Here is a 57,671-nt window from a genome sequence, read left to right on the forward strand (position 1 = left end):
ACTATTTGATTATTTGCCACACGATGGTTTGCTGATCATCGATGAGTCCCACGTGACGGTTCCACAAATTGGCGCCATGTATAAAGGTGATCGTTCCCGTAAAGAAACACTGGTTGAGTTTGGTTTCCGCCTGCCTTCTGCATTGGATAACCGTCCGATGAAGTTTGAAGAATTCGAAGCGATTTCTCCACAGACGATATTTGTCTCGGCGACACCGGGTAACTACGAGCTGGAAAAATCAGCCGATGAAATTGCTGATCAGGTGGTACGTCCGACAGGTCTACTTGACCCAGAGTTGGAAGTTCGTCCGGTAGCGACTCAGGTTGATGATTTGCTATCTGAAATTCGAATTCGAGCGGCGAAAGATGAGCGCGTTCTGGTGACGACGTTAACCAAGCGTATGGCAGAAGACTTGACCGAATACCTTCATGAGCACGATGTGAGGGTTCGTTACCTGCACTCAGATATTGATACGGTAGAACGTGTTGAAATTATTCGCGACCTCCGTTTAGGCGAGTTCGATGTGCTGGTGGGGATCAACTTGTTACGAGAAGGCTTGGATATGCCAGAAGTTTCACTGGTAGCAATTCTGGATGCGGATAAAGAGGGCTTCTTGCGATCTGAACGCTCCCTGATTCAGACGATTGGTCGAGCGGCACGTAACCTCGAAGGTAAAGCAATTCTGTATGCGGATTCGATCACGAAGTCGATGAAAAAGGCGATGGACGAAACCGACCGCCGTCGTGAAAAACAGCGAGCTTACAATGAGAAGATGGGTATTGAGCCACAAGCTCTGAAACGTAATATCAAAGATATTATGGAGCTAGGGGATATCACTAAGTCGAAGCGTCAGCGTAACAATAAGCAAGTACCGTTATCGAAAGTGGCTGAGCCTTCGCAAACCTACGAGATTATGTCTCCGCAGCAGTTGGAGAAAGAGATCAGTCGCTTGGAAGCGGCGATGTACCAACACGCCCAAGATCTTGAATTTGAGTTGGCTGCCCAAAAACGCGATGAGATTGAGAAGTTACGCGCGCAGTTCATTGCAAATAGTTAGCCTGATTAGCGGTAATTTGATTACCGACACAATGCCCAAGTGCTTATGTTTCAATACTTAGGATTGAATATTTAGTGTACTTGGGTGATTCGGCACTCTTGAATCGAAGACAAAAAAAAGCCAATAGGCAGTCGGGTCTATTGGCTCATTGCGTGAATATAGAATTCACAAACAACGTCAGTTGGCTAGGTGACCCGAGGGGTCACATTATGTAACGCATACATCGTGCCATTCTTCATCTCATTGATCTGTATACTTTCCTAATTTAGCATTTCATTTTATTACGATTGTTTATTTGCAAAATGCAAAGCGTAATGCGATTATTATTTAAAACACAACGATAAATTGGCTAGGTTATGCAATCTAATGAAGGTCAAAAGTCTCGCTATCTATTGATGGTCGAAGATACCGCATCCGTCGCAGCGTTATATCGCTCCTATCTAACACCTCTTGGTATTGATATTAATATCGTTGGCACTGGGCGTGATGCTATTGACAGTTTAAAGCACCGAATCCCAGATTTAATTCTGCTGGATCTGCGTCTACCCGATATGACAGGTATGGATGTTCTCCATGCGGTTAAAGAGAGTAACCCAGACGTCCCGATCATTTTTATGACGGCACACGGCTCTATTGATACGGCCGTAGAGGCAATGCGTCATGGTTCTCAAGATTTTTTAATTAAGCCCTGCGAAGCCGACCGATTACGTGTCACGGTGAATAATGCGATCCGCAAAGCAACGAAATTAAAGAATGAAGCTGACAACCCTGGCAATCAAAATTATCAAGGCTTTATTGGCAGTAGCCAAACCATGCAGCAGGTTTACCGCACCATTGACTCTGCTGCGAGCAGTAAGGCGAGTATTTTCATTACTGGTGAAAGTGGCACGGGTAAAGAAGTGTGTGCGGAGGCGATTCACGCAGCAAGTAAGCGTGGAGATAAGCCGTTTATCGCCATCAACTGTGCAGCAATTCCGAAAGACCTTATTGAAAGTGAACTGTTTGGTCACGTAAAAGGTGCTTTCACCGGTGCGGCTAATGATCGACAAGGTGCGGCAGAACTGGCTGATGGCGGCACGCTGTTCCTTGATGAGCTGTGTGAAATGGACTTGGATCTTCAAACTAAGTTATTGCGTTTTATTCAAACGGGTACGTTCCAAAAGGTCGGTTCTTCTAAAATGAAGAGCGTAGACGTGCGCTTTGTGTGTGCGACCAACCGCGACCCATGGAAAGAGGTTCAAGAAGGCCGTTTCCGTGAAGACCTTTACTATCGTTTGTACGTAATTCCATTACACCTCCCACCACTACGTGAACGTGGTGAAGATGTAATTGAAATTGCTTATTCATTGCTTGGCTACATGTCGCATGAAGAAGGGAAGAGCTTTGTACGTTTCTCTCCAGAGGTAATAGAGCGATTCAATGATTACGAATGGCCTGGAAACGTTCGCCAATTGCAAAACGTGTTGCGTAACATTGTTGTCTTGAACAGCGGCAAAGAGATTTCTTTAGACATGTTACCGCCGCCGTTGAACGCGCCAATGACTAAGACACCAATGCCAAGAGCCGTTGAAATCGAGAGTTTTTCCGCTTCTGATATTATACCGTTGTGGATGACAGAGAAGTCCGCCATTGAACAGGCGATAGAGGCTTGCGATGGCAATATACCGAGAGCTGCTGGGTATTTGGATGTAAGCCCTTCAACGATTTATCGTAAGCTCCAAACTTGGAATCAAACCGAAGAGCAGAAAAAGGCATGAACAAGGAAGTGTTAAATCAACAAAAAATTGATGAGTTGTCTGATGAAATAGGTAGTGAAAATGTTCCTATTCTATTGGATATTTTCCTCGGTGAGATGAACTCATATGTCGACAATCTAAACGCTGATTCCAGTGATGGCCAACTTGTGTATTTGAAAGAAATCAGCCATGCATTGAAGAGCAGTGCGGCGAGTTTTGGTGCCGACCGCTTATGTGACTTAGCGATTCAAATTGATCACAAAGTGAAGCGAGGAGAGTCACTAAGCCATGATGGTGATGTGTCTATGATGCTTGATACGCTGAAGGTTACACAAAAAGCTTACTTGAGCTGGGGTCAATAGTAGACGTATACAGAAAAGAGGCATAGCGCCTCTTTTCTTATGTCTCTTATAGCGTTAATTGGTCAACAATCGCTTGTTTTAACTTATCACGATCATGTCGCCAATCTCGATTGGTAGAAGCAAGTGATTGTGTGACAACATTCCAGTGTGCATTTACCTCATCATCCGCATCTTCCGCCAAAACTACGTCAATCTTTCTTCCTTGGCAGGCGCGCTCACACCATTCTAATTTCTGTCTCAAAGACATTAAGCCAGCGGGACCAAATTCAGGGCTCAAGTTGGCAACGAATATAAGTTTAGCATTATGGTTATTCGCAATGGCTTTCCCAAGTTCCGGAAGTAGCAAAGGTGGCATTATGCTGGTTAGAAAACTGCCTGGGCCTAGGATGATTGCATCAGCCTGTTCTAGAGCTGTGATCGCTTCTTTTGTCGCAGGGACTTCTGGAGAAAGATCGAGACGACGCAGTTCTTTGTTCATCTCGTCTACATTGGTTTCACCAGTTACTAGTTGGCCGTCAACCGCAAGCGCTGTCAGGTCAGATGGGTGCTCTGACATCGGTAAGATATTGACGTCTACTTTCAGCATGTTGCGGATCAAGTTGATAGCATCAAGAGGCCGCACTGATAGGTGATCTAAAGCCGTCAACATTAGATTACCTAGGTTATGTCCATCAAGTTCGCCAGCGCCACGAAAACGATATTCAAACATCATTGAGCTGATAGAAGGCTCCGTGATGAGCTGGTTGATGCAATTACGTGTATCTCCCCAAGCAATACCGCCTTGGCAATGACGAATTCGCCCAGTTGAGCCACCATTATCTGTTGTTGCTACAATTCCGGTTGCATTTTCGCCGAAGTCTTTCAAAGCCGATAGCATTCGACCTAGACCATGGCCACCGCCAACCGCGGCAACCTTTTTGTCGTTATAGATTTTCATCGTGTTCTTCTAATATTTTTTGTCATAACCGACTACAATTTATCTTATTGAGTAATAGCCGTGTACTCACTAGGAAGTAAATTGTGTTTCTACAGAGATTTTTATCGATTAAGGCTAGATTCCATTACGAATATTAAGTATTTTACACGGCAAAGCTACCAAGTGCTTATATTATAGTGCTGGTTGCCATAACTCCGAGCTTACTATGCTAAGTCCAAGGATAAGCATTTTGAGCCAGTGACATTCTGTCACAAGGGCATAATTGGAAATGATTATGCCTCCCGTGTTTGGAAAGGTGTTCCGTGGCGCAACAATTCGAAGACAAATTTCATCGTAAGTTCTATTACTTGCGTCTGTCTGTGACCGACGTATGTAATTTCAAATGTACCTATTGCCTTCCTGACGGCTATAAGCCATCGGGCAATAAAAACTCGTCTTTTTTATCTCTCCCTGAGATCAAACGTGTCGTCAAAGCGTTTGCTGATTGTGGTACCTCAAAGGTACGTATCACAGGTGGCGAGCCGAGTTTACGCAAAGACTTTACTGACATTATTCACTCAGTCGCAACCACGCCGGGTATCAAAAAAGTCGCGACAACGACTAACGGCTACCGCATGGCGAAGCAAGTGGCGGACTGGCATGACGCTGGCCTCACGCACATTAACGTGAGTGTGGATAGTCTTGACCCACGTATGTTCCATCAAATTACAGGTGAAAATAAGTTCACTGAGGTGATGAATGGTATCGAACGTGCGTTCGAAGTGGGTTATGAGCAAGTCAAAGTGAATGTGGTACTGATGAAAGACCTCAACCACAACGAGCTACCTGCTTTCCTTAACTGGATTAAAGATCGTCCCATCCAACTGCGTTTTATAGAATTAATGCAGACGGGAGAAATGGATGATCTGTTTGCCAAGCATCATGTCTCTGGTGTGGCAATCCGAAATCAATTAATCGCCAACGGTTGGTTACTTAAAGTACGTTCTCATAATGATGGTCCTGCACAGGTATTTGTTCATCCAGATTATAAGGGTGAAATTGGCCTAATCATGCCGTATGAGAAAGACTTCTGTGAGAGCTGTAACCGACTTCGTGTATCGGCTATGGGTAAACTGCATCTGTGTCTGTTCGGTGAGCATGGCGTGGAATTACGTGACCTATTAGAACGTGACGAGCAAGAGGAAGAATTGATTGAACGTATTCAAGCGCAGCTGCAAACGAAATCCGTTAGTCACTTCTTGCACGATGGCAATACAGGTATGACGCCACATCTTGCGTCTATCGGCGGCTAATTCCAATCAGATTTTACATCGGGAGCTGACGTGGCTTCTGATGATTTTTCCAGAATCGATACCCTGCGTATCAAAAGCAAATTAGAGAATAGGTGAACAAATGGGTCACGCTGAAAGCAAATTTCAACCTGCAAACATTGCCGTTCTAACGGTATCTGACACTCGTACTGAAGAAAACGACACTTCTGGTGGCTACCTAGTTGAGCACGCGAAAGAAGCGGGTCACAACGTTGTCGATAAACAAATCGTTATCGATGACATGTACAAGATTCGTGCGATCGTTTCTCAGTGGATTGCTGACGAAAATGTACAAGCAATCATGATCACAGGCGGTACAGGTTTCACTTCACGTGATAGCACGCCAGAAGCACTTAAGCCGCTATTTGATAAAGAAGTAGAAGGCTTCGGTGAACTATTCCGCTTGGTTTCTTACGAAGAGATTGGTACTTCAACGATTCAATCTCGCGCGATTGCAGGCTTTGCTAACCATACCGTTATCTTCGCGATGCCGGGTTCTACTGGTGCGTGCCGTACTGGTTGGACGAAGATCATCAAGCAACAGTTAGATGCAAGCCACCGTCCTTGTAACTTCATGCCACACCTATCTGTATAACCTTTCCTAAAAGCGAAGGAAAAACAATGACCCAATTTACACATATCAACGCGTCTGGCGAAGCTAACATGGTAGACGTATCAGCAAAAGCAGAAACCGTTCGTGAAGCACGTGCTGAAGCGTTCGTGCACATGGCTCCAGAAACACTACAACTTATTGTTTCAGGCCAACACCACAAAGGTGATGTGTTTGCGACTGCTCGTATTGCTGGTATTCAAGCTGCTAAGAAAACATGGGATTTGATTCCTCTTTGTCATCCTCTGTTGCTTTCTAAGGTTGAAGTTCAACTGGAAGCTATAGAAGCAGAAAACAAGGTACGTATCGAATCTGTATGTAAGCTAGCGGGTAAAACAGGCGTGGAAATGGAAGCGCTGACGGCGGCTTCAGTAGCAGCGTTAACGATTTACGATATGTGTAAAGCGGTGCAGAAAGACATGGTTATTGAACAAGTTCGTCTACTAGAGAAGACGGGCGGTAAATCAGGACACTTCAAGGCGGAATAATGATTAAAGTACTTTTCTTTGCTCAAACGCGAGAGCTAGTTGGTATGGATGGTCTAGAACTTGAAGGCCAGTTTGATAATGTAGAAGCCATTCGAGTTCACCTTGTTGAATCGGGTGCTGACAAAGAAGGCAAGTGGGATTTAGCGCTAGAACCAGGCAAGTTACTGGCTGCGGTAAACCAGTCTATCGTACCTTTAGACACTGTAGTGAAAGCGGGCGATGAAGTTGCCTTCTTCCCACCGGTAACAGGGGGCTAATATGGATCCTCGCGTTTCTGTACAAGCTGAAGACTTTTCGGTCGATCAAGAGTACCAACGTCTATCAGAAGGCACGGCCTCTGGTGCGGTAGTTACCTTTATCGGTAAAGTTCGTGATATGAACCTTGGTGATAACGTGGTTGGTCTTCACCTAGAGCATTATCCGGGTATGACGGAGAAAAGCCTGATCGACATCTGCGATGAAGCGGAATCACGTTGGCCTTTGTTAGGTGTGCGCGTTATTCACCGTATTGGTGATCTCGATACAGGTGACCAAATTGTTTTTGTTGGTGTGTCCAGTGCACACCGTGGTGCGGCATTTGATGCTTGCGAGTTCATTATGGACTTTCTAAAGACCAAAGCACCATTCTGGAAAAAAGAACGCACCACCAGTGAAAACCGCTGGATTGAATCGCGAGATACCGATCATCACGCAGCGCAGCGCTGGGAGAAATAACTCCTTTTCTATCGCGAGTAGCTACCTATGGCCAAGTTGTTTAGATGACTTGGCCTTTTCCATTTCCAGACCTTCCTCTCTTCAAATTAGCTCCCACTAAACGAGGGCTAAATAACTTCTCTAAATACCGTACATTTCACTTGTTTACCGAACGGTGATCCTGTTCACAATAAAAAATCTTGAACAAGATATAAACAATAATTTGTTAGACTTGTACCATGGTAAATGTTAATTAATATGTGCATATCTAGCATAAGATGCTATCAAATCGTTTAAATTTAGATTTATCGAAAGTTTCGCCTGTTAAATGATATCTCATATCCCCATTTTGCTAGCGAATACTTATTAACTAGTATTTATTGCTGAATATGAATGGTATTTACAGAATTATTAGTTTTTTTGCTACATTTTTATGGCAAATTACTTCAATGATTGCTAATGTGTGCCGCAGTCTTTGTAAGGTTTTAGAGTTTTGTGCTCAGAAAGTGCGCTAAAAAGTTCTAAAATGCTGACCGTTCCAGTCCCTTGCAGAGAAGTCATGGATGCTAATGAAAAACTCGGAGTTTTACGCATGTATAAGAACAAAATCACTCAAGCCCTTCTTCTAGGTGCTGGTCTGGCAGTGGCTGCCGCTTCTACTACCGCTTTTGCTGCTGATGTTCCAGCAGGTACTAAACTAGCTGATAAACAAGAACTTGTTCGTGGTAACGGTACTGAAGTTGCGACAATTGACCCGCATAAATCTCAAGGTGTTCCTGAGTCACACGTGATTCGTGATCTTCTTGAAGGCTTGGTGAATCAGAATGCAGATGGCGACACTATCCCTGGTGTTGCTGAAAGCTGGGAAACCCCAGACAACAAAACCTTCACTTTCCACCTACGTAAAGACGCAAAATGGTCTAATGGCGAGCCTGTAACAGCACAAGACTTCGTGTTCAGCTGGCAGCGTGCTGTCGATCCTGCAACTGCTTCTCCTTATTCTTGGTACATGGAATACACCAAGATGAAGAATGCGAAAGATATCGTTGCGGGTAAAAAAGACAAAAGCGAGCTAGGTGTTAAGGCGACTGATGATCACACTCTAGTCGTTGAACTAGATACTGCGGTTCCTTACTTTGTAATGATGACTGGCCACACAACAATGAAACCAGTTCACAAAGGAACAGTTGAGAAGTTCGGTGATCAATGGACGAAACCAGAAAACTTCGTAGGTAACGGCGCTTATGTAGTAAACAACTGGGTTGTGAACGAGCGTCTAGAGCTGACTCGTAACGAACAGTACTGGGATAACGACAAAACTGTTATCAACAAGGTTACTTTCCTACCTATCGAAAACGCAGTAGCGGAAATGAACCGTTTCCTATCTGGCGAGATCGATTTCACATCAACGCTACCGACTGAGCACTTTAAGCGTCTGCAAAAAGAGCATCCTGAGTCAGTATCGGTTGAGGGTAGCCTGTGTACTTACTACTACTCATTCAACACGAAGAAAGAACCATTTAACGACGTTCGTGTTCGTAAAGCGATTTCTTACGCGATTGACCGTGATATCGTTGCAAAAGCAATCCTTGCTCAAGGCCAAAAACCAGCATACTTCCTAACGCCTGAAATTACAGCGCACTTCGACCCTGAGCTACCAGTTTACGGTAAGATGACGCAAAAAGAGCGTAACGCAGAAGCTGCACGCCTTCTTGAAGAAGCGGGTTACGGTAAAGGCAACCCACTTAAGTTCTCTCTTCTTTACAACACGAACGAGAACCACAAGAAGCTAGCTGTTGCTCTAGGTTCAATGTGGAAGAAAACGCTTGGTCTAGACGTTACACTAGAAAACCAAGAGTGGAAAACATACCTATCTACTAAAGATCAAGGTGATTTCGAAGTTGCACGCGCTGGTTGGTGTGGCGACTACAACGAAGCATCTTCATTCCTAACCCTTATGGTTAGCTCGAACACTACTGGTGGTCAGCACTGGGGTAGTAAAGAGTACGACGCACTGATCGACAAAGCACTTAAGTCGACTTCAGAAGAAGAGCGTACTCAAATTTACCTAGATGCTGAAAAGCTGATGGCGAAAGAAATGCCAATCGCACCAATTTACCAGTACGTGCGTTCACGTCTACTAAACCCGCACGTTGGTGGTTTCCCTGCTAACAACGCGGAAGAGAAGATCTACTCAAAAGATCTTTACATCAAAGCTAACTAATCGTTTAGCTTCAAAACTATAAGAATAAGGCACACGCGCATCCGCCAGGCTGCGTGTGTTGCCTATCATCAATTTTTTAACTGTCACAGACTGAAAGAGTGAGTTTATGCTTAAATTCATCGCAAAAAGGATATTTGAGGCGATCCCAACAATGTTGGTTTTGATCACCGTATCTTTCTTTCTCATGCGTTTCGCACCGGGTAACCCATTCTCGAGCGAGCGTCCATTACCGCCAGAAGTTATGGCGAACATTGAAGCCAAATACGGCCTAGATAAGCCAGTATTTGAGCAATACACCACGTATTTGACTAACGTAATCCAAGGTGACTTTGGTCCTTCATTCAAATACTTAGATTACACAGTAAACGAGCTAATCTCGGTAGCACTCCCAGTATCGGCGAAGGTAGGCTTCATTGCCTTTATCTTCACGGTGATTCTGGGGGTAACGATCGGGACCATAGCCGCGCTCAAACAAAACTCGTGGCTTGATTACACCATTATGTCGACGGCGATGCTTGGGGTCGTAATGCCATCCTTCGTACTAGCGCCTGCTCTGATTTACTTGTTCTCGCTCCACTGGAATTTATTCCCTGCGGGTGGTTGGCATGATGGCTCATGGCAATACTTAGTGCTGCCAGTCATTGCTATGTCACTGCTTTATGTTGCCACGTTTGCTCGTATCACTCGTGGTTCTATGATCGAGACATTGAACAGTAACTTTATTCGTACTGCTCGTGCGAAAGGTCTAAGTTACCGTTACATCATCCTGAAACACGCATTAAAACCAGCGTTACTTCCAGTTGTGTCCTACATGGGACCAGCGTTTGTCGGCATTATTACCGGCTCGGTGGTTGTTGAGACCATCTTTGGTCTGCCTGGTATCGGTAAGCTGTTCGTAAACGCAGCCTTCAACCGTGACTACTCGCTAGTAATGGGTGTAACCATTCTAATTGGTTTCCTATTCATCTTGTTCAACGCTATCGTTGATATTCTGCTAGCAATGATTGACCCGAAAATTCGCTACTAACAGGGAAGTATGGTTATGTTAACGAAAAAAGAGAATCTTGAAGCGGTCGAGAAATTTGCAGAGAACCTGGAAGTTGAAGGCCGTAGTTTGTGGCAAGACGCCCGTATCCGCTTTATGCGTAACAAAGCGGCAATGGTGAGCTTGTTCATTCTTACATTGATGACCCTTGCGGTAATCTTCCTGCCAATGTTGGCACCTTACACATTTGATGATACAGACTGGTACGCAATGCACGTCGGTCCAAGTGCTGAGCACTGGTTCGGTACTGACAGCTTAGGTCGTGACCTTTACGTACGTACGCTAATTGGTGGTCGTATCTCTCTAATGGTTGGTGTTCTAGGTGCATTGGTTGCGGTTGTGATTGGTACGCTTTACGGTGCGGCTTCTGGCTTCATCGGCGGTAAAGTTGACCGTATCATGATGCGTATTCTTGAAATCCTATACGCGGTTCCGTTCATGTTCCTAGTTATCGTACTGGTAACATTCTTCGGTCGTAACATCGTTCTTATCTTCGTCGCTATCGGTGCTATCGCATGGCTAGATATGGCTCGTATCGTACGTGGTCAAACACTAAGTCTGCGTAGTAAAGAGTTTATTGAAGCGGCACACGTTTGTGGTGTGAGCAAGTGGAAGATCATCACTCGCCATATCGTACCAAACGTACTGGGTATCGTAGCGGTTTACTCAACACTACTTATCCCAAGCATGATTCTTACTGAGTCATTCCTTTCATTCCTTGGTCTTGGTGTACAGGAACCAATGACAAGTTGGGGCGCACTTCTACAAGAAGGTTCGCAAACAATGGAAGTGGCAATCTGGCAGCTGGCATTCCCAGCAGCATTCATGGTTGTGACTCTATTCTGCTTCAACTACGTTGGTGACGGTCTGCGCGATGCGCTGGATCCAAAAGACAGATAATTAAAAATAGAAAGAATAAAGGAAGCAATGATGAGTTTATTAGATGTCAAAGATCTGCGCGTCGAATTTACCACGCAAGATGGTATCGTAACCGCAGTAAACGATTTGAACTTCTCTCTGAATCAAGGTGAAACCCTAGGTATCGTAGGTGAGTCTGGTTCAGGTAAGTCACAAACTGTATTCGCAATCATGGGTCTACTGGCTAAGAACGGTATTATCTCTGGTAGTGCGAAATTCGAAGGTAATGAGATTCTTAACCTTCCAGAAAAAGAGCTGAACAAGGTTCGTGCGGAACAGATCGCGATGATCTTCCAAGACCCGATGACATCTCTTAATCCATACATGAAAGTTAGTGATCAGCTGATGGAAGTACTGATGCTGCACAAAGGTATGGGCAAAGCAGAAGCGTTCGAAGAGTCGGTTCGCATGCTTGAAGCGGTAAAAATCCCAGAAGCTCGTAAGCGTATCACCATGTACCCACACGAGTTCTCAGGCGGTATGCGTCAGCGTGTAATGATCGCAATGGCACTACTGTGTCGTCCAAAACTGCTTATTGCGGATGAGCCAACTACGGCATTGGACGTTACGGTTCAAGCACAGATCATGGACCTGCTTAACGAACTGAAATCTGAGTTCAACACTGCAATCATCATGATCACGCACGACCTTGGTGTCGTAGCGGGTTCTTGTGACAAAGTACTTGTGATGTACGCAGGTCGTACCATGGAGTACGGCACGGTGAACGAAATCTTCTACAACCCAAGCCACCCTTACGCGGAAGGTCTATTGAAGGCGATTCCTCGTTTGGATACAGAAGGCGAGATCCTGCCAACGATTCCAGGTAACCCGCCAAACTTGCTTCGTCTACCACCTGGCTGTCCTTACCAAGATCGCTGCCACCGTGTGATGGATCGTTGTAAGCGTGAAGCACCAATTCTGACGCCGTTTGGTGATGGCCGTCAGCGTGCATGTTTTTCTGAATGGGAGGCTTGGAGCAAATGAGTACAGATAAAAAGCTAATTCTGGATGTATCTGATCTGAAAGTTCACTTCAGCATTGCATCAAAATCTGCATGGCCTTGGTCAAAACCTTCAAGCCTAAAAGCAGTAGACGGCGTAAACGTTCGTCTATATGAAGGTGAGACTCTTGGTGTGGTAGGTGAGTCTGGTTGTGGTAAATCGACGTTTGCTCGCGCGATCATTGGTTTGGTTGAAGCAACAGACGGTGAAGTAGTTTGGTTAGGCCAAGACCTGACGAAGATGAAAGAAGTACAACGCCGTGAAACGCGCAAAGAAATCCAAATGATTTTCCAAGATCCTTTGGCTTCTTTGAACCCGCGTATGACAGTCGGTGACATCATCGCTGAGCCGCTAGAGACATTCTACCCAGAACTGACTAAGCAAGAAGTGAAAGACCGCGTTAAAGAAATGATGGCGAAGGTAGGTCTACTGCCAAACGTGATCAACCGTTACCCGCACGAGTTCTCTGGTGGCCAGTGTCAGCGTATTGGTATCGCGCGTGCACTTATCCTAAAGCCTAAGATGATCATCTGTGACGAACCGGTATCAGCGCTGGACGTATCGATTCAGGCTCAGGTGGTTAACCTACTGAAAGAACTACAAAAAGAGCTAGGTCTTTCATTAGTATTTATCGCACACGATTTGTCAGTAGTGAAACACATCTCTGACCGCGTACTGGTTATGTACCTAGGTAACGCTGTTGAGTTGGGTGAAGCGGAGGCATTGTTTGCCGATCCAAAACACCCATACACACGTGCATTGATGTCGGCAGTTCCGATCCCAGATCCTGAATTAGAGCGCAACAAAACCATTCAGATGCTGGAGGGTGATCTACCATCGCCAATCAGTCCGCCTTCAGGTTGTGTGTTCCGTACCCGTTGCCCACAAGCAACAGAAGAGTGTGCGAAGACTAAGCCACATATCGAAGGTTCTGACGTTCACGCAGTATCTTGTCTACACGTGGCTGTGTAATTAAATTCGGCCTGTGACGGGCTTAAGCGCGGCGCCTTTTATAGGGTCGCGCTTTTTTTATGCCTGCAATTTTTCTTTATGTCCCGTTGGTTGACATTATTCAAAATTTGGATCATTCGAAATTCTTGAACAAGTTGTACTAAGTGGCCGGATTCTAAGCTGAGCGAGAATCGCTAATATAGTAGAAAACACAGAACGAGGAGATCAGTCATGGGTAAGTTAGTCGAAGGCGTTTGGCACGACGTATGGTACGAAACTAAATCAAGCGGTGGTAAGTTCGTTCGTGAAGATGCGGGTTTTCGCAACTGGATAAAGAACAAACCTGATGCAACGTTCCTGCCAGAGTCGGGTCGCTACCATTTATATGTTTCACTCGCTTGTCCGTGGGCGCATCGCACACTGATCTTCCGTAAGCTCAAGGGCTTGGAAAAGCACATAGACGTTACTGTGGTATGCCCAGATATGTTAAGTGAAGGTTGGCAGATGGGACTCCCAGAGCCACTATTCGGTCATATCCGCATGCACCAGATCTACACCCAAGCTAAGTCCGATTATACTGGGCGCGTTACCGTTCCAGTTCTGTGGGATAAAAAGACCAACACGATCGTATCGAATGAATCGTCTGAAATCATCCGCATGTTTAACTCTGAGTTCAATGAGTTAACGGGTAATCACGATGACTATTATCCAGAACAACTTCAAAGCGTCATTGATGAGTGGAACGACTACATCTATCCAAACGTGAATAACGGTGTTTACCGCTGCGGATTTGCGACAACGCAAGAGGCGTACGAAGAGGCGTTTGATTCATTGTTTGCCGCTCTGGATAAAATCGATGCACACCTTGCGACGCATCGCTACCTAGCGGGCAATAAAATCACCGAAGCCGACTGGCGGTTGTTTACCACTCTGGTGCGTTTTGACGCCGTGTATGTAGGTCACTTTAAGTGTAATAAACAACGCATCGCGGATTACCCAAACATTCAGGGTTATTTGAAAGAGCTTTATCAAGTGGAAGGCGTGGCAGAGACTACCGACTTCTACCATATTAAGCGCCACTACTATTTCAGCCATACGGGTATCAACCCCACGCAAGTGGTACCAAAAGGTCCTGAACTAGATTTGGATTCACCACATCGGAGAGATGTTTCGAGCTTGCTATAAATTGCAGTAGAAAACTCTTTAATTGGACTTTTCTGAAGCGAAGCTGAACAGCTGTCCTATATGGTTTCTGCCCGAAATGTTGCGGGCGGTATAGTGGTCGGCTGTTTTTTAGTGAGATACCTACCGTGAACAGCTTTGCTACTCAATCTTTATCAGCTTTTAGCTCACAGCTTAAGCGTGAATTAACGTCAATTTTAAAGTTCATACAAGGCGATTACCCAATTTATGTTTTGATTGGAATCGTTACGCTTACGGTAACTACGTTTGCCCACTTGAATGGTTTCAGTAATCATATTTCACTATTTGCCTATATGTATGCGATGCCATTCGTTGTGCTTATTACGCTCTCTGTTGTTGGTGTTGGCTACTTTTTTATTTTAGCGGCGCGCCGCGAGCCTAGACCTATCCAATGCTATTTGAATCTTCTGAAAGTTGCGTTTAATCATCGTGCTAGGCTGTGTGCAGCTTTTGTCTTGCTAACTGCAATTAGTGTGTTTATTTCAAGCTTTTCGACCATGAAAGGCTTAATTCCTCTTGTTCATCCTTTTGAGTTTGACCTTCTCTTTCACGATCTCGACTTCTGGTTACTTGGTGGGCACGAACCTTGGCTTGTTTTTCATTCAATATTTACATCGCCATATGTCATTTTAGCCATCAACTATAGCTATAAAATTTGGTTTTTTCTTCTATGGGGAACACTAAGCTATTTCCTTCTTCTTAGGCCATCAGATCTTCGTTCACAATATCTATTAAGCTGGATACTTTGTTGGACTATTTTGGGTATGGTTGTCGCAATGACCCTGTCGTGTGCCGGGCCTGCCTTTACCGCAAGACTAAACCCTACTAACCATGATTATGACGCACTGATGTTTATATTGAATCAACACAACCTTTGGCTGGAGTCACATCAATTAACTGGAGTAATGGCACTCAAAACTCAAGATGACCTATGGCACGCTTATGCCAACGGGAAAGAAATGCTTGGAAGCGGTATTTCAGCAATGCCAAGTATGCATGTATCGATGGCGGTTTTAATGATGCTTGGGATGAATAAGGTAAACAAAAAGCTAGGTATCCTATTTGGCTTGTTCGCTAGCATTATTTTTGTTGGTTCATTTTCGCTAGGGTGGCACTACATGATTGACGGCCTTGTTAGTGGGCCAATGACATTATTTATATGGCGTGCGACAGGGCGTTTTGTTAGCTCATTATCCTTGTAGAAGGAAATCTAGTTTATAGTTTGTTTTTTATGGTGATACTCACAACATTAGGAGCCAAACGACTTAAACTTATGATATGAAACCGATCTTTTGTGAGGTGGGAAATGGATATCAATGAGTTCGTCAGTGGTGAGCAGCTAATTTGGAATCTGTTTATTGCACTATTACTGGGTGCGATTGTGGGCACACAACGTGGTTGGGTGATGCGCAATAGTGTCGAAGGTAGCCGCGTGGCAGGTATTCGAACCTTTTCCTTAGTTGGATTACTTGGTGGTTTGGTTGGGATTCTTGCCAATATCTATACCCCTTTACTGATTGGCTTTGCTCTAATCGCACTGGTCATCCTTGCTTGTATCGCATTTGTCATTCAACAACGAAAGAGTGAGGACATTAGCATCACAGGTGTGGTTAGCTTAGTGATTACTTTTGTTCTTGGCTGTTTGACCGTTTCTGGCGAACCTGTTTTGGCAGCTGCAGCAGCGGTCATTACTGCGGTTGTACTCGATAATAAGAAAGAGCTTCACCATGCCCTGCAAAGGCTGCAAGAGTATGAGCTTGACGCAGCTTTACGTCTGCTACTCATTTCCATCGTTTTATTACCGCTTCTTCCGAATCAAGCTTATGGTCCCTGGAGTGCGCTCAACCCTTATGAAATCTGGTGGATGGTCGTACTAATTGCCAGTATTTCATTTGTGGGTTACTTCGCGATTAAGATTGGTGGCGCGAAGCGGGGCATTTTGTTTACGTCTGTCTTTGCTGGGTTAAGTTCTTCTACCGCACTTACGCTACAGTTTTCTCACCTCTCTCGTGAGCAAGCCAACATAAGCCCTTTGCTTGCCAGTGGCATACTACTGAGTTGTGGGACTATGTTCCCTCGGTTGTTAATCGTTCTCTCGGTGATTAACCCGCAATTAGTCGCTTTATTGTGGCCAATAGTGCTCATCATGATGGTCGCTCTTTATCTGCCTGCTTGGTGGATATGGCGTCGGAGCGAGATAGGGAAAGTGGAGCAATCTAATAAACAGCGTAACCCTTTAGCACTTCAATCGGCACTGTTCTTTGGCGTAGTGTTGGCGGCCATTATGCTGTTGTCCCATGCGCTGTCAGACTGGTTTGGTAATGCCGGGGTATTGATATTATCTGCGCTTTCAGGCATCACCGATGTCGATGCTATCTCGTTGGCTCTTGGACGACAAAGTACCCAAACCTTGAGTGTGACGACTGCCGCACTTGGTATTTTGATTGCTGCGTCTGTAAATACCATCGTTAAGATGGGGATGGTCGTTGCGATAGGGGATAAAGCGCTGTCGGCAAAAGTGGCACCGGTAATGATTGGCTGTGTGCTTTCTGGGGCTGCTTTGTTTTTGGTGATTTATTGATTAATCAAACCAAAAGGTAAAAAAAACCTCGCCGAGGCGAGGTTTTGTTATCTTGCAAGAAGCGCGGTTATTAGTTAACTGCTTTCTCTTTTGCTTGGTCAGCTTGATCTGCCTGAATCGCAGTTAGAGCAACTGTGTATACGATATCGTCTACTAGTGCACCGCGAGATAGATCGTTTACAGGCTTACGCATACCTTGCAGCATTGGACCGATAGATACTAGGTCAGCTGAACGTTGTACCGCTTTGTAAGTCGTGTTACCAGTGTTTAGGTCTGGGAATACGAATACAGTCGCTTTTCCTGCTACTGGAGAGTTAGGCGCTTTAGAAGCAGCTACGTTTTCCATGATCGCTGCGTCGTACTGTAGAGGACCGTCGATCACTAGATCTGGACGTTTCTCTTGAGCAATCTTAGTTGCTTCACGTACTTTATCTACGTCTGCACCCTTACCAGATTCACCAGTAGAGTAAGAGATCATAGCAACGCGTGGGTCGATACCGAATGCTGCTGCAGAATCAGCAGATTGGATAGCGATTTCAGCTAGCTGTTCCGCTGTTGGATCTGGGTTGATCGCACAGTCACCGTAAACCAATACTTGGTCAGGCAGTAGCATGAAGAATACAGAAGATACGATAGACGCATCAGGTGCAGTCTTGATGATTTGGAACGGAGGAACGATAGTGTTCGCTGTAGTGTGAACCGCACCAGAAACTAGACCGTCAACTTCGTCGTTCTCAAGCATCATAGTGCCTAGGAATACTGAATCTTGTAGTTTCTCACGAGCAACAACTTCAGTCATGCCTTTCGCGCCACGTAGCTCAACTAGACGAGCCACGTAGTTTTCACGAACTTCATCAGAGTTGATGATAGTTACGCCAGCACCTAGTGTTACGCCTTGCTGCTCTGCAACGCGACGGATTTCGTCTGGGTTACCTAGAAGCACACACTCCGCGATGCCGCGCTCAGCACAGATAGCTGCAGCTTTAACTGTACGTGGCTCGTCACCTTCAGGAAGAACGATACGCTTGCCAGCTTTACGAGCGAACTCAGTTAGCTGGTAACGGAATGCTGGTGGGCTTAGACGGCGAGACTTTTGAGTGCCTTCAGTCATAGACTCGATCCAGTTACCGTCGATGTGACCAGCAACGTGCTCGTTGATGAACTCGATACGCTCTTTATCGTCTGCAGGAACTTCGATAGAGAAGCTCTGTAGGTTCAGAGAAGTTTGCCAAGTGTTGCCTTGTGCTTTGAAGATCGGTAGACCAGTTTCGAATGCTGGCTTACATAGACCCACGATTTCTTCTGGGATGTCGTAACCGCCAGTTAGAAGCACTGCACCGATATCAACGCCGTTCATTGCTGCAAGTGCAGCTGCAACGATAACGTCTGGACGGTCTGCAGAAGTAACAAGTAGAGAGCCTGGTTTGAAGTGCTCAATCATGTTTGGCAGAGAACGTGCACAGAAAGTGATGCTCTTAATACGACGAGTTGCGATGTCACCTTCGTTGATAATGTCAGCGTTTAGGTGCTGAGCCATATCGATTGCACGAGTAGCGATAAGATCGATGCTCCATGGCACGCAACCTAGTACACGAATTGGAGAAGTGTTGAAGATTTCCATCACTTTCATTTCGTTTTGCTTCGCGCTGTCTGCATCGTCAAAGATTTCAGATAGGTCAGGGCGAGTACGGCCAGCTTCATCAACAGGTGCGTTTAGCTTGTTGATGATTACGCCAGAGATGTTCTTGTTCTTAGTACCACCGAAGTTAGAACATGCTACTTCAATGCGCTCTTTAAGTTGAGCTGGGTTATCTGTACCAGGAGTTGCAACAAGAACGATTTCCGCGCCTAGTGTTGCTGCGATTTCCGCGTTCACTTGGTTAGCGAATGGGTGCTTACGAGTTGGTACTAGACCTTCGATAAGCGTTACATCTGCATCTTTGTTGATTTGGTTGTAACGCTCAACAACAGTTTCTAGTAGCTCGTCCATGTTGTCGTTACCGATTAGGCTTTCAGCAACAGACATCGCTACAGGTTGACCAATCTTCATATCGCTGTTGTAGCCAACGATAGTTGAAGTTAGATCTGGTTGATCACCGCCAGAACGTGGCTGTGAAATTGGTTTGTAGAAAGAAACTTTAACGCCTTTGCGCTCCATTGCGCGAAGAACACCCATGCTTACGCTAGTTAGACCAACACCAGCACTTGCAGGGATAAGCATAATAGTACGAGACATTCGTAGAGTACCTTTAGCTATTGGGGGGATAAAAGCTCAACTCTTATTCCATGAAAATTCAGAGAATAGGAGTTAAGCCCCTAATAAATTCTTTGGAAGAAAAACTGGCTAGCCAATCGGCTAAGCCAGTTTAATCATTAAAGACCTGCTAGACGTGCAGTGTCTTCAGCGATAACTAGCTCTTCGTTAGTAGAGATAACCATTGCTGGGATACGGCTGTTTGCAGTAGTGATAGTACCTTCACCACCGAAACGTGCTTTAAGGTTTGCTTCGCTGTCTACTTCGATGCCGAAGATAGCTAGACGGTTAAGAACCATTTCACGGATAGGGCCAGAGTTCTCGCCGATACCGCCAGTGAAAGTGATTGCGTCTAGACGGCCTTCCATTGAAGCTGTGTAACCCGCTACGTATTTAGCTAGACGGTGACAGAACACGTCCATCGCGCGAGTTGCTTCTTCTTTCTCACCGTAGTTGTCTTCAACGAAACGACAGTCAGAAGTCACTTCAGTTAGACCAGCAAGACCAGACTCTTTAGTTAGCATGTTGTTGATTTGTTCAACAGAGTAACCTAGAGCGTCGTGTAGGTGGAAGATGATCGCTGGATCGATGTCACCACAACGAGTACCCATTACTAGACCTTCAAGAGGAGTTAGACCCATAGAAGTGTCTACAGATTTACCGTTCTTGATTGCACAAACAGAAGCACCGTTACCTAGGTGACAGTTGATGATGTTTACTTCTTCAACTGGCTTGTCTAGTAGGTTAGCAACTTCACGAGTGATGAACAGGTGTGAAGTACCGTGCATGCCGTAACGACGGATGCCGTGCTCTTTGTATAGGTTGTATGGAAGAGCGTATAGGAAAGACTCTTCAGGCATAGTTTGGTGGAACGCAGTGTCAAATACAGCAACGTTTTTAAGCTCTGGGAAGTTTACTTTAGCAGCTTCGATACCGATAAGGTGTGCTGGGTTGTGAAGAGGTGCGAAAGTCGCAGCGTCTTGAATACCCTTTAGAACTTCATCAGTGATCAGTGCAGATTGAGTGAACTGCTCACCACCGTGTACGATACGGTGACCGATAGCGCCTAGGTTAGCTTTAAGCTCTGGCTTAGAAGCAAGAATAGTTTCTACCATGAATGATAGTGCTTCTACGTGAGCTGCGCCTGCACCAAGTTGAGCTTCGTGCTTGCCGTCAAGCTTCCATTTCATACGAGCTTCTGGAAGACCAAGACACTCTGCAAGACCTGTTAGGTGCTCTGCACCTGTTTCTGCATCAACAACAGCAAATTTAAGAGAAGAACTACCACAGTTTAAAACTAAAACTAGCTTAGACATGTATGACTACCTGTTTATTCGTCTGACAAAAAAATCAGTTAAGGATGAAAATCAATCACAAGAATAGACGATACCAGCAAGGCTGCGCACTAATCTTGGTCAAAAATTGTTCTAATTCCATATAAAAGAATAGTGATGAACCCATCCATCACTATGATGCGATCCGTGCAGATAGGAATCTCGGAGTTGCTTAAATTGTAAATAACGGCAACAATGAGATTGAGGGTCTGCAAAGGATAGCGATAATAGGCAATGATAACAAAAAAATTTTGAAAGAATATTAACTTTCATCAATTTTTTGCGCCTTCAGTTGAAATGTTCAACTATTTTTTAGTGAGAGAGCGGTATGAGCAAACAAGTCGGATTGATCCATAGCCTGAAAGACGGCCAACGCTACATGGAGATCTGGCCGGTTCGTAAAGAGCTGAACGCCATTTTTCCCGAACAACGCATTATCAAAGCAACACGCTTTGGCATTAAAGTTATGCCAGCAGTCGCGGCGATCAGTGTGCTCACTCAAATGGCTTTTAATAATTACAACGCGCTACCGCAAGCCATCGTGGTTGCATTATTCGCGATCAGTATGCCACTGCAAGGCATGTGGTGGTTGGGCAGTCGTTCAAATACTAAGTTACCGCCTACGCTGGCGTCTTGGTACCGTGAATTACACCAAAAGATCACTGAGTCAGGTTTCGCACTTGAACCAGTAAAAGCGCGTCCAAGATACAAAGAATTGGCGGTGATCTTAAACCGAGCATTCCGCCAACTAGATAAGACAGCACTCGAGCGCTGGTTCTAAACATCGAAACTAATCACTATCACTGAAATGGAGTGTGCAATTGCCACTCCATTTTTTATGCCCGCAATTCTTATTTCACTCCTTTCGTATTTGCAATAACCGCTTTACGTACCGATTGTGAGATCACAAATGTTACTTTGTTGTTAAATCTTGCTTTTCTTTACCGAGACTTAGCGTTAATAATGAAAAACAGATGCACAAAAAGTGCACAGTTTAAACACAACATCCCATCTTCCTCATTATTTCTGTTGAGCATTCATTTTCGAAGAGGCTTTCAGTTCAAGGACGAAGAGACATCAAGGAGTCATGATGAAAACGAAACATTTATTAGCTACTGCCATTCTTACCGCGACCACTGTTTTTTCCTCTGCCAACGTGCTTGCTAACACTGCCACTGTTGCGGTTTCACAAATCGTAGAACACCCTGCACTCGATGCGACTCGTCAGGGCTTGATAGATGGCTTGAAAGCAAAAGGCTATGAGCAAGGGAAGAATTTGGAGTTTGACTACAAAACTGCACAAGGTAACCCAGCTATAGCGGTACAGATTGCACGTCAATATGTGGGTGAAAGCCCAGATGTGCTTGTGGGCATAGCAACACCATCAGCACAGGCTTTGGTTTCTGCTACTCGTTCTATTCCAGTTGTGTTTACTGCAGTAACGGATCCGGTGGGCGCTAAGTTAGTTAAATCCATGCATCAGCCGGGTAAAAACGTCACCGGTCTTTCTGATTTGTCTCCTGTGGCGCAGCACGTTGCACTGATTCAAGAAATTTTGCCGAAAGCTAAATCCATTGGCGTGGTCTACAACCCTGGTGAAGCAAATGCAGTGACACTGGTGCAGCTGTTAAAAGAGAGCGCGGAAGCAAATGGCCTTGAAGTGGTGGAAGCGACAGCACTGAAGAGCGCAGATGTACAATCTGCGACTCAAGCTATTGCAGCTAAGTCAGATGTGATTTATGCACCGACAGATAACACAGTAGCTAGCGCGATTGAAGGTATGATCGTCGCAGCGAATCAGGCGAAGAAACCCGTCTTTGGCGGTGCAACCTCTTACGTAGAAAAAGGAGCGATCGCCAGTTTAGGTTTTGATTACTATCAGGTTGGTGTTCAAACTGCTGACTATGTTGCTGCGATTTTGGAAGGGCAAGAGCCGGGCAAGTTAGATGTCAAAGTAGCAACAGGCTCTGATCTGGTTGTGAATGAAGGTGCGGCAACTAAGCTGGGTATTCAACTACCGAGCTCTGTTGTGAAACGAGCGACTAGCATTCAGTAATAGTCGTGTTCAGGTCGGTTTAACGTCGACCTGACTTGTGCAGAAAGGAGCAGTTATGTCTGCATTTGCTTTTTTTGGTGCCCTCGAGATAGGCCTTATCTACGGTTTAGTTGCCTTGGGCGTCTACCTTACGTTTCGAGTACTAGATTTCCCTGATTTAAGTGTTGATGGTAGCTTTCCTATGGGTGCTGCCGTTGCCGCAACCGCTATTGTGGCGGGTATCAATCCTTGGATTGCCACAGGAATGGCAGTCATTGCAGGTGGCATGACAGGGTGGGTGACCGCCTTTCTAGCGGTTCGTTGTGGCATTCTTCATCTACTCGCTTCCATTCTTACCATGATTGCGGCGTTTTCTATCAACATTCGCATCATGGGCAAGCCGAACATGGCGCTGCTTGGAGAAGACACGATTCTTACCCCTTTTGAATCGATCGGCGATGCTATGTATATCCGACCTTTGATTGTCGGTGTGCTGGTATTACTTTCCGCGCTATTTGTCGTGCGTCTTCTTAACAGCGATTTCGGTTTAGGGTTAAGAGCGACAGGGGTAAACGCCCGAATGGTGGCAGCGCAAGGGGCGAGTACTGGCTTTTACACTTACTTTGGCTTAGCGCTGTCTAACGGATTTGTTGGTTTTGCTGGGGCGTTATTTGCTCAGACCAACAGCTTTGCCGATGTCACCTCTGGTGTGGGTACCATCGTAGTTGGTCTTGCGGCGGTTATTCTTGGACAAACCCTTATTCCAGGGCGGAAAATCTGGGTTGCAGTTTGTGCGGTGATTATTGGTTCGGTGCTTTATCGCTTAGCAGTAGCATTTGCCCTGAGTTCGGGAATGTTTGGCCTACAAGCATCGGATCTAAATTTGGTTACAGCTGTACTCGTCGCGGTAGCTTTAATTGCGCCGAAATTGAAACAGAGAATGAAAGCCAAACAACGAGTGTCGAATGCAAAACAAGCGGCATCGAAAAATGGATCAGGAGAGGCACTATGATTGAACTCAATGATATTCAAGTGACCTTCAATCCCGGCACTATTTTGGAAAACAGAGCGTTAAAAGGGGTGTCTTTAGAAGTACCTGAGCATGAGTTCCTCACCGTGATTGGATCCAACGGCGCGGGTAAATCAACGCTACTTGGTGCGGTGACGGGCGAAACGCCAATGATTGGTGGGCAAGTGATCATAGGGGGGCGAGATGTAACGCGTAAGACGGTTGCACAACGCGCCACTCAATGTGCTCGCGTATTCCAAGACCCACTAGCTGGTACTTGTGGGGATTTGTCCATTGAAGAAAACATGGCGCTTGCTTACATGCGGGGTCAGCGTCGCGGGTGGGGGAAGGCGCTCTCAGCGAAACGTCGCAAGCTGTTTCAAGAGCGCATCAGCATTCTGGGTTTAGGGCTTGAAGATCGCCTTGGTGACAGCATTGGGCTGCTTTCTGGGGGGCAGCGTCAAGCGGTTAGTCTAGTTATGGCAACGCTATCAGACAGTAAGCTACTACTGCTTGATGAACATACGGCTGCGTTAGACCCTCGTATGGCGGCTTTTGTTATTGACCTGACTAAGCGCATTGTCACCGAGTTTAATCTTACGGTAATGATGGTGACACACTCGATGAAGGATGCTCTGGCCTGTGGTGACAGGACAGTAATGTTACACCAAGGAGAAATTGTTCTTGATGTAGCGGGTGAGCAGCGAGCGAATATGCAAGTACCAGACTTATTGGAAATGTTTTCTAAAGTGCGTGGAGAGGAGTTGGCAGATGACAGCTTGTTGTTGAACTAGCTTAGAGTGTTTGTCGACTACGCCTACCAAATGTGATCCTCCTTGAGAAAATGACCCGTACGGTATTTTTAAAAGGAGGATTTTTAGATGGGTGCTCTTTATTAAAATAGTGGAATATTCCAATACTAAGAGCGCTTACCATGACCCTTCCATTTATCTTCCATAGCCAGACTGAAGATGGCCTTGTTCTTGATGGTGAACGGCTTACCGTCATTTTGAAAACCGAAAACATCGAGTTTGATAGCGTGCACGTGCGCTGTGAACCAGACAACGAAGAATACCTCATAGAGATGAAGCCTTGTGGTAATGCTGGTGAGCTTCAGTTGTGGCAAGCACAATTTGCAGCGAACCGAGACCGTGACGTCACCCATTATGTGTTCAAGCTGATCAAAGGCAACCACCAGCTTTGGCTTGATGGCAGAGGCGTTCATAAGCGTATGCCGCCGAAAGAGTTCCACTTTAAGTTGAACACGCAGTCTCAACCTCCTCGCTGGGTGCAAGAACAGGTCTTCTACCAGATATTTCCTGATCGCTTTGCAACTAGCCAAAATGAGCAATCGATTCGAAATGCTTACGCTCAATACGACCCAGAAATTTTAGTAAAACCTTGGGGAGAGGCGGTTGGAACTCACCAAAATACGGGTGCAAGAGAGTTTTTCGGCGGCGATTTAAAAGGTGTTGAGCAGAAGCTTGATTACTTGGATGAGTTGGGTGTGACAGCGTTGTATTTCAACCCAATTTTTACTGCACCAAGTAATCATAAATATGACACTACGGATTATTTCACGATCGATCCAATGTTTGGAAGCAATGAACTGTTTGCAGATTTGTGTGAACGAATTCATGGCAAGCAAATGAAGGTAGTTTTGGATGCGGTATTTAATCACACCTCAGTGGAGCACCCTTGGTTCGATATAAAACAAGAAGGTATTGGGGCGTATGGAAATCCAAATTCAGATTTTCGTGACTATTACTTCTTCGAGGGAGAAACCAATAATTACATTGGCTGGAAAGGTATTGCTAGCCTACCTGTTCTGAACTTTGAAAATGAGCAGGTGCGCGATTACATCTATCAAAGTGAAGAGGCCGTAATCAAATATTGGCTCAAACCACCATATTCTGTCGATGGTTGGCGTTTTGATGTCATTCATATGTTGGGTGAAGGCGATGGTGCGAAAAACAACGCGCACTATGTGGAAGCTTTCCGTCAAGCAACCAAATCAACCAACCCTAATGCGTATGTGTTAGGTGAACACTTCTTTGAGGCGACGCAATGGCTGCAAGGCGGCCAAGAGGATGGAGCGATGAACTACTATGGTTTTGCCCATCCAGTGCGAGCATTTGTAGCTAAAAAAGATATTGCTTATGACCCGATCATGATTGGTGGACTGGATTTTAAAGAATGGTTAGATGAAGCAAGAGCAAAAATTCCTTGGCACAACCAACTATCCCAACTGAATCAGTTGGACAGCCACGATACTGCGCGCTTTCTTTCTCTGATTAAAGGGGACAACAAACGGATGGAATTAGCATTAATCATGCTGATGACGTACGTAGGAGTACCATGTGTTTATTATGGCAGTGAAGTTGGCCTAGAAGGCGGTTTGGATCCGGATAACAGACGCTGTTTCCCTTGGGAAGAGGTTGCAAAGTCCAAATGGTTGCCAGTCTATAAGCGTTGGATTGCCATACGTAGGCACTACCCATGTTTACAATCAGGTAGTCTTCAGTGGTTATATGCGTCTGATGATGTATTGGTCTTTGCAAGACAGCTGGGGAGTGAAGCTGTAATTGTTGCATTGAATTTTAGTGAAGATGTGCAATTGATTGATATTCCGTTATGGAAACTTGGCTTAAATGCTAAACACTTGCTTCAGCTTTGCGAAACTGGCGATAAAGTTGATTATAGGCGTCATTTTTCTGTCAAGATCACACCTTTAACGTCTAGTTTATGGCAAGTGAAGTGACACTTAGCACCTAATTTATTAAAATTTATGAATACTTAAATTAAAAACTATAAACAGCCCCTGAATGGCTTAAGCTATTCAGGGTAAATAATAATCAGTCGTGGTATTCAATGGGTAATCAAAGGCGATTCAGCCTCAAGTTTGTCATCTTCTTCCCTCTGTTTTTGCTCTGTGTTGTCATGCTAGTGACAGCCAAAAACTACTATGATGCGATGAATCGCTACATCGACTTGGAATACGCTAAAATCGACCGAGCGGTCAATCGTGCAGTTAAAGTTCTGACAGCTCTAGATTATAGCTTCGTCAATTATTCAAATCCTGCCCATCCATTATTTAAAGAACACAATCATATGCTAGAAAATGATTTGTGTTATGTATGGCCTATTGATGTATTGCTTCTAGAGAATACCCATTCAGGTGGACTGCCGGCTGTTGAGCTGGACTACATGATTGTTGGTCAAAAAGAACTGTGTGAACCGGGAAGCGATCTGTTCAAGGTGGCTGAAAAAAAAGCGGGTTTTGCTCCTTCCCTTTCATTCCTTCATGATATTGAATCGCACATTCTTGGTATCCACTATATCGATCAGAGAGGCTACGTTATTTCCTCTCCAGAAACGTACGCAAAGTACTTTACTCAAGAGCTTTGGAGTACGTTGAAAGCAAGACCGTTTTGGCAGAAAACAGCTCAGGATACCGTGAAAGTGACTATGTCTGGCCCCGCACCTATGTTGGACCGACATGACGGTCAGGTTATTAGCCTAACCGTGCCAATTTATGAGAAAGGCGAACATCAAGGTGTGTTGTCGATTGATTTTGATGTCGACGCCTTACTCAAAACGACGGACAACTTAGCGGGCAAGTTGCATGTCATTTCTAATGTAATGAGCAAGCCTGACAACACTTTGAGAGTCGAGGCCCTAGAGCACGAACGTTTAAGCTCAAATCATAAAATTTTCTATGAATACAATCTTTGGGACGAGTTTAAGAACTTACTTGTATTTGAGAAATACAGTGTCGCCGTTGCGTTCTTTATATATGTTCTGAGTACCGTCGCCCTATTTTTAGTCAATGCTCGTACAGAAAGTCGTTATTTTGAAGAGCTTGCAGCGAAAGATCCAATGACAGGTTTATTGAACCGTCGCGGAATGGAAGCGGTCTGGCGCAATAAAATCACGAAAAAGAATATTGCTTTAGCCGTATTTGATATCGATAACTTTAAATCTATTAATGATACTTATGGCCACGATGTTGGCGATGATGCGATTAAGGCTGTCGCGAGAGCCATTAAAGAAAATATTCGCCACACTGATGTCGCTTCTCGGTTCGGTGGTGAAGAGTTTGTTCTAGCAATCTACGATGAAGATATTGAATGTATGAAGCTCATTCTTCAACGAGTTGCGGATTCAATTGCAGCAAGCTCAAAGAAAGTAATAAAGGAAGGATTTACGGTTTCTGGTGGGGTTGTTGTGAAAGGCTCGACTCAGTTAGCGAGCTTTGATGAGCTTTTCAAAGTTGCTGATGAAAAACTGTACGAAGCGAAAACAACAGGAAAGAACAAAATCTGTTACTAGCGCAACAAATCTTAGTATTGAAAAGGGCGATCTAATCGCCCTTTTTAACACACAGAGAGGTCAAGTTTTTACGCTACATTGAGGCGTGCTTGTAGCTCATCACGGTAGCGTTGGATATGTTCAACGATTGGTGCTGCTTTATTAAACGTTCGGATCTCTCGGAATAGTTCGTTCGCTTCAGGGTAAGATTGGCGCAAGTACGCAAACCATTGTTTTACGCGGTTTGGATAATACAAACCTTTATCGCCTTTCATTTCAAACTGTGAGTAGTAAATCAACAAATCTACCACTTCATTCCAAGCCATCGGCTGGTGGTTGTATTTCACCATATTGCCAAGGTTCGGAATATTAAATGCACCACGGCATACCATTAAAGAGTCAACACCTGTCGTTGCAATACAGCGTTGTCCGTCTTCGTAGTTCCAAATCTCGCCATTGGCAATTAAGGGGATATCAAAACGTTCACGAATTTTAGTTATGTATTCCCATTTGATCTCAGATGCCTTGTAACCACCCTCTTTCGTACGTGCGTGGACAGTCAGTTCATTCGCGCCGGCTGATTGAATCGCATCAACGATCTCAAAGCAGTCTTCTGGATTTTCCCAGCCTAGGCGAATTTTCGCGGAAACAGGGATATCAGCAGGCACCGCGTCGCGACATGCTTTTACAACGTTGTGAATTAGGTCAGGGTGCTGGAGTAGGGCTGCACCACCTTTACTTCTGTTGACCAATCTAGCGGGACAGCCAAAGTTCAAATCAATACCGCGAGCGCCAAGTTCAGCTGCTTTGATCGCGTTCTCTGCCATCCAGTTTGGCTCTTGGCCAAGAAGTTGCACGTGAACGGGTACGCCAGATGCGGTTTGCGAGTCTTGCAGAAGCTCAGGGCACAGACGATGGAATACGTGATCAGGTAACAGTTGGTCGATGACTCGAACAAACTCTGTCACACAAAGATCATAGTCGTTTATCTCGGTTAGAATTTGGCGCATCAAATGGTCCAAAACGCCTTCCATCGGGCCTAATACAACTCGCATAGCTTGCCTAATACAGTTTGGTGGTAAAAAGGAGGGCGATTGTAGCGATGTGCGTGAAGTTTGTCATTAAAAGACTCATCAGCATCGAGTGACATCAACTAGCATCTTATAACCTCTAGGGTATAATGCCGCCAAATTCATGGGAAACCAGATGTCATGCAATACACATTAATTGAGAAAGGTGAAGTTCAAATCGACGAATCTTCACTGTTTATGGAAGGTGCGGTACTGGCTGCTAACCTGACCACGAAACCCTTAGCACCTGAAACATGGCTAGAGCCTCTTCTAGGTGAGGGTTTTAAAGCGATTCAGCCAGTCGTTGAAGAGCAGATTCACAAGCAGCACAACTACATATTGCGTAACGAGTACTCTATTCTTGCACTTACGGAAAACAAACCAGAGCAGTTAGCTGATTTTGCTGAAGGTTTTATGTCCGTTTGGCCGATGATTGAAGAGCAGTGGCATGATGTGGTACTGAACGATGGCCTTGAACGCATGCTACAGGCATTGTTAACAACGATGATGTTGGCAATTGATGAAGAGCAAACGCAACAGCAGATGCGTGATGCGGGTATTGAAACCCCTCCTGCGCTAACGGATTTCATCGAGCAGTTTGATCTTATGATCAACGAAGTCGCACTTGGTGCTGATGAGTTGATGGTAGGAAAAAAATCAAAGAGCTTAAACCCATTCAAAGGGGTGGGTCGTAACGATCTTTGCCCATGTGAAAGCGGTAAGAAATTTAAGCAATGCTGCGGTAAATAACAGATATACAGATAAAAAGAAAAGCCGACTTGTAGTCGGCTTTTTTGTGTAATGTCGTTAGAAATCAGAGTTTAAGGCTCATCAATTATTGAATTGGGTTTTTGCGCTTACCACCAAAGAATTGAGCGATCACGATAAAGGCAAAAGCAATTAGGTTACCCGCGAAAATCACTACAAGCCACTGAGGCATAGAAAGGCCAAGGAACTGCCACACGATCTTCGCACAGTCACCATATGCTTCAAACATCCACGGAACCCACTGATTTAAAGGTGCCCAGCTAGGGAAGGTAACAAACAGATCACAAGTTGCAAATGGTGATGGGTTGAACTGGTAGTCGACATGCTGCATCGCCAGCATCAAACCTTTATAAGAACTTGCTCCCCATGCTGCCAATGCCACCCAACGTACAAGAGGGTTATTGGGTGCAATAAGACCAATCATTGCAGCTGCGCCGATTCCCATCATGGCGACACGCTCATAAATGCACATAACGCAAGGTGCAAGCATCATCACGTGTTGGAAGAATAAAGCACAGGCTTCGAAAAAAACGATTGCGATAAGAAGAAGAAGCCAAGATAAGCGTCCCTTCGAGAAGTCATTCAGTGATGCAAAAATAGTCACAAGTAATATCCTATTGATGAAATTAAAAAGCTCTGAATACTCAGAGCTTTTTAACGTGGATAAGTTTCTTAATCAACCAAATTTTAATGGCCGCTAGATACTGCCGGAGCGATATCACCACTGTGCGGAACGATCCAGCCCGCGTCGTAGAAAGAAGCTGTTGCTGGTTCTAGGAAGAACATAATTCCCATCAAACCAACCAAAGCCAATACAACGGTGTATGGTAGTGCCATTACTACCATGCGACCGTAAGATAGACGAATCAACGGTGCCAGTGCTGAAGTTAGCAAGAATAGGAAAGCAGCTTGACCGTTTGGAGTCGCAACTGAAGGTAGGTTAGTACCAGTGTTAATTGCCACAGCTAGCAGATCAAATTGTTCACGTGTAATTAGGCCTTCCATGAGAGCCGTTTTCACTTCATTGATGTATACCGTACCAACGAATACGTTATCCGAAACCATAGATAATAGTCCGTTTGCTACGTAGAACAAAGCAAGCTGAGCGCCTTTGTCCTCGACAGCAAGTACTGCGTCAATAACAGGCTTGAACAGCTCTTGGTCAATGATAACGGCAACGACAGCAAAGAATACTGCTAACAGCGCTGTAAATGGCAGTGCCTCTTCAAACGCTTTACCCATGGAGTGCTCTTCGATTACTCCGGTGAACGATGTTGCAAGGATGATAACTGACAGACCAATTAGGCCAACGGCGGCTAGGTGAAGTGCGAGAGCGGCGATCAGCCAAACTGCAATAAGGCCTTGAACCCAAAGCTTAGCCACGTCTTGGTTTGTACGTGTCTTACGTTCTTCACGATCGAAATCAACGAGGATTTGACGGACGTTATCAGGAAGTTTTACTCCGTAGCCAAATACTTTTAGCTTTTCAACAACCGCACAAGTGATCAAACCACAGATAAATACAGGTAGTGTCACAGGTGACATGCGAATTAGAAACTCGCCAAATAACCAACCTGCTTGATCGGCAATAATCAGGTTTTGTGGTTCACCAACCATAGTAGTTACACCACCTAGCGCGGTACCAACACCAGCATGCATTAGTAACGAACGTAGAAATGCACGATAGTTTTCTAGGTCATCACGAGTTAGTTCTGTGATGGTGTCATCTTGAGTATGGTCGTGGTCTCCAATTGGGTTACCAGAAGCAACTTTGTGGTAAATCGAGTAGAAACCAACCGCAACGCTGATAACAACGGCAATTACTGTCAAAGCATCTAAGAAAGCTGAAAGAAATGCAGCTGCAAAACAAAATGCGAGTGAAAGTAAAGTTTTTGAACGAATACCAAGCAATATCTTCGTAAAGATGAATAGCAAAAGGTGCTTCATGAAGTAGATACCCGCTACCATAAATACAAGTAGTAGGAGCACCTCAATATTGGCTACAAGCTCATGCTTCACCTGTGCAGGGCTTGTCATTCCAATCGCAACCGCTTCTATTGCTAGAAGACCGCCCGGTTGCAGTGGGTAGCATTTTAGAGCCATTGCTAGAGTGAAAATAAATTCAGCAACTAACAACCAACCAGCTACGAATGGATCAATTAGAAAGAATACAATTGGGTTAACAATTAGGAAGGCTATAATGGCAACTTTGTACCAATCAGGCGCCTTACCAAGAAAGTTCTTGATAAAGGCGTTTCCGAGCGATATCGGCATGATAATTCTCTTTATAACAAAATTATGAATAGACACTACAATAGTGCTTCAGCTTCTGTTTATTAGGCTTATTAGTTAGCCTTTTTAAACAATAACTTAGAAAAACAACAATCCTTTGTTCTCTTGTAGTCTTGCCAAGTTACTTCCCCTGAAACTCAAGCACCGCTCACTTTCGACCGCAACTCTACACTCAGTCAATCAATAGTCAACAACAAAACTTAATGCTACCGACTAAAACGGCTTTTTAATTGTAATAACGCGATCAAAACGGCGTTACTATATCATGAAAAGCTTATAAAAATTCACCTTGGATTTTAATTTACGTTCAATGACGAGAAAAGATAAATTAATAAAGAACATTAACCATTAGGCACAATTTTATTTTGCATATTTTGATCTAAAAAATGTGATCAATAATGCTTTATTACAGCTTGCTTTGTGCCCTATAGCGGGAATTTAAAATATGAATTTCGCGTCTTTGGCTTCATAAATTACCAATAGCAATTTGATGAAACGAATAGAGTATTAACTCTATATTTAAACTTCGTTTCATTTATTGATCGTAAATTTTCTCAAATCGTTAACTAGTGGTATGATGAGTCTTATCGACCCAGTGAAATCAATAATTGGATAAAAAGTAGAATGGTCATAAAGGCGAAAAGCCCTGCGGGATTCGCAGAAAAATACATTATCGAGAGCATTTGGAACGGCCGTTTTCCTCCTGGCTCCATTTTACCCGCTGAGCGTGAGCTTTCTGAATTAATCGGTGTAACGAGAACGACATTGCGTGAAGTGTTGCAACGTTTAGCTCGTGATGGCTGGTTAACTATCCAACACGGTAAGCCAACGAAAGTTAACCAGTTTATGGAGACGTCTGGTCTGCATATCTTGGATACGCTAATGACACTTGATGTGGATAACGCAACGAACATCGTTGAAGACCTGCTCGCTGCGCGTACTAACATCAGTCCAATCTTCATGCGTTATGCATTCAAAGCAAACAAAGAAGCGTCTGAGCGTACTATCCAGAATGTGATTGAGTCGTGTGAAGCGCTTGTCAGTGCCTCTTCATGGGATGAATTTATCGCAGCTTCTCCATATGCAGACAAGATCCTGCAAAGCGTAAAAGAAGACAACGAGAAAGACGAAGCGAAACGCCAAGAAATCTTGATCGCGAAGACGTTCAACTTCTACGATTACATGTTGTTCCAACGTTTAGCGTTCCATTCTGGCAACCAGATCTACGGTCTTATCTTTAATGGCCTGAGAAAGCTTTATGATCGAGTGGGTAGCTACTACTTCTCAAACCCAGCGTCACGTGATTTAGCGCTACGTTTTTACCGTCAGCTTCTAGAAACGTGTGAGACGGGTCAGCGTGATCAACTACCAATTGTGATTCGTCACTATGGTATGGAGAGTGCGCAAATTTGGAACGAGATGAAGCAAGAGTTGCCAACCAACTTCACAGAAGACGACAGCTAATCAATTCTTGAATTCAACGATTTCAAAATAAAACCGCAGGTATATACCTGCGGTTTTTTATTGGTATTGAGAGTGTCTCAAGCGAGCAATCCGATGATTAAGCTAGGGACAATCTGGGTAAAGGTAAGTAGAGGGTTTCTATGATGTCTGAAAGCATTTGGTCGTAGGTGTTAAACACGGATAGGGATAAGTCTGAGGTGATGTCATAGAGTTCTTCTTCGCTTAAGGCGACTACTTCACCTTCAATGTAATCGTTCAGTGACTGAATCGATTTGGTCGATGTTGGCGAGGCAAGGCTCAAAGGGCTAATGACTGCCAACTGGTTAAGCCTTCTAATCATCACTGACGCATAGTTTCTCATTCGTTCAGGGCCGCCTCTATCTTCCATGTCCTGAATACTGATACGCAGTTGTGTCAATGTCTCTAAGCTATCAATTACAGTTTGCCAGTTCATGTGGTACTCGTCATACAACTCGTCTCTTTGGGCAATAGCGAGCCATGCAATAGTGACCTCATCCATCAAAAACAAACTATGGCGAATCAATTTACCATGCTCCATCTGATTGCGTGCTACGGTGTTGTCTTGCCATTGCTCTATCAACTTGTCGACTTTGATTTGCAGCACGCGATACATGGGTTTGTTCTCAAAGCGAGAGGTTTCCACTAGCTGGTGCAATTTATAGCCTAGTTCTTGATGAATTTGCTCTATCTCTTTTTCGTGATTTTGTTGGTATTGAATAGAGTAGTGGGTTACTGCTCGATGGCGACGCAATAGATGGACGACATCGCGTAATAACGTGAGTAATTGATACTTGCGAGCGTGTTGTTTCTCCCGCTTCGCAGCTAAATGATAGATCCCAGCCAGAATGGCAATCGAGATCAAAGTAGAAATCAAAACAAACATAACCAACTCCTTGTTAGTGCTGTTGACCTAGCAACTAAGTAAGAGCAGCTTTGATGCCAATAATTAAAGCATTTTAAAACAGTAGCTTATGTGAATCGTTAATAATGAAATGTCCGAATTTGGTGCGTGATTTCACCAAAAGTGTGAATTTGGTCAAATTATATCGCAGTTGTGTATACCTTTCCTGACTGGATGAAATTAGTGCTAGTTCTAAAGTCGCAAAGTTTTCTAATTGCATTTAATTGCGCAGGAACCCTCGATTCAAGTCACAATGCCAGTAGGCTAAATGATGATCTATTTGTATATGCTATGGGTTGTTTATGTGAACAATAGAGGGAATTACTTTGTCCAACGCGCTTGAAATTTGTTTTAGTACAACACCAAAGTCAAAGTTACCTGTAGATGTCAAAAACAAAACAGCCTACAGCCAGTTTAGAAAAGACAATCCGCATATACTCGGCACCTTTATCCCTGCTGGGACCCCGTTCATTCTAAGTAATAATTCGTCTAATTCTGTAGAGAAAATTAGGAATGATAGGCCAGATATTGCATGTGCTCTTGACACAGTGAAGAGTTGGTCTCAAGAAACGAAAAGAAATGTGGCCTACCTTTCTAGCGAATTTGGCGATGAAAACTTACAGGCAATAGCATACATCTATGAAAAAGAAATTAAGCCGTTCTTAGATGCAACTAATACCGTTATGGGCGGAAAGTTGGATGAATACACCGCAGCTGGAGCTGCGGCGACCGCGATCAATGAAAAACAGGCTAGGATGAGTAACTTTGGTAAAGCGTTGCTCAGCTATCAAAATGCGCTGATCAATGTACGACTTGCTGCTAAAAGTGGAGCCAAGAAAACTGAACTTCTGAAACTAGGCAACAAAGTTAAGTTTGCACATGACTCTTTAAACAAGCAGTTTCTAAAAGAGCTGACTCATTACTCAGGGCGAGTTAAGAGTAGTAAAGGCAATATCTGGAGTAATCCTGAACGAGGAATAAATATTGCCAAAAGCGGCAGGAACTCAAGCAAGCTTCAACTCACGTCTCTGGCCAATATACGTTCTGTTAGAGCACTAGAGGTTGGCTCTGATGTCATTGGAAAAAAGATTATTGCCATAGATGCAGGTGTTAGATTCAACAACGTTCGTAATGCGAAGAGTAATGGTAAAGATTGGCAAAAAAAAGCGGTGATGGAAGTCGCAGGCTTCGGAGCAAGTAATGCTGCAGGGGCTTGGACGACCGCAAAAGTTGTAACGGCAGGTATGGGGATTGCGTTAGCAGCGGGGCCACTGGGTATTGTAGTACTTATTGGTGTTGGGTTAGGGGCTGGCTATGCGGCTGCAAAAATGGGTGATTGGTTTGGGCAAGGTTTAGCAGAAAAAACCTATGAAACTAGCTCTAAAGTAAATTGGTTTTAAAGGAGTAATTGTGTTTTATTTCGATCTTATAGTGATGATTGTTGGTTGGACATGGTTACTGAGCACATTGGCTTTTATTCGTGTATCAGCAAAGCGGATTGAGACAAAAATATTGCAGGATGGTCATGATCCAATTGGCTGGGACAGAAATGGGTGGGGTTTTAGATTTCCTATGTACGCCTCAGTGTTGATGCGAGGTAAACCTGCGAAAGTATCGCTGGTAGAAGACAAACTTATTCTAAAGTATGCGACAGTCTTTGACCGAGTGCTTGCGTATATTGTCACAATAAGCTTCGTGATGGCACTTGCTTTGGGAGCAGTAATGGGGTTGGGGCCTGAAGAGTACAGAGTGAAAACCAGTTAAGTGCAGGGCTCTGTATAACGGTGAGTACAAGCCTAGTTGAAAGGCCAAATCCTGCTCTAGGGAGCAAAGTGTTTTATTTTGATATTGTAAACATGATTATTGGATGCACTTGGCTAGTGAGTACCTTGCTTTTTATTCGTATATCGGTAAAGCGGATTGAGAAAAAAATGTTGCGGGATGGTCATGACCCTATTGGTTGGGACAGAAATGGGTGGGGGTTTAGATTTCCTATGTACACATCAGTATTGATGCAAGGAAAGCCAGCTAAAGTATCACTTGTGGATGACCAACTAATACTAAAATGTACTAATTCAGACCTGATCTGACAGTTACCCACTTTTAGACTCGGTGCCTGTCAGATTATATTTGGGCTAAATTCTTTTCAGCCCAAATTGACTTCCCATCCTCTAATGTTTCTATTGGCGTTCTGCCGCAACACATTTTTCCTTGATGGGTACGATGATTGTTGTAGTAGTCCATCCATTCGTCCAGATCTTTCTGCAACTCCTCCATCGAACCATACAGTTTCTTTCTGAATGTTACTTGGTAGAACTCATTCAATATGGTCTTGTGGAAGCGTTCGCAGATACCATTTGTCTGCGGTGACATTGCTTTCGTTTTTGTGTGGTCGATATCATTGATGGCCAGATAGAGTTGATAGTCATGTTGATCAACACGGCCACAGTATTCAGTCCCTCGGTCTGTCAAAATTCTCAACATTGGTAGTTCATGATTCTCGAAGAACGGCAGAACCTTGTCATTCAGCATATCTGCTGCGGTGATTGGTGTTTTTGTCGTGTAGAGCTTTGCGAAAGCTATTTTGCTGTAGGTATCAACGAACGTCTGCTGATAGATACGCCCAACACCTTTAAGGTTGCCAACATAGAATGTGTCCTGGGAACCGAGATAGCCTGGGTGGGCGGTCTCTATCTCACCACAAGCTTCATCATCATGCTTCTTGCGCTCGAGAGCAGCGACTTGCTCATCCGTTAGAATGATACCGTTCTCAACAACTTGCTTTTCTAAGGCAATGAGGCGTTTTTTGAAGTTTTCTAGGTCGTTGCGAAGCCAAATTGAGCGAACACCACTCGGAGAAATAAATACTCCCAGTTTACGTAGTTCGTTGCTTGTTCTCACTTGCCCGTGGGCAGGGAAGTCTATGGCATATTTTAGGACGGCTTGCTCGGTTTCACTATCGACTCTGTTCTTTAAGTTTGGTGCTCTTCTGCTCTGATTAATCAGAGCATCAATACCGCCAGTTTCAACCAGCTCTTGATAGCGATAAAACGTGTCTCGAGAGACACCCATAACCTTGCAGGCTCTAGATACATTACCAAGCTCTTCTGCAAGATTGAGAAGCCCAGCTTTGTGTTTGATAATTGGATTGCTAGTATGAAGCATGAGAGTTACCTCTTATTGTCTTTGATTGATGACTAAGCACCTTTAATCAAAGTGGGTAACTCTCTTCTTTTCAAATTGAAGTGTCAGATCTAGTCTGAACTAATACAACTAAAATACGCAACAACGTTTGATAGAGTACTTGCGTATGTTGTAAGCATCAGCTTTGTGCTTTTCCTTGTGTGTGGTGCGATCATTACTTGGGGACCCGAAGAGTATAGGTTGCACTAAGTAATTTTCTCTCGTTGTAAAAAAGGCTTAACTGAACTAGTTAAGCCTTTCTATTATGCGAAGAGCATTACATTACACGCATACCTGGTTGAGCACCTTCGTGCGGCTCAAGGATCCATAGGTCGCTGCCACCAGGGCCTGCTGCTAGGATCATGCCTTCAGACATACCAAACTTCATCTTACGAGGTTTTAGGTTCGCTACCATTACGGTTAGCTTGCCTTCTAGCTCTTCAGGTTTGTACGCTGACTTAATGCCAGAGAACACCTGGCGAGTTTCGCCGCCGATGTCTAGTTGGAATTTAAGCAGCTTGTTTGCTTTTGGCACTTCTTCACACGAGATGATGCGCGCGATACGCATATCAACGGCTGCGAAAGCGTCAAATTCAATCTCTTCTGCGATTGGATCCTTGTCTAGCTCAGTTTGGCTCGCTTTGTTCTTTTCAGCTTCTGCTTTCTCTTTTGCTGCAACTTCTGCTGCTGCATCTTCTTTAGATGCTTCAATCATCGCTTCAACCTTCTTAGGATCGATGCGGTTGAATAGTGCTTTGAACTTAGTGATCTCGTGATCAGTTAGCGGCGCAGCGATACCTTCCCAAGTTAGTTCTTCGTTTAGGAACGCTTCAGTACGTGCAGCAAGCTCTGGCATTACTGGTTTCAGGTAAGTCATCAGAACGCGGAATAGGTTGATACCAACAGAACAAATGTCTTGTAGCTCTTGGTCTTTACCTTCTTCTTTAGCAACAACCCACGGTGCTTTTTCATCAACGTATTGGTTTGCTTTATCAGCCAGTGCTGTGATTTCACGGATTGCACGACCGAACTCACGCGTTTCGTATAGTTCTGCGATACGGTCAGCGGCCGCTGTGAACTCGTTATATAGCTCAGTTTCTGCGAAGTTAGCAGATAGTTTGCCTTCAAAGCGCTTAGAGATGAAGCCAGCGTTACGAGATGCTAGGTTAACAATCTTGTTTACTACGTCAGCGTTAACGCGCTGAGTGAAGTCTTCAAGGTTAAGGTCTAGGTCATCGATACGGCTGTTTAGCTTAGCTGCGTAGTAGTAACGTAGACACTCTGGATCTAGGTGATCTAGGTATGTTGCCGCTTTGATGAACGTGCCTTTCGATTTAGACATCTTAGCGCCGTTTACCGTTACGTAGCCGTGTACGAATACGTTGTTTGGTTTACGGAAACCACTGCCTTCTAGCATCGCTGGCCAGAATAGAGAGTGGAAGTAAACGATGTCTTTACCGATGAAGTGGTAAAGCTCAGTTGTGCTGTCTTTCTTCCAGTACTCATCGAAGTCCAGACCTTCAGTTTTGTTACATAGGTTCTTGAAAGAAGCCATGTAACCTACAGGTGCGTCTAGCCATACATAGAAGAATTTGTTCTTCTCGCCTGGGATTTCAAAACCGAAGTAAGGTGCATCACGTGAGATATCCCACTGCTGCAGGCCAGACTCGAACCACTCTTGCATTTTATTTGCCGTTTCGGCTTGTAGTGAACCAGAGCGTGTCCATTCTTTTAGCATGCTTTCGAACTGAGGTAGGTCGAAGAAGAAGTGCTCAGAGTCTTTCATTACTGGAGTAGCGCCAGATACTGCTGATTTAGGATCAATTAGTTCAGTTGGGCTGTACGTCTCACCACAGTTATCACAGTTGTCACCGTATTGGTCTTCTGACTTACACTTAGGACAAGTACCTTTTACGAAACGGTCTGGTAGGAACATTTCTTTCTCAGGATCAAACAGCTGAGAGATAGTACGGCTAGAGATAAAACCGTTTTTCTTAAGCTCTAGGTAGATGTGAGAAGCTAGCTCACGGTTCTCTTCTGAGTGTGTGCTGTGGTAGTTATCAAAGCTAATATCAAAGCCAGCGAAGTCTTTTTGATGCTCTTCGCTTACTGCAGCGATCATCTCTTCTGGTGTAATACCCATCTGTTGTGCTTTTAGCATGATTGGCGTGCCGTGAGCATCGTCAGCACAGATGAAGTTTACAGTGTTGCCGCGTAGGCGTTGGTAGCGAACCCAGATGTCAGCTTGAATATGCTCAAGCATATGACCTAGGTGAATCGAACCATTAGCGTACGGAAGGGCACAAGTTACCAGCAGTTTTCTTGGATCGTTTGCCATACTTAATAATCGCTTTTTGATAGGTATAAAAAAATAGAGAGTAATACTACCCCATGAGCTTCCTAACGCCAAGGCATCAAACCATGGATTGCCTTAGTTTTTTTGGGGTTCTGAATCTTGTCTCTGGGTGCTACGATTAGAGTGTTATACCCAAGTGACTTCAAGATGCGAAAAGGCCTAAGCACTTTGAGGTCATTTAGGTATAAAGGAGGCGTCATGCACCAGTTCACTTCAAAACAAGACTTTTGTCATTGGCTTAACCAGTTCCAACATCCGCAGTTGGTGGAAAACTGGGCAGATATTCATGGGATGGTCGCGATTCCAGCGCAAGGCGGCATCCAAATTACTTTGCCATTCGCGAGCAACGAGCTTCAACATGCGCTGAGCGATTGGATCAAAGAACAGCAAGCAGCAGGTGATGTCCCTGCGTTTGAGTTCCAGATTGAGCTCGGTGTCAAAGCGCTTGAAACCCAGGTTCAGAATGCAGTTAAGGGTGTTAAGAACATCATTGCAGTCAGTTCTGCGAAAGGAGGAGTAGGGAAGTCGACGACAGCAGTCAACCTTGCTCTAGCAATAGCGCAATCAGGTGCCAAAGTGGGTTTGTTAGATGCCGACATTTATGGCCCGTCGGTACCGATGATGCTGGGTCAAGAAGACGCAAAGCCTGAAGTACGTGACGCGAAATGGATGGAGCCAATTTTAGCCCATGGCATCTATACTCATTCTATCGGTTACTTAGTAGATAAAGCTGAAGCGGCAATATGGCGGGGGCCGATGGCTTCTAAGGCATTGTCACAATTGCTAACAGAGACTGATTGGCCAGAACTCGATTATTTGGTGATTGATATGCCACCGGGTACAGGGGATATTCAGCTGACGTTGTCACAACAAATTCCAGTAACAGGTACTGTACTTGTTACTACGCCGCAAGACTTAGCTTTGGCTGATGCTCGTAAAGGTGCTGCGATGTTCCATAAAGTGAATGTACCAGTGGTGGGCGTCGTGGAGAACATGAGCTATCACATTTGTAGCCAGTGCGGAGCGGTTGAGCACATATTTGGCACGGGTGGTGCTGAAAAAATGTCGCAAGAGTTTGGTTTGGCGTTACTTGGGCAGATCCCACTTCATATATCAATGCGAGAAGATATTGATGCGGGTATCCCAACTGTGGCAAGACGTGCTGATAGCGAGCATGCCGGTTACTACAAACAGCTTGCGGATCGTGTGTGTTGTACAATGTATTGGCAAGGCAAAGCAAAGCCAGATGCAATCAGTTTTACTATGGTGAACTGAGTTTAATATCAAGGCCGGTTGAATATTGTGCATTTAAACGTTTGCTTGGCGGTTAATCCTCTGAGTAGATAGAAACTTATAACTAAACCCTAATTCCAACTAGTAACGAAGGGGTGAACTCCCTATAATCAGGCAGTTTATCTTTTTATGTGACTAGAAAATCATCATCGGGTGCAAACTAATGTCTGATAATAATCAATGCGTCATCGTAGGTATTGCTGGCGCTTCTGCTTCTGGAAAAAGTCTGATCGCGAGCACAATCTACAATGAGCTTCGCGAGAAAGTGGGCGATCATCAAATCGGTGTCATCACGGAAGATTGCTACTACAACGACCAAAGCCAACTAAGCATGGAAGAGCGTGTAAAGACTAACTACGACCACCCGAGCGCGTTGGACCACGACCTACTCTGTGAACACCTAGAGAAGTTGGTGCGTGGCGAGGCTGTAGAAGTACCAGAATACAGCTACACAGAGCACACTCGTACAAGCAACACCACTCCAATGACCCCTAAAAAGGTAATCATTTTGGAAGGTATCTTGCTGCTAACAGACCCACGCCTTCGTAATTTAATGCACGCGACAGTGTTTATGGATACTCCACTTGATATCTGTCTACTTCGTCGTGTTAAGCGTGATGTTGAAGAGCGTGGCCGTACTATGGAGTCGGTTCTTAAGCAATACCAACAGACAGTTCGTCCGATGTTCATGCAATTTATCGAACCTTCTAAGCAATACGCGGACATCATCGTACCTCGTGGTGGTAAAAACCGTATCGCAATCGACGTTCTTAAAGCGCACATTGCAAAACTTCTGAAAGCTTAAGCCTTTAGAAGGCTATATCGCTTTATTTTTGGATAAAGAAGTGGCACCTTAAGTGCCACTTCTTTTTTTTGTTTTTAAATTAGCCAGTTGCAATACAAAATCGGACATTTTTCACGCTTTCGTGGAACTGTCAGCGATAAAAAAAGTCTGCGCTTATAATTGTAAAAACACCCGAGCAAGGAAAAAGCGAATGAAGAAACTGCTCTTAGTCATTGCCATCCCAATTGTGGCGATTTTGGCTGTTATTTTAGGGTTAGTGATTTTTGTTAATCCAAACCAATTTAAACCACTGATTGTGGAACAAGCTCAAAAGCAAACCGGCTTGGAACTGGTCATTGAAGGGGACATTAGTTGGCAGTTTTTCCCATCAATTGGTTTCGAACTGGGTCGCACTGAATTAAGAAACCCACAAGGCTTCAGCCAACCAAATCTATTTAAAGTTGAGACGGTAGGTGTAGATGTTTCCGTTACTCCTCTGTTCAGCAAACAACTGGAAATTGGGAATGTCACTCTTGATGGCGCTGAGTTCTATCTTGAAACGCAGAAAGATGGTACCAAGAACATTGATGCGCTAACCAAAGCACAAACTCAGCAAGCAGAAAAAACGACTGAAGCGACTCCAGAGCAAGCGGTAGATTCACAGAGCACGGCTTCTGATTGGACGATCAATCTGGCTGGCGTCACCATCTCTAATGGCTATGTTGAAATCCAAGACAAGCAAGCGGGTAGCTACACTAAGTTGTCTGATATTTCTTTAAACCTCTCTCAGTTTGCCTTTGATAACTGGACAACGGCAGACTTCGGCGTGAAAGGTGAAATGAATGACCAGACGTTTACAGCGCAAGGTAAAGCGGATTTCAAACTGGCGAAAGGTTTAACTAGCTACGCTCTGAAAAACATCAACTTTGATGCAACTTACCGCGATCCTGCAAACAAAATTGAATCTGCGACCATTGGTTTAGACACGTTTGAGTTCGATAAAGTAAACAACCTAAGCTACGCATTAAAAGGCGAAGCAGGTGGCATGAAGCTTGATATGCAAGGTGGCGGTGAGCTAAACGTCGATAAAGCTATCAGCAAAGTGCAATTGAACAAATTGACGTTGAACTCAACGTTTGAAGGAGATGCGCTTCCACAATCACCAATGAAAGTCGATATGGCTTCAGACCTTTCATTCGATTTGGCTAAGGGCCACTTGAGCTTTGTTCTAGAGAAACTTACTGCAAACGCCATTGCACTTGATGGTAAAGCGGATGTGACTCTAGGCGATATTCCGAAAGTTCGCTTTGCTGTACACAGTCCTAACATCGACTTAGATGAGTTCCTTGGCTTAAATCAACAAGCACCAGTTAGTGACAAGCCAGCGTCCGGTGGCGAAAGTGCGCCAGCAGGGCCGGAAGTTGAACCAGACTTATCTGCATTAAAGACTCTGGATGTGAAAGGCGATATTACGATTGATAAGTTCAAAGCGGCTAACGCGAAGATGGAAGCGGTTAAAGCAAGCTTCTCTATCAATCGTGGTGTCTTTGACCTAACTTCATTCAGCTCTAAGTTGTACCAAGGTACGATTACTGCAACCGCTAAGCTAGACGCACGTAAATCACCTGCAACTTACTCAGCGAAGAAGTCAATTAAAGGTGTCCATATTCAACCATTGCTGATCGATGTAGCCAACAACGACATGTTGGAAGGTACTGGTAACATTGATGTAAACGTAAGTGGTAAGAGCTTAACGCCAACTGGCATCAAGAAGAACCTGACCGGCACGGTCGTGATCAATTTTGCCGATGGCGCTGTGAATGGCATTAACGTTGCTCAATTGATCCGAGAAAACTACGCGCGATTCAAAGGTCAAAGTCTAGAAGGTACAGATGAAGTTAAGAAAACCGACTTCAGTGCTATGACAGCGACCTTGAAGTTGAACAAAGGTGTAGTCTCTACCGATAATATGAAAGCGCAGTCTCCACTTCTTCGCGTTCGTGGTAAAGGTAAAGCGAACTACCTGAATGAAACGGTTGACTTCACCATCAGCACCTCGATTGTGGGCACGCTAGAAGGTCAGGGCGGTAAGAACATTGATGAACTGAAGGACATTACTATTCCTATCAATGTTTCTGGTAAGTGGGCAGATCCTAAGTTTAAGCTGGTCTTTGATGATGTGTTGAAGCAAAAAGCACAGAAAGAAATTGACCGTGGTGTAGAGAAGCTAACGGATAAGATCAAAGACGAGAAAACCAAAGAAGCAGTAGATGGTTTGTTGAAGAACCTGTTTAACTAACAGACCCTAGTAAAAGAAAAGGGTTGGCATTGAGCCAACCCTTTTTAGTTTGTAGTCTTTTCGGAAGCAACGACGGATGCTTACCAATCTACGCCTTTCAGAGCTTTAACACCGGATTCAAAAGCGTGCTTTACGTTCTTCACTTCGGATACAGTGTCGGCCATTTCGACTAAAGTGCGGTGTGCTCCGCGACCAGTAATGACGACGGATTGCATTTTCGGACGGTTGTTCAGCGCTTCGACCACTTCATCTAGGTCGATATAGCCATAGCTCACCATGTACGTCAGTTCGTCAAACAGAATTACATCAATCGATTCGTCGGTGAGCATACGCTTACACTCTTGCCAAACCAGTTGCGCTGCTTCAGTATCGGCGGTTTTGTTTTGTGTCTCCCATGTAAAACCCGTCGCCATGACTTGGAACTCAACACCGAGCTTTTCAAGTAGGTTACGCTCTCCGTTGTCCCATGTCCCCTTGATAAACTGAGCAACAGAACACTTCAAACCGTGGCCCACCGCTCGCGCAATAGTACCGAAGCCTGAAGTCGATTTACCTTTGCCATTACCTGTAATGATCAGCAATAAACCTTTTTCTTCTTGGGCGGCAGCGATCTTGGCGTCTACCTGTTGTTTTACTTTTTGTTGGCGAGCCTTATGGCGAGCTTCTTTGTTTTCTTCGATAGACATGCGGCTTCCTCAATTCCTTTTTGTACCTTGTACGGGGTGACTTGGGTTCTTTGAATTATCTCGCTATGATAGACCAACATACCGTGAAGAAAAACCATCGATAATTCAGGGAATAAAATGAAGAAACTACTCGTTGTTTGTATGGGAAATATCTGCCGCTCGCCAACCGGGGAGGCAGTGCTAAGAGCAAAAGCGCAAGAGCTAGGTGTAGTTGTAGAAGTGGACTCTGCTGGGACAATTGGCTACCACGCCGGTAACCAGCCTGATGCGCGTTCGATGCAAGCTGGTAAGCAACGAGGTTATTCGTTTAAAGGGATGCGTTCTCGAAAGGTAACATTAGAGGACTTTGAGGAGTTTGATATGGTGCTAGCCGCGGATAAAGCGAACTTGGCTGATCTTCTCGATCTTTGTCCTAGGGAGCATCGCCATAAAGTATCACTGTTTTTGAGTCACTCTAGTTCTGATTACAATGAAATCCCAGACCCATATTATGGTGGTGATGCAGGCTTTGAATTGGTACTTGATTTGATTGAAGAGGCGTCAGAAGCGATTTTGAAGAAGCTCTAAGCATTTACAACGTGCCAGATACCAAAAGGGATGAGTATTACTCATCCCTTTTTGCATTATTCATAAAGCTAAAAACTGCAATTTATGTTGGCTTAGCCAGCCAGAATGTCAGTTGCAACTTTATAGCTTGGGTCTTCTTTTACGTTGATTTCTACCAAGCTACCAGCTTTATCTAGAAGCTTGCGGCAGTCTGGGCTCAAGTGGCGTAGGTGAAGTGTTTTACCTAGTGCAGCGTAGCGCTCTGCCAAAGTTTCAATCGCTTCGATTGCGGAGTGATCTGTTACGCGAGAGTCTGCGAAGTCAACGATAATATCTTTTGGATCGCCGTGCGCGTTAAACAGTTCTAGGAAGTTTGCCGCTGAGCCGAAGAAGATAGGGCCGTGAATCTTGTACTCTTTTGAGCCTTCATCATTTAGTCGAGTGTCGGCATAGATATGCTTCGCATGTTGCCATGCAAACATGAGAGCAGATGCTACAACGCCCACTGCAACTGCAACCGCTAGGTCAGTTAGAACCGTCACAACTGTTACTAGAACAATAACGAAGAAATCTTGTTTAGGTACACGACGTGCCAGTTTGAATGTCGCCCATTCAAATGTGCCGATAACCACCATGAACATTACACCTACGAGCGCGGCTAGAGGGATCATCTCAATCAGCGAAGAAGCAAATAGGATGAACATCAGTAGAGCGATTGCAGCAACTATACCTGATAGACGGCCACGACCACCTGAGTTCACGTTGATCATTGACTGGCCGATCATCGCACAACCACCCATTGCACCAAACACTGAACAAGTCATGTTCGCCATACCTTGACCAATACATTCACGGTTAGATTGACCACGTGTGTTGGTCATTTCATCTAGCACCGTTAGCGTCAGTAGAGACTCAATCAGGCCGATAGCCGCAAGAATGATTGCGTAAGGCAAGATGATTTGAAGTGTTTCAAGAGTGAAAGGTACAGCTGGAATAGAGAAGGTCGGAAGAGAGCCCGCCAAAGTCGCTGCTTCGTCACCAGACATAGTACGTAGGAAGTCAACAACGGTACGCGTTTCTAGATCCAAGCCAACCACAAGAGCCGTCACCGTCACGATTGCTACTAGAGAAGACGGTACCGCAGTTGTGAGCTTTGGTAGGAAGTGAATGATCGCCATTGTTAGCGCAACGAGCCCCAGCATTAGCAGCATTTGGTCTTGTGGTAGCCAAGTCAGCATGCCGTTGATGTCTGGTGCTTTAAACTGGCCCAATTGTGCTAAGAAGATAACAATAGCAAGACCGTTTACGAAACCAATCATTACCGGGTGAGGTACGATTCGGATGAATTTACCTAGCTTGAATAGACCAGCTGCGATCTGAAGAATACCCGCCAGCATAATAGCAGCAAATAGGTATTGAACGCCGTGAGTCGCGACCAGCGACACCATAACAACGGCCATTGCGCCTGTTGCACCAGAAATCATACCTGGGCGACCACCAAAGATAGAGGTGATAAGGCCAACAATAAAGGCTGCGTACAGGCCAACCATAGGGTCAACACCGGCAACGAATGCAAATGCAACGGCTTCAGGGACCAGTGCTAATGCAACAGTTAGGCCTGATAGCACGTCGTTTTTTACGGAGTGCTTAGAAAATTGAGGGAATTCGAACATGTTTTGTATTGAGTTCTCTTGGCGATGAATTTCTCTCGACACATATTCGTATTTGCACAAGCACTGGTGGTCGAAGATGTTACTTCGTATCAGCGCAAACCGTAGTAAAAAAGAGCAGCATCAGAATGGTGTCGAAAACTTGAGTCGGCGAATGCTACCGAAAAGTGTGATTAAGTTCAAGAATGAAGGGGATATTGACGCACAAATGTGATCCGTCATTGATATTAATATGGCTAATTAGACTTAACACTTACTTCAACAAAAAAGGCTGCCAATTGGCAGCCTTTTGCTTCTTATTTCGCTTAATGCGATGACAAGCTAAAACTTAGTTAAAGTTAGGCTTTGTCATTCCTGAAGATGCACGGTTAGTCGCTACTTGGCTACCTGCACCTTTTGGTGCGTAGCGCTCAGCTTTAAACGGTGCTGCTGAAACAGTAATCTCGCGAAGCTCTTGAGGACCTGGTGCTTTAGTCATCGGAGCACTAGCGCGTGGCTTAGCTGCTATTTTGATAACTTCAGCTTTAGGAGCTGGTGCAGCGATTGGTGCTTCTACTGCAACTTGCTCTACAGTGTCTTCTACCACTTCAACTACTGGCTCTTGAGCTGCTTCTGTGGTGGTTTCAGCTTGCTCTACCACTGCTGGTTCAGCCACTGGTGCTTCTACAACCGGTGCTTCTACTTTCGTTTCTACAGGTTGTTGAACTTTTGGTTCAACCACTGGCGTTTCAACGACTGCAGGTTGTTCACGGCGAATGATCACTTTACCCATCGCCATTTCAGGGCAAGCAAAACCACCTTGGATTGCAGGTACTGCTGTCGCTACTACCGCTGCTTCTTCCTTCACTCGCTCTTCCTTCTTAGGCGCTGGTTTTGGAATGTAGCGTGGCATCACTTTGCCCATTGCCATCTCAGGAGATGCTACACCACCTTTACGTAGGCGGAATGGGTTAGGGCGACGATCGCGACCACGACGACGACGTTGACCGCTTGCACGTAGGTGACGCGGTGAACGACGGTTACGACGTTGTTTTGATTCCGCTTTGTTGTCCTTATCCTGTTGAGTCTCAGCCACTGCCTCTACTGGCTTCTCTACAGGAGTTTCAATCGCTTTTACTGGAGCCTCAGCTACCTGTTCTGAAGCTTGCTGATCTTTAACGCGTACAGATTTGTTAAGTTTGCGACGTTGGCGGCGCTCTTTAACTTTTTCTGCTTTCGCATTTGACTTCGCTTTGCTCTCTTCAGGTTTCGCTTCAGAGCCAGTACGAGCTTCAGCCGCAAGCTGTAGACCTTTTTCCGCTACCTTAGCGTTTGCTTTCTGCTCTTGAGCTTTATCAGCTTGCTGAGCTTTTGGTTTGCGTTTTTGGTTACGGTTTTGCTGTTTATTAGGCTGCTGTGTTTCGTTTTGCTCTGTTGCCTGCTCATCACGTGGCTTGCGACGACGTTTGTTATCGCGGTTATCTCTGTTGTCACGTGGGTTACGGCGACGGTCGTTACGATCACGTCTGTTGTTACGTTTGTTGTCGCGTGCAGGCTTAGTTTCTTCTTGCTTAGGTTCTTCTTTTTCTTCGTTAGAACCAAATAGGAAGCTGCTTAATGCTTTGAACAAACGACTAAACAAACCAGGTTTTTCTTCTTGCTCTACGTCTTTCTTCTTAGGCGCGGCAGCCGCAGCAGCAGGTTTCGCTGCTGGCGTTGGAGCTGATTGAGTTGAAGAAGCAAAGCCTTTTAGTACAGGTTCTTCGATCTTCTTAGGCTTTAATTCAGTCTCTGGTACTTCTTTGCCTTCTGCTTCTTTCATTGCTTCCAGTTTCTTTGGAAGTAGGTAAGAAAGCAGGTCGAACTCTTCGCCTTCACGAACACGAATTACTTCAAAGTGCGGTGTTTCCATGTCTGAGTTAGGAACAACCGTGATCTTCACTTCTTGTGTACGCTCAATGTGGTTCACAGAGCGACGTTTTTCGTTTAGAAGGTATGATGCGATTGGAACAGGGACAACTGCCAGCACTTGAGCTGTATTGTCTTTTAACGCCTCTTCTTCGATTAGACGAAGTACAGAAAGCGCTAGAGACTCGTTGTCACGAACAACACCAGTACCTGTACAGCGAGGACAGATGTGGTGGCTTGCTTCTGCTAGAGATGGGCTCAAACGTTGACGAGACATCTCCAATAGACCAAAGCGAGAAATGCGACCAATTTGAACGCGAGCGCGATCTAGACGAACGGCTTCACGTAGACGGTTTTCTACTTCACGCTGGTGGCGTACAGGTGTCATATCGATAAAGTCGATAACTACCAGACCACCAAGGTCACGCAGTCGCAACTGACGAGCAATTTCATCAGCAGCTTCAAGGTTAGTGTTAAGTGCTGTTTCTTCGATATCACCACCCTTTGTTGCACGAGCAGAGTTAATATCGATAGAAGTCAGTGCTTCTGTTGGGTCGATAACGATAGAACCACCAGACGGTAAGCGCACTTCACGTTGGAAAGCTGATTCAATTTGGCTTTCGATTTGGTAGTGGCTGAACAGTGGAACTTCACCATCATATTTCTTCACACGGTTGATGAAATCTGGACGCACTAACTGAATATGCTCTTTCGCACGTTCGTAGATAGTGTTGCTATCGATCAGGATTTCACCAATATCACGACGCAGGTAGTCACGGATTGCACGAACAATAACGTTACTTTCTTGGTGGATTAAGAATGGAGCAGGGTTAGAATCTGCAGCACCTTTGATCGCTCCCCAATGATTTAGGAGTACGTTTAAATCCCACTCTAGTTCTTCAGCACTCTTACCAACGCCAGCAGTGCGAACAATTAAACCCATACCTTGCGGCAGTTCAAGAGTACTCAATGCAGCTTTTAGTTGCGTACGCTCATCACCTTCGATTCGGCGAGAAATACCGCCAGCTCGAGGGTTGTTAGGCATCAGAACTAGATAACTACCAGCTAAAGAGATGAAAGTAGTCAGGGCTGCACCTTTACTACCACGCTCTTCTTTTTCCACTTGTACGATTACTTCTTGGCCTTCGGTCAGCACTTCTTTAATGCTTGGTCGACCTTGGTAAGTGTAACCTTCAGGGAAATATTCGCGGGCAATTTCTTTAAGAGGAAGGAAACCATGACGCTCAGCACCGTAATCAACAAATGCGGCTTCTAAGCTTGGTTCAATACGTGTGATACGTCCTTTGTAGATATTCGCTTTTTTGGACTCATGACCTGGACTCTCGATATCAAGATCGAAAAGTCGCTGGCCATCAACCAGAGCGACACGCAACTCTTCTTTTTGAGTTGCGTTAATTAACATTCTTTTCATTGAAAATTTCTCGTTGTCTTTTCTTTTGTCTTTCTAGTCAACTTGTCACTGTTTTTTCGCTCTTTCACGGTGCCTGATCCCATGGCTATATTTTGCAGCCTCCCGGCTGGAAGGGGATGCTCTTGGGCACTTCAGTCATCACAAGTCTAGTTTAGGTTTCGTTGGAAACGCAGGCTTGTGACCCGCTATATGGTGCGGTAGATACTCAACGTGAATATGCGAGGAGTAGAGTAACAAGTGTGTTGAATTCAGCATGTCTTACGCCAATGCAGCACCTGAGCTTCAACAATCTACTCACATTGCTTGGGGATAAATGATTGGTAATGAACAAAATGTAACCAAACCTTCCTTAGCAGCTGTGAACTATAGCAGTGCAGGTGGATATCAGCAATCTGCTTTCACGCAAACGTTGGAAAATTTGGCGCTAAATTCAAGTTTTGTAATTTATAACTGGCTGTTTCATAAGCAGTTGAGTCTAGAAAATTGAAAAAGAGGCAAAGCAGATTGAGAAGTTGGCCAAGAGTTTTGATAATTGAAACAAAAGGTTGGCGTGTTTTAGTACTATTTATGGCGACAAGTATTTCTTTTGTGGCAAGAATAATGTGAAGTCGTACAGATTTGGGTTTACAATACCGCGCATGAGCGAAATAAGAACACAAGTCCAGTTCGTCGATATCGACGAAGATATGGCGGGTCAACGCATTGATAATTTCTTGCGTAACCAATTAAAAGACATCCCAAAGAGCATGATTTATCGAATTGTGCGCAAGGGCGAAGTACGCGTAAATAAAAAGCGCATTAAAGCCGAGTACAAACTCAAAGCAGGCGATCTTGTTCGTATTCCTCCAGTTACGGTAGAAAAGAAAGAAGATGACGTTGCACCAAGTACCAAGCTAAACAAAGTGGCAGAGTTAGAAGATAAGATCATTTTTGAAGATGATCATATGCTGATTCTTAATAAGCCTTCTGGAACCGCAGTTCATGGTGGTAGTGGTTTGAAGTTTGGCGCGATTGAAGCACTTCGTGCTTTGCGCCCACAAGCTCGCTTCCTTGAGTTAGTTCACCGTATCGACCGTGACACTTCCGGCATTTTGTTAGTTGCTAAGAAGCGTTCGGCATTGCGTCATCTGCAAGCACAGTTCCGTGAAAAGACAGTGAAGAAGTTTTACTTCGCGCTTGTCATGGGTGAGTGGAAAAACAGCTGTAAAGTCGTTAATGCGCCGCTACTCAAAAATGAAGTAAACAGTATCGTACGTGTGAACCCAAATGGTAAACCGTCAGAAACACGCTTCAAGATTTTGGAAAAGTTCGACCAAGCAACGCTAATCCAAGCAAGCCCGATTACTGGTCGTACTCACCAGATTCGTGTGCACACCCAATATACAGGGCACCCAATTGCATGGGATGATCGTTACGGTGACCGCCGCTTTGATGCTTATACTGGGCAAGTTGGCTTGGATCGTTTGTTCCTTCATGCGGCGAACATCAAGTTCCAGCACCCATCGAATGATGAGTGGATGGAGATCAACGCGCCGATGGAAGCGAAATTAGAGAAAGTCTTATCGGGTTTGCGTAAAAAGTAGAGGCAAGAGTATCTACACCCTTCGGGGCCGCAATAAGCTATGTAAAAGCCGATGTTAATACATCGGCTTTTTTGATCGTAGAAAGCTTCTTAGAGAGTGGTGGCAGCTTTGCCTGTTGAGTTATGAGAACTTTGTGCTCAGCAATACCGTTGAAAGAGATTCCCAACTCGCTCGTTCCTCACTCTTGAGGATGACGTGCAGTGAATTCTGAATTTAAGTGGGTTATGACTTACTTTTTGATGGATGAGCTTAAACGACGTCATTCCCGAAAGCGACGAAGGAGCGTTGTCGGGAATCTCTGGTTGAGATGCAAAGTCATTAGCTTGATGACTGCTTACACCTTCCATATCAGCCCTTTGGAGTCTTCTGTATTCCCTACAAAACCTCTAACCCTTGCTTATGCAGCATATCGATCAAATCAATCAGTGGCAGGCCGACTAGCGTATTCGGGTCTTTGCCGACTAACTTCTTAAACAGACAAATCCCCATACCCTCGCTTTTAAAACTGCCAGCGCAGTAAAACGGTTCTTCTCTGTCAACGTAACGCTCGATTTGCTCGCGAGCCAAATCTCTGAAATGTACTTCAAAGGTATCGAAGCCGACTTCAGTATGATTTGTAGCGGTGTTATGTACCGCAAGCCCGGTATAAAAAGTGATGGTTTTACCGCTTTGAGCTAATAGCTGTCTGATTGCGTTTTCTCGGCTTAGCGGCTTACCCACAATTTCACCGTCGATAACACAAACTTGGTCACTGCCAACGACCAAACTGTCCTGAGTTGTGTGGCAAGACGTCGCTTTTCCAATCGCGAGCCTTTGAACGAGATCTAAAGGGGTTTCATTGGGTAAAGGCGTCTCGTCACAGTCTGGTGATAAGCAAGTAAAAGGTACTGCTAGTTTTTCCAGCAGTTGTTTACGAAAAGGAGAGGTTGAGGCTAAAACCAGTTGGTAATTTTTCATTTTGAATTACAATTCGCACAAGCATTTTCACTAGGATAATCGATCAAAATCGATTCTGGCTAATGCTCTGTATGATAAGCGTAAAAAAGTACAACTTTTTTTCCTTTTTCTTTGACTAATTTTGATTTGGAAGATAATATTCGCGCCCTATGCAAAAGGTAAAAATACCGCGAACGGTTGATCCGGCGAAGTCCGCACAGAAACGATTAGATTACGATGGCATCATCCAAGCTAGTCTTTTCAAGCGCTTAGCGGAAACAACTGAAGGCGTAAAACGCGACGCAGAAGTCTCATTGTCATTTGATATTGATGAACAGCGACTTGTTGTTATCTCTGGTAAAGCTAACATCGAAGTCGATTTAGAGTGTCAGCGTTGTAATGAGGTATTCACACATTTGTGTGAAGTTGAATTCCTTTACACTCCTTACTACGGTGAGAAGACGGAAGAGGAAGCACCAGAAATTTATGATTTGGTAGATCTAAATGAGTACGGTGAATTAGACCTTATACAACTAGTTGAAGACGAGTTCATCTTAACATTACCTCAAATCGCAATGCACGATGAAGCGGATTGTAGCGTTGATTCAAATAACATGGTTTTTGGTGAGATTCCTGAAGAAATTGAGGAAGAAAAACCGAATCCATTCGACGTTTTGAAAAATCTGAAAAAGTAACTGGTGTGGTAGCCGCTTCTTCTTTAGGTTTTTAACCCAATAGTATAGGAGTAGGGTCAATGGCCGTACAGAAAAACCGTAAAACTCGTTCTAAGCGCGGTATGCGTCGTTCACACGATGCGCTAACTACAGCTGCACTATCTGTAGACGCGACTTCTGGTGAAACTCACCTACGCCACAACGTAACTGCTGAAGGTTACTACCGTGGTCAAAAGGTTATCAACAAGTAAGGTTGAACCTTTGCAAAGTATTACCGTTGCACTTGATGCAATGGGCGGGGATTTCGGTCCACGCGTAACAGTGCCTGCCGCCGTGCAGGCACTGTCTCATTTCCCAGAGCTAAAAGTGATTCTTATAGGTGATCAATCTCTGATCACGTCTCAATTATCTCAACTAGGTGCCTCTACCAGTTCTCGTTTGAGCATTCTTCATAGCGAGAAAGTGATATCAAACTCAGAAAAGCCATCTTTAGCATTACGCAATAGCCAAAACAGCTCTATGCGTATGGCCATCGATCTTGTTTCTGAAAGCGAAGCAGACGCATGTGTGAGTGGTGGCAACACCGGTGCGCTTATGGCGCTCTCACGTTTCATTCTTAAACTGCTTCCTGGTATTGAGCGTCCTGCTTTAGTTTCCGCATTACCAACTATCAGCGGCAAGCGTACCTGGATGTTAGATCTTGGTGCGAATGTGTCGTGCGATGCCGACAGTTTGTTCCAGTTTGCAGTGATGGGCAGTGCATTAGCTGAGGAGCACCTCGGTCATCCACCTCGTGTGGCTGTACTAAATATTGGCGCTGAAGAAATCAAAGGAAACGATTTGGTCAAGCGCTGTGCAGAAATGCTTTCTCAAACCGATGCAATTAATTTTGTGGGTTATATTGAAGGTAATCAAATTTTGCATGACGTAGCCGATGTCATTGTTTGTGATGGCTTTGTCGGTAACGTATGCTTAAAAGCCAGCGAGGGAACAGCACAACTCTTTATCGAAAAACTTAAAACCAGCATGATGGCATCAACGATAAAGGGATGGATTGCTAGAAAGTTGTTTTCTCGGCTATTTAATGAACTAAAAACACTGAACCCCGACCAGTATAACGGCGCAAGTTTGCTAGGATTGCGCGGCATTGTCATAAAAAGCCATGGAAGTGCGGATGTATCTGCGATTGTCAATGCACTTGGCGAGGCAGTACACGAGGTCAAACGACAAGTACCAAGCCGTATTAGCGATCGTTTGGAAGCGGTTTTACTCGAGAGGCATTATTAGTCTTCATGCATAGCAAAATATTAGGTACTGGCAGCTACCTGCCATCTCAGGTGCGTACTAACGCAGACCTAGAGAAAATGGTAGATACAAGTGATGAGTGGATCGTAGCTCGCACGGGTATTAAAGAGCGTCGAATTGCAGCAGAAAATGAAACTGTTGCAGACATGGCATTCTACGCAGCTGAAAACGCTATCGATATGGCCGGCATTGATAAAAATGATATCGACCTAATTATCGTTGCTACTACTAGCAGTAGCCATACTTTCCCTTCATCTGCGTGTCAGGTGCAGGGAAAGCTTGGCATTAAAGGTTGTCCAGCATTTGACTTGGCCGCTGCTTGTTCAGGCTTTGTATACGCCTTATCTGTTGCTGATCAACACATCAAATCAGGTATGTGTAAAAACGTACTCGTGATTGGTGCAGACGCATTATCGAAAACGTGTGATCCAACGGATCGTTCAACCATCATCTTATTTGGTGATGCGGCAGGAGCGGTAGTGGTTGGCGCGAGCGAAGAGCCGGGTATCATCTCTACACACGTATACTCAGACGGTCAATTTGGTGATCTGTTGAGTCTGCCTGTGCCAGAACGTGGCAAAGATGCGGACAAATGGCTGCACATGGCGGGTAACGAAGTTTTCAAAGTGGCAGTAACTCAGCTTTCGAAGTTAGTGAAAGACACGCTTGAAGCAAACGATATGCACAAGTCTGAACTAGACTGGTTGGTTCCGCACCAAGCGAACTACCGCATTATTTCAGCGACAGCGAAAAAGCTTTCGATGTCACTAGACCAAGTCGTGATCACACTTGATAAACACGGCAACACATCAGCAGCAACCGTGCCAACAGCACTGGATGAGGCGGTACGTGATGGTCGTATTAAACGTGGTCAAACTCTACTTCTTGAAGCGTTTGGCGGCGGATTCACTTGGGGTTCTGCCCTGGTGAAATTCTAAGTTTCACAAGATTCAAAATTTAAGATGCGCTACGGTGCATCTTATTTCTTTTTACTTTGCTTAAAGGAAAACAACATGAGCAAGTTTGCTATCGTATTTCCAGGTCAAGGTTCTCAAGCAGTTGGTATGCTTGCTGATCTAGGCGAACAATATGACGTAGTAAAACAAACATTTGCAGAAGCATCTGACGCACTAGGTTACGACCTATGGGCGCTTGTTCAAAATGGACCTGCAGAAGATCTAAACCAAACTTTCCGTACTCAACCAGCTTTGCTAGCGTCATCTGTTGCTATCTGGCGTGTATGGCAAGAGCTTGGTCTTGAGCAACCAGCAAACCTAGCGGGTCACAGCCTAGGTGAGTACTCAGCACTAGTATGTGCTGGCGTGATTGACTTTAAAGAAGCAATCAAACTGGTTGAGCTACGTGGTCAACTTATGCAAGAAGCCGTACCAGCAGGTACTGGTGCAATGTACGCGATCATCGGTCTAGATGATGAAGCGATTGCAAAAGCTTGTGAAGAAGCTGCGCAAGGTGACGTAGTTTCACCAGTAAACTTCAACTCGCCTGGTCAAGTTGTTATCGCAGGTAGCAAAGACGCAGTAGAGCGCGCGGGCGTACTATGTAAAGAAGCGGGTGCAAAACGTGCACTTCCTCTTCCTGTTTCAGTGTCTTCACACTGTGCACTAATGAAACCAGCAGCAGAGAAACTAGCGGTTGCGCTAGAGTCTATTGAATTCAATGCGCCACAACTTCCAGTAATCAACAACGTTGATGTGGCAGCAGAAACGGATCCTGCAAAAATCAAAGACGCACTTGTTCGTCAGCTACACAGCCCAGTTCGTTGGACTGAGAGCGTGCAGCTAATGAGCGAGCAAGGCGTAGAAAATCTTCTTGAGCTTGGTCCTGGCAAAGTACTGACAGGTCTGACTAAACGTATCGTGAAAACACTAAGCGCAGCAGCTGTTAACGACGTAGCGTCGCTAGAAGCTGCTAAGTAATTCGTTCACGATAAGAAAAGGAAAACACAACATGATGAATCTAGAAGGTAAGATCGCTCTAGTGACAGGCGCAAGCCGTGGCATTGGTCGTGCGATTGCTGAGCTTCTTGTTGAACGCGGTGCAACAGTAATTGGTACTGCGACTTCTGAAGGTGGCGCAGCAGCGATCAGCGAATACCTGGGTGAAAACGGTAAAGGCCTAGCACTTAACGTGACTGACGTTGAGTCTATCGAAGCAACACTAAAAACCATTAATGATGAGTTCGGTGTAATCGATATTCTAGTTAACAACGCTGGTATCACTCGCGATAACCTACTAATGCGTATGAAAGATGACGAGTGGAACGACATCATCAATACGAACCTAACGCCAATTTACCGCATGTCTAAGGCGGTTCTACGTGGCATGATGAAAAAACGCGCTGGTCGCATCATCAACGTAGGTTCTGTTGTTGGTACTATGGGTAACGCTGGTCAAACGAACTACGCAGCAGCGAAAGCAGGCGTAATTGGTTTCACTAAATC

At 44.8% G+C, this 57,671-nt stretch carries 52 protein-coding genes and 1 riboswitch (2 of these 53 cut by a window edge); of the genes, 39 read left to right on the forward strand and 13 right to left on the reverse strand.

Annotation, left to right across the window (positions count from 1 at the left end; translation table 11 throughout):
• The 3 genes from uvrB to luxU form a co-directional block, all read left to right on the forward strand.
• Positions 1-1,057, forward strand: partial view of an excinuclease ABC subunit UvrB gene (uvrB, locus tag BSZ04_RS13095; RefSeq protein WP_088880535.1) — the 3' portion only. 974 nt of this gene lie to the left of the window's left edge; the window shows 1,057 of its 2,031 coding nt (coding positions 975-2,031); the start codon falls outside the window, past its left edge; the stop codon is at positions 1,055-1,057.
• A 356-nt stretch (positions 1,058-1,413) separates the two neighbouring features.
• Positions 1,414-2,814 carry a quorum-sensing sigma-54 dependent transcriptional regulator LuxO gene (luxO, locus tag BSZ04_RS13100; RefSeq protein ID WP_038885127.1) on the forward strand — a complete coding sequence of 467 codons (1,401 nt, stop codon included), beginning with the start codon at positions 1,414-1,416 and terminating at the stop codon, positions 2,812-2,814.
• Positions 2,811-3,155: a quorum-sensing phosphorelay protein LuxU gene (gene luxU, locus BSZ04_RS13105; RefSeq protein WP_010449380.1), complete on the forward strand. Its 345-nt coding sequence runs from the start codon at positions 2,811-2,813 to the stop codon at positions 3,153-3,155. The genes luxO and luxU overlap by 4 nt, the downstream gene beginning before the upstream one ends.
• 46 nt (positions 3,156-3,201) lie before the next feature.
• Here the strand turns inward: luxU and yvcK are convergent, their stop codons facing one another.
• The gene (gene yvcK, locus BSZ04_RS13110) at positions 3,202-4,092 is read right to left on the reverse strand and encodes a uridine diphosphate-N-acetylglucosamine-binding protein YvcK (protein WP_088880536.1); all 891 of its coding nucleotides are present in this window, start codon (positions 4,090-4,092) and stop codon (positions 3,202-3,204) included.
• Positions 4,093-4,272: 180 nt separating this feature from the next.
• Positions 4,273-4,406, forward strand: a riboswitch (molybdenum cofactor riboswitch).
• Here yvcK and moaA point away from each other — a divergent pair.
• The 13 genes from moaA to BSZ04_RS13175 all read left to right on the forward strand — a co-directional run bounded on the left by moaA (position 4,395) and on the right by BSZ04_RS13175 (position 17,116).
• Positions 4,395-5,384, forward strand: coding sequence for a GTP 3',8-cyclase MoaA (gene moaA / locus BSZ04_RS13115; protein ID WP_038885128.1), 990 nt, complete (start codon positions 4,395-4,397; stop codon positions 5,382-5,384). (Overlaps the previous riboswitch by 12 nt.)
• Before the next feature lie 100 nt (positions 5,385-5,484).
• Positions 5,485-5,997 carry a molybdenum cofactor biosynthesis protein B gene (moaB, locus tag BSZ04_RS13120; protein ID WP_005433210.1) on the forward strand — a complete coding sequence of 171 codons (513 nt, stop codon included), beginning with the start codon at positions 5,485-5,487 and terminating at the stop codon, positions 5,995-5,997.
• Positions 5,998-6,023: 26 nt separating this feature from the next.
• A complete protein-coding gene (moaC, locus tag BSZ04_RS13125; RefSeq protein ID WP_005439664.1) occupies positions 6,024-6,500 on the forward strand; it encodes a cyclic pyranopterin monophosphate synthase MoaC in 477 nt (158 codons plus the stop codon).
• Complete coding sequence (gene moaD / locus BSZ04_RS13130) at positions 6,500-6,757, forward strand: molybdopterin synthase sulfur carrier subunit (RefSeq protein WP_010449371.1); 258 nt, start codon at positions 6,500-6,502, stop codon at positions 6,755-6,757. The genes moaC and moaD overlap by 1 nt, the downstream gene beginning before the upstream one ends.
• Position 6,758: 1 nt before the next feature.
• Positions 6,759-7,214 (forward strand): molybdopterin synthase catalytic subunit MoaE, encoded by a 456-nt coding sequence (moaE, locus tag BSZ04_RS13135; RefSeq protein ID WP_010449369.1) that lies wholly within the window; start codon positions 6,759-6,761, stop codon positions 7,212-7,214.
• A gap of 571 nt (positions 7,215-7,785) precedes the next feature.
• Complete coding sequence (locus BSZ04_RS13140) at positions 7,786-9,417, forward strand: ABC transporter substrate-binding protein (RefSeq protein ID WP_010449367.1); 1,632 nt, start codon at positions 7,786-7,788, stop codon at positions 9,415-9,417.
• 106 nt (positions 9,418-9,523) lie between these two features.
• Complete coding sequence (gene oppB / locus BSZ04_RS13145; RefSeq protein ID WP_010449365.1) at positions 9,524-10,444, forward strand: oligopeptide ABC transporter permease OppB; 921 nt, start codon at positions 9,524-9,526, stop codon at positions 10,442-10,444.
• A gap of 15 nt (positions 10,445-10,459) precedes the next feature.
• Positions 10,460-11,362 (forward strand): oligopeptide ABC transporter permease OppC, encoded by a 903-nt coding sequence (oppC, locus tag BSZ04_RS13150; protein ID WP_005531413.1) that lies wholly within the window; start codon positions 10,460-10,462, stop codon positions 11,360-11,362.
• A gap of 30 nt (positions 11,363-11,392) precedes the next feature.
• Positions 11,393-12,364, forward strand: a complete 972-nt coding sequence (gene oppD, locus BSZ04_RS13155; protein WP_010449362.1) for an ABC transporter ATP-binding protein — start codon at positions 11,393-11,395, stop codon at positions 12,362-12,364.
• Positions 12,361-13,353: a murein tripeptide/oligopeptide ABC transporter ATP binding protein OppF gene (oppF, locus tag BSZ04_RS13160; RefSeq protein WP_029561013.1), complete on the forward strand. Its 993-nt coding sequence runs from the start codon at positions 12,361-12,363 to the stop codon at positions 13,351-13,353. Before oppD ends, oppF begins: the two co-directional genes overlap by 4 nt.
• Positions 13,354-13,563: 210 nt before the next feature.
• Positions 13,564-14,517 (forward strand): glutathione S-transferase family protein, encoded by a 954-nt coding sequence (locus tag BSZ04_RS13165; protein ID WP_088880537.1) that lies wholly within the window; start codon positions 13,564-13,566, stop codon positions 14,515-14,517.
• A 125-nt stretch (positions 14,518-14,642) separates the two neighbouring features.
• Entirely contained in the window at positions 14,643-15,737 is a 1,095-nt protein-coding gene (locus BSZ04_RS13170; RefSeq protein ID WP_231896315.1) for a phosphatase PAP2 family protein, read from the forward strand.
• 104 nt (positions 15,738-15,841) lie between these two features.
• Positions 15,842-17,116 (forward strand): MgtC/SapB family protein, encoded by a 1,275-nt coding sequence (locus tag BSZ04_RS13175; protein WP_038881606.1) that lies wholly within the window; start codon positions 15,842-15,844, stop codon positions 17,114-17,116.
• A 70-nt stretch (positions 17,117-17,186) separates the two neighbouring features.
• On the opposite strand, the gene pta is transcribed toward BSZ04_RS13175, so the two are convergent.
• Both pta and BSZ04_RS13185 read right to left on the reverse strand, forming a co-directional pair.
• Positions 17,187-19,352 carry a phosphate acetyltransferase gene (gene pta / locus BSZ04_RS13180; protein ID WP_010449357.1) on the reverse strand — a complete coding sequence of 722 codons (2,166 nt, stop codon included), beginning with the start codon at positions 19,350-19,352 and terminating at the stop codon, positions 17,187-17,189.
• A gap of 137 nt (positions 19,353-19,489) precedes the next feature.
• Entirely contained in the window at positions 19,490-20,686 is a 1,197-nt protein-coding gene (locus BSZ04_RS13185) for an acetate kinase (RefSeq protein ID WP_010449356.1), read from the reverse strand.
• Between the two features lie 346 nt (positions 20,687-21,032).
• Here BSZ04_RS13185 and yfbV point away from each other — a divergent pair, with 346 nt between their 5' ends.
• The 6 genes from yfbV to BSZ04_RS13220 all read left to right on the forward strand — a co-directional run bounded on the left by yfbV (position 21,033) and on the right by BSZ04_RS13220 (position 28,080).
• Positions 21,033-21,485, forward strand: a complete 453-nt coding sequence (gene yfbV / locus BSZ04_RS13190; protein WP_010449355.1) for a terminus macrodomain insulation protein YfbV — start codon at positions 21,033-21,035, stop codon at positions 21,483-21,485.
• Between the two features lie 309 nt (positions 21,486-21,794).
• The gene (locus BSZ04_RS13200) at positions 21,795-22,760 is read left to right on the forward strand and encodes an ABC transporter substrate-binding protein (protein WP_010449354.1); all 966 of its coding nucleotides are present in this window, start codon (positions 21,795-21,797) and stop codon (positions 22,758-22,760) included.
• Between the two features lie 55 nt (positions 22,761-22,815).
• Positions 22,816-23,751 carry an ABC transporter permease gene (locus tag BSZ04_RS13205; protein WP_071234653.1) on the forward strand — a complete coding sequence of 312 codons (936 nt, stop codon included), beginning with the start codon at positions 22,816-22,818 and terminating at the stop codon, positions 23,749-23,751.
• On the forward strand, positions 23,748-24,542 hold the full coding sequence (locus BSZ04_RS13210) for an ABC transporter ATP-binding protein (RefSeq protein WP_088880538.1): 795 nt from the start codon (positions 23,748-23,750) through the stop codon (positions 24,540-24,542). The genes BSZ04_RS13205 and BSZ04_RS13210 overlap by 4 nt, the downstream gene beginning before the upstream one ends.
• A 140-nt stretch (positions 24,543-24,682) precedes the next feature.
• Entirely contained in the window at positions 24,683-26,509 is a 1,827-nt protein-coding gene (malZ, locus tag BSZ04_RS13215; protein ID WP_088880539.1) for a maltodextrin glucosidase, read from the forward strand.
• A 110-nt stretch (positions 26,510-26,619) separates the two neighbouring features.
• Positions 26,620-28,080, forward strand: a complete 1,461-nt coding sequence (locus BSZ04_RS13220) for a sensor domain-containing diguanylate cyclase (protein ID WP_088880540.1) — start codon at positions 26,620-26,622, stop codon at positions 28,078-28,080.
• Between the two features lie 68 nt (positions 28,081-28,148).
• Here the strand turns inward: BSZ04_RS13220 and dusC are convergent, their stop codons facing one another.
• The gene (dusC, locus tag BSZ04_RS13225) at positions 28,149-29,114 is read right to left on the reverse strand and encodes a tRNA dihydrouridine(16) synthase DusC (protein ID WP_088880541.1); all 966 of its coding nucleotides are present in this window, start codon (positions 29,112-29,114) and stop codon (positions 28,149-28,151) included.
• Between the two features lie 156 nt (positions 29,115-29,270).
• On the opposite strand from dusC, the gene BSZ04_RS13230 reads away from it, so the two are divergent.
• Positions 29,271-29,879 carry an SEC-C metal-binding domain-containing protein gene (locus BSZ04_RS13230; RefSeq protein ID WP_010449345.1) on the forward strand — a complete coding sequence of 203 codons (609 nt, stop codon included), beginning with the start codon at positions 29,271-29,273 and terminating at the stop codon, positions 29,877-29,879.
• Positions 29,880-29,964: 85 nt separating this feature from the next.
• Here BSZ04_RS13230 and dsbB read toward each other — a convergent pair whose 3' ends face one another.
• Together dsbB and nhaB are read right to left on the reverse strand one after the other, a co-directional pair.
• Positions 29,965-30,501, reverse strand: a complete 537-nt coding sequence (gene dsbB, locus BSZ04_RS13235) for a disulfide bond formation protein DsbB (protein WP_010449342.1) — start codon at positions 30,499-30,501, stop codon at positions 29,965-29,967.
• 83 nt (positions 30,502-30,584) lie between these two features.
• Positions 30,585-32,171, reverse strand: a complete 1,587-nt coding sequence (gene nhaB / locus BSZ04_RS13240; protein WP_010449340.1) for a Na(+)/H(+) antiporter NhaB — start codon at positions 32,169-32,171, stop codon at positions 30,585-30,587.
• Positions 32,172-32,813: 642 nt separating this feature from the next.
• Between nhaB and fadR the strand changes: the two genes are divergently transcribed.
• Complete coding sequence (fadR, locus tag BSZ04_RS13245; RefSeq protein WP_010449338.1) at positions 32,814-33,653, forward strand: fatty acid metabolism transcriptional regulator FadR; 840 nt, start codon at positions 32,814-32,816, stop codon at positions 33,651-33,653.
• A gap of 97 nt (positions 33,654-33,750) precedes the next feature.
• Here the strand turns inward: fadR and BSZ04_RS13250 are convergent, their stop codons facing one another.
• Positions 33,751-34,557, reverse strand: a complete 807-nt coding sequence (locus tag BSZ04_RS13250; protein ID WP_088880542.1) for a hypothetical protein — start codon at positions 34,555-34,557, stop codon at positions 33,751-33,753.
• 344 nt (positions 34,558-34,901) lie between these two features.
• Here BSZ04_RS13250 and BSZ04_RS13255 point away from each other — a divergent pair, with 344 nt between their 5' ends.
• Positions 34,902-35,975 (forward strand): hypothetical protein, encoded by a 1,074-nt coding sequence (locus BSZ04_RS13255; RefSeq protein WP_088880543.1) that lies wholly within the window; start codon positions 34,902-34,904, stop codon positions 35,973-35,975.
• Between the two features lie 10 nt (positions 35,976-35,985).
• The gene (locus BSZ04_RS13260; protein ID WP_038887096.1) at positions 35,986-36,339 is read left to right on the forward strand and encodes a hypothetical protein; all 354 of its coding nucleotides are present in this window, start codon (positions 35,986-35,988) and stop codon (positions 36,337-36,339) included.
• A gap of 360 nt (positions 36,340-36,699) precedes the next feature.
• Here BSZ04_RS13260 and BSZ04_RS13270 read toward each other — a convergent pair whose 3' ends face one another.
• Both BSZ04_RS13270 and metG read right to left on the reverse strand, forming a co-directional pair.
• Positions 36,700-37,740 carry an IS481 family transposase gene (locus BSZ04_RS13270; RefSeq protein WP_088880544.1) on the reverse strand — a complete coding sequence of 347 codons (1,041 nt, stop codon included), beginning with the start codon at positions 37,738-37,740 and terminating at the stop codon, positions 36,700-36,702.
• 295 nt (positions 37,741-38,035) lie between these two features.
• Complete coding sequence (gene metG / locus BSZ04_RS13275) at positions 38,036-40,096, reverse strand: methionine--tRNA ligase (protein WP_071234662.1); 2,061 nt, start codon at positions 40,094-40,096, stop codon at positions 38,036-38,038.
• Positions 40,097-40,312: 216 nt separating this feature from the next.
• Between metG and apbC the strand changes: the two genes are divergently transcribed.
• From apbC to BSZ04_RS13290, 3 genes are all read left to right on the forward strand, one after another.
• Positions 40,313-41,389, forward strand: a complete 1,077-nt coding sequence (apbC, locus tag BSZ04_RS13280) for an iron-sulfur cluster carrier protein ApbC (RefSeq protein WP_088880545.1) — start codon at positions 40,313-40,315, stop codon at positions 41,387-41,389.
• A 181-nt stretch (positions 41,390-41,570) separates the two neighbouring features.
• Entirely contained in the window at positions 41,571-42,212 is a 642-nt protein-coding gene (gene udk / locus BSZ04_RS13285; protein ID WP_010449330.1) for a uridine kinase, read from the forward strand.
• Between the two features lie 190 nt (positions 42,213-42,402).
• Positions 42,403-44,490, forward strand: coding sequence for an AsmA family protein (locus tag BSZ04_RS13290; protein ID WP_088880546.1), 2,088 nt, complete (start codon positions 42,403-42,405; stop codon positions 44,488-44,490).
• Positions 44,491-44,570: 80 nt separating this feature from the next.
• Here the strand turns inward: BSZ04_RS13290 and cobO are convergent, their stop codons facing one another.
• Positions 44,571-45,176, reverse strand: a complete 606-nt coding sequence (cobO, locus tag BSZ04_RS13295; RefSeq protein WP_071234665.1) for a cob(I)yrinic acid a,c-diamide adenosyltransferase — start codon at positions 45,174-45,176, stop codon at positions 44,571-44,573.
• Positions 45,177-45,293: 117 nt separating this feature from the next.
• Here cobO and BSZ04_RS13300 point away from each other — a divergent pair, with 117 nt between their 5' ends.
• Entirely contained in the window at positions 45,294-45,743 is a 450-nt protein-coding gene (locus BSZ04_RS13300; RefSeq protein WP_045394280.1) for a low molecular weight protein-tyrosine-phosphatase, read from the forward strand.
• 92 nt (positions 45,744-45,835) lie between these two features.
• Here BSZ04_RS13300 and BSZ04_RS13305 read toward each other — a convergent pair whose 3' ends face one another.
• Positions 45,836-47,395: a SulP family inorganic anion transporter gene (locus tag BSZ04_RS13305; protein ID WP_010449321.1), complete on the reverse strand. Its 1,560-nt coding sequence runs from the start codon at positions 47,393-47,395 to the stop codon at positions 45,836-45,838.
• Between the two features lie 76 nt (positions 47,396-47,471).
• Here BSZ04_RS13305 and BSZ04_RS25380 point away from each other — a divergent pair, with 76 nt between their 5' ends.
• Positions 47,472-47,606, forward strand: a complete 135-nt coding sequence (locus tag BSZ04_RS25380) for a hypothetical protein (protein WP_010449319.1) — start codon at positions 47,472-47,474, stop codon at positions 47,604-47,606.
• 114 nt (positions 47,607-47,720) lie between these two features.
• Here the strand turns inward: BSZ04_RS25380 and rne are convergent, their stop codons facing one another.
• Positions 47,721-50,711, reverse strand: coding sequence for a ribonuclease E (rne, locus tag BSZ04_RS13310; protein ID WP_088880547.1), 2,991 nt, complete (start codon positions 50,709-50,711; stop codon positions 47,721-47,723).
• Positions 50,712-51,024: 313 nt separating this feature from the next.
• Between rne and BSZ04_RS25040 the strand changes: the two genes are divergently transcribed.
• Both BSZ04_RS25040 and rluC read left to right on the forward strand, forming a co-directional pair.
• A complete protein-coding gene (locus tag BSZ04_RS25040; RefSeq protein ID WP_010449316.1) occupies positions 51,025-51,198 on the forward strand; it encodes a hypothetical protein in 174 nt (57 codons plus the stop codon).
• Between the two features lie 151 nt (positions 51,199-51,349).
• The gene (rluC, locus tag BSZ04_RS13315; RefSeq protein WP_010449314.1) at positions 51,350-52,294 is read left to right on the forward strand and encodes a 23S rRNA pseudouridine(955/2504/2580) synthase RluC; all 945 of its coding nucleotides are present in this window, start codon (positions 51,350-51,352) and stop codon (positions 52,292-52,294) included.
• Positions 52,295-52,669: 375 nt separating this feature from the next.
• On the opposite strand, the gene BSZ04_RS13320 is transcribed toward rluC, so the two are convergent.
• Positions 52,670-53,251 (reverse strand): Maf family protein, encoded by a 582-nt coding sequence (locus tag BSZ04_RS13320; RefSeq protein WP_088880548.1) that lies wholly within the window; start codon positions 53,249-53,251, stop codon positions 52,670-52,672.
• A 149-nt stretch (positions 53,252-53,400) separates the two neighbouring features.
• Between BSZ04_RS13320 and yceD the strand changes: the two genes are divergently transcribed.
• The 6 genes from yceD to fabG form a co-directional block, all read left to right on the forward strand.
• Positions 53,401-53,925, forward strand: coding sequence for a 23S rRNA accumulation protein YceD (yceD, locus tag BSZ04_RS13325; protein WP_010449311.1), 525 nt, complete (start codon positions 53,401-53,403; stop codon positions 53,923-53,925).
• Between the two features lie 59 nt (positions 53,926-53,984).
• Positions 53,985-54,155, forward strand: a complete 171-nt coding sequence (gene rpmF / locus BSZ04_RS13330; protein ID WP_005396978.1) for a 50S ribosomal protein L32 — start codon at positions 53,985-53,987, stop codon at positions 54,153-54,155.
• A gap of 10 nt (positions 54,156-54,165) precedes the next feature.
• A complete protein-coding gene (plsX, locus tag BSZ04_RS13335) occupies positions 54,166-55,191 on the forward strand; it encodes a phosphate acyltransferase PlsX (protein WP_010449303.1) in 1,026 nt (341 codons plus the stop codon).
• 5 nt (positions 55,192-55,196) lie between these two features.
• On the forward strand, positions 55,197-56,147 hold the full coding sequence (locus BSZ04_RS13340; RefSeq protein WP_038887080.1) for a beta-ketoacyl-ACP synthase III: 951 nt from the start codon (positions 55,197-55,199) through the stop codon (positions 56,145-56,147).
• A gap of 75 nt (positions 56,148-56,222) precedes the next feature.
• Complete coding sequence (fabD, locus tag BSZ04_RS13345; protein WP_088880549.1) at positions 56,223-57,146, forward strand: ACP S-malonyltransferase; 924 nt, start codon at positions 56,223-56,225, stop codon at positions 57,144-57,146.
• Positions 57,147-57,180: 34 nt separating this feature from the next.
• On the forward strand, positions 57,181-57,671 hold the 5' portion of the coding sequence (fabG, locus tag BSZ04_RS13350) for a 3-oxoacyl-ACP reductase FabG (RefSeq protein WP_010449297.1). Its footprint extends 244 nt past the window's final position; the window shows 491 of its 735 coding nt (coding positions 1-491); the start codon lies at positions 57,181-57,183; the stop codon falls past the right edge of the window.

Origin of the sequence: Vibrio rotiferianus, from assembly GCF_002214395.1 — a bacterium.
Taxonomy (GTDB): Bacteria; Pseudomonadota; Gammaproteobacteria; order Enterobacterales; family Vibrionaceae; genus Vibrio; species Vibrio rotiferianus.

Coding starts and splice junctions, on each gene's coding strand:
- oppF (WP_029561013.1), top strand. CDS start 12,361: ATGAGTACAGATAAAAAGCTAATTCTGGATGTATCTGATCTGAAAGTT.
- dusC (WP_088880541.1), bottom strand. CDS start 29,114: ATGCGAGTTGTATTAGGCCCGATGGAAGGCGTTTTGGACCATTTGATG.
- yfbV (WP_010449355.1), top strand. CDS start 21,033: ATGAGCAAACAAGTCGGATTGATCCATAGCCTGAAAGACGGCCAACGC.
- yceD (WP_010449311.1), top strand. CDS start 53,401: ATGCAAAAGGTAAAAATACCGCGAACGGTTGATCCGGCGAAGTCCGCA.
- BSZ04_RS25380 (WP_010449319.1), top strand. CDS start 47,472: ATGTTACTTCGTATCAGCGCAAACCGTAGTAAAAAAGAGCAGCATCAG.
- BSZ04_RS13300 (WP_045394280.1), top strand. CDS start 45,294: ATGAAGAAACTACTCGTTGTTTGTATGGGAAATATCTGCCGCTCGCCA.
- BSZ04_RS13175 (WP_038881606.1), top strand. CDS start 15,842: ATGGATATCAATGAGTTCGTCAGTGGTGAGCAGCTAATTTGGAATCTG.
- moaC (WP_005439664.1), top strand. CDS start 6,024: ATGACCCAATTTACACATATCAACGCGTCTGGCGAAGCTAACATGGTA.
- rne (WP_088880547.1), bottom strand. CDS start 50,711: ATGAAAAGAATGTTAATTAACGCAACTCAAAAAGAAGAGTTGCGTGTC.
- rluC (WP_010449314.1), top strand. CDS start 51,350: ATGAGCGAAATAAGAACACAAGTCCAGTTCGTCGATATCGACGAAGAT.
- BSZ04_RS13290 (WP_088880546.1), top strand. CDS start 42,403: ATGAAGAAACTGCTCTTAGTCATTGCCATCCCAATTGTGGCGATTTTG.
- BSZ04_RS13200 (WP_010449354.1), top strand. CDS start 21,795: ATGAAAACGAAACATTTATTAGCTACTGCCATTCTTACCGCGACCACT.
- BSZ04_RS13340 (WP_038887080.1), top strand. CDS start 55,197: ATGCATAGCAAAATATTAGGTACTGGCAGCTACCTGCCATCTCAGGTG.
- BSZ04_RS13165 (WP_088880537.1), top strand. CDS start 13,564: ATGGGTAAGTTAGTCGAAGGCGTTTGGCACGACGTATGGTACGAAACT.
- oppB (WP_010449365.1), top strand. CDS start 9,524: ATGCTTAAATTCATCGCAAAAAGGATATTTGAGGCGATCCCAACAATG.
- pta (WP_010449357.1), bottom strand. CDS start 19,352: ATGTCTCGTACTATTATGCTTATCCCTGCAAGTGCTGGTGTTGGTCTA.
- oppC (WP_005531413.1), top strand. CDS start 10,460: ATGTTAACGAAAAAAGAGAATCTTGAAGCGGTCGAGAAATTTGCAGAG.
- oppD (WP_010449362.1), top strand. CDS start 11,393: ATGAGTTTATTAGATGTCAAAGATCTGCGCGTCGAATTTACCACGCAA.
- moaB (WP_005433210.1), top strand. CDS start 5,485: ATGGGTCACGCTGAAAGCAAATTTCAACCTGCAAACATTGCCGTTCTA.
- BSZ04_RS13140 (WP_010449367.1), top strand. CDS start 7,786: ATGTATAAGAACAAAATCACTCAAGCCCTTCTTCTAGGTGCTGGTCTG.
- moaE (WP_010449369.1), top strand. CDS start 6,759: ATGGATCCTCGCGTTTCTGTACAAGCTGAAGACTTTTCGGTCGATCAA.
- BSZ04_RS13250 (WP_088880542.1), bottom strand. CDS start 34,557: ATGTTTGTTTTGATTTCTACTTTGATCTCGATTGCCATTCTGGCTGGG.
- fadR (WP_010449338.1), top strand. CDS start 32,814: ATGGTCATAAAGGCGAAAAGCCCTGCGGGATTCGCAGAAAAATACATT.
- BSZ04_RS13210 (WP_088880538.1), top strand. CDS start 23,748: ATGATTGAACTCAATGATATTCAAGTGACCTTCAATCCCGGCACTATT.
- rpmF (WP_005396978.1), top strand. CDS start 53,985: ATGGCCGTACAGAAAAACCGTAAAACTCGTTCTAAGCGCGGTATGCGT.
- fabD (WP_088880549.1), top strand. CDS start 56,223: ATGAGCAAGTTTGCTATCGTATTTCCAGGTCAAGGTTCTCAAGCAGTT.
- BSZ04_RS13185 (WP_010449356.1), bottom strand. CDS start 20,686: ATGTCTAAGCTAGTTTTAGTTTTAAACTGTGGTAGTTCTTCTCTTAAA.
- BSZ04_RS13230 (WP_010449345.1), top strand. CDS start 29,271: ATGCAATACACATTAATTGAGAAAGGTGAAGTTCAAATCGACGAATCT.
- luxO (WP_038885127.1), top strand. CDS start 1,414: ATGCAATCTAATGAAGGTCAAAAGTCTCGCTATCTATTGATGGTCGAA.
- moaD (WP_010449371.1), top strand. CDS start 6,500: ATGATTAAAGTACTTTTCTTTGCTCAAACGCGAGAGCTAGTTGGTATG.
- nhaB (WP_010449340.1), bottom strand. CDS start 32,171: ATGCCGATATCGCTCGGAAACGCCTTTATCAAGAACTTTCTTGGTAAG.
- yvcK (WP_088880536.1), bottom strand. CDS start 4,092: ATGAAAATCTATAACGACAAAAAGGTTGCCGCGGTTGGCGGTGGCCAT.
- malZ (WP_088880539.1), top strand. CDS start 24,683: ATGACCCTTCCATTTATCTTCCATAGCCAGACTGAAGATGGCCTTGTT.
- metG (WP_071234662.1), bottom strand. CDS start 40,096: ATGGCAAACGATCCAAGAAAACTGCTGGTAACTTGTGCCCTTCCGTAC.
- BSZ04_RS13305 (WP_010449321.1), bottom strand. CDS start 47,395: ATGTTCGAATTCCCTCAATTTTCTAAGCACTCCGTAAAAAACGACGTG.
- BSZ04_RS25040 (WP_010449316.1), top strand. CDS start 51,025: ATGATTGGTAATGAACAAAATGTAACCAAACCTTCCTTAGCAGCTGTG.
- BSZ04_RS13205 (WP_071234653.1), top strand. CDS start 22,816: ATGTCTGCATTTGCTTTTTTTGGTGCCCTCGAGATAGGCCTTATCTAC.
- BSZ04_RS13270 (WP_088880544.1), bottom strand. CDS start 37,740: ATGCTTCATACTAGCAATCCAATTATCAAACACAAAGCTGGGCTTCTC.
- cobO (WP_071234665.1), bottom strand. CDS start 45,176: ATGTCTATCGAAGAAAACAAAGAAGCTCGCCATAAGGCTCGCCAACAA.
- BSZ04_RS13220 (WP_088880540.1), top strand. CDS start 26,620: ATGGGTAATCAAAGGCGATTCAGCCTCAAGTTTGTCATCTTCTTCCCT.
- BSZ04_RS13320 (WP_088880548.1), bottom strand. CDS start 53,251: ATGAAAAATTACCAACTGGTTTTAGCCTCAACCTCTCCTTTTCGTAAA.
- udk (WP_010449330.1), top strand. CDS start 41,571: ATGTCTGATAATAATCAATGCGTCATCGTAGGTATTGCTGGCGCTTCT.
- luxU (WP_010449380.1), top strand. CDS start 2,811: ATGAACAAGGAAGTGTTAAATCAACAAAAAATTGATGAGTTGTCTGAT.
- apbC (WP_088880545.1), top strand. CDS start 40,313: ATGCACCAGTTCACTTCAAAACAAGACTTTTGTCATTGGCTTAACCAG.